Genomic DNA, 47,248 nt, shown 5'->3' with positions numbered 1-47,248 from the left:
TCAGAGAATTGTTTCAACCGGGATTCCTGCTGTAAATGCAAATACGGGTAAGGAGTGTCATCTTGATGCACATATTGTTGAACATGCAATTAGTCATCTCCCTCTTGATGAGATAGACCTGCTTTTCATAGAAAATGTGGGCAATATGGTATGTCCGACAGATTTCTCCCTAGGTGCCGAAAAGCGAATAGTTGTTGTTTCAACAACCGAAGGTGATGATGTTGTAAATAAACATCCTATGATGTTTAGAAACGGGACAATTGCAGTCATCAACAAAGTTGACCTTGCAGAATATGTCGGATGTAATATTGAAAGAATGGAAGAGGATGTCCATCGCTATAATCCCATTATGCCTGTTTTTAAGACAAATTTAAAGACCGGCGAGGGAGTTTTGGAACTTGTGGAAGAGATCCTCAGATGAGACTTTTACGGTGCAGTTAAATAACTTCAAAATGAATATATATAGCACTTCAGAAGTTTTTGGAGCTAAATAGAAAACTCCGGAAAATCAAAGAGTTATCAAATTAAAGGTGTATTGTAATGCTTTGGCAAGGAAGATCAATAAGAAGTGAGACAGGCGGTCGCCTGAAATTATCACGCAGTAAGAGAAGAGTGGAGATAGGAAGATCACCGGCAGATACTCATATCGGAGCAGAACGCCGCAAAATCATCCGCACACATGGCGGAAACACCAAGGTCCGTGCACTTCGTGCATCATTTGCAAATGTTGCAGACCCAAAAACCGGCAAATCACAGAAAGTTGCAATTGAGAATGTGGAAGCAAACACTGCAAATCCTAACTATGTCCGCCGTAACCTTTTAACAAAGGGTGCGGTAATTAAGACAGAGATGGGAAATGCAAAGATTGTCTCAAGACCTGGTCAGGACGGAATTATTAATGCCGTTCTGGTTGAATAATTTTTTTCGTCGTTTTTTTTACGTTTTTCATCTGTATGGATGTTTTTTCTGATTTTTTTTAAGAGATCAGTTTTTACCGGCAGAAGTTTTCTTAATTTTTAACCCAGGAGATCTTTTTGAGACTGTTGATTATTGAACTGACAGTATTCGGGTCTTTTAATGGTTTATGCATTTTACTGCTACGTGCACTTTTTATAAATACAGGAAGCATATTGTACCAATGCGCAGAATATATCACCGTTTTCCGCTAAGGTGTGACCTCGATTTTGATATTGAAAGACCTTTCCTTGATGTTGTGGGAACTGTTGTCGGGATGAATAACACACATGTAACCGAGCGGGTCGGAGAAGAACTGATAAGGCTTGATTTTTTAGTATCCGTTGCTGATTCAAAGACACTTATGATTCCTGTGGAAAATATTCCTGATCTTCTGGACAACCTTACTGATGCGGCTGATTTCATGCTTACGTTAAAAGAGACAATTCTTACGGGGGACAGAAGAATCCCCCGTTCAGAGACAGTGTACTATCTCAGGGTGAATGAGAACGGCATGATGACTGAATGCTTTGTATCAAAAGAAGGTACAAGGGGCAGTAATGATGCCTATGATGTAAAAAAACTGATAACAGGTGCGTTTTAGTTGACATTAAAAACGGTGATCTCAGCTCCGTTTAAAAGTATGAGGAAGGAGCAGTTAAAAAAAGGGGAAATCATCTACTTTTTGACGATCGATAAGAGGTGGATGAACAGCGATCAGGCAGGACAGATTATACGGATGGCTGTAAATGAAGGGCTGGTTGAGGAGTCCGGAGGTATGATATCACCTGTATTTGCTGTATCGGAAGTAGATATCCCTCTCGGGTACAAGCCTTCATCAGAGATTTTTGTAAAGGACAACCCTGCCGAGATTCTTGCTGAGGATATTGCACATAAAAAGGGAGTTGGTGTCGGTGATGTGGTCGCCGAAATAAACGGCCTGATTAAGAATGACTTTGATGGAAATCTTGGATTTGAGGCTGCAACAGTTATCATTGCAAGAAAGTACAATGTGGAATTTGAAGAAAAACTTCCTGCACTTTTAAAAAGTCTTCAAAAAAGCATCTGAATTATAAAAAAGCATTTTTTTAAATTAAACCGCGTTGTTCTTTTTTTTTAAAGCGGGAAATGAGATAAAAAAATATAAAAAATAATTATTTAGAATTCACTCTGCTGCAGCTTCTTCTGCAGGTTCCGGGGCGAAATACTGTTCCAGTGATTTTGCACCCTGTTCAATGACTATTGCATTTACCTGAACAAAGTCTGATGTGATTTCACTGCAGCGGATTGTTTTTCTGCGGCGCTCTCCGTCATAGGACTCGTGGAACCCTACTCCGTCGGAGAGAAGAAGTTTCCTCTTGCCTGCTCCCGGAAGGTCTGATCTTGCAGGAATGCCTGTTCTGTCAGTTCCGCCTGTAAGTTTAATTTTGTATCCTTCAAAACCGATTGCATCTCCACTGATCTGCTGTCCGATTGTTTTTCCGATAAGTGCGCCCGCCATACCGCCGGTTGCTTCTACATTGTATGCCTTTCCTGTTTTAGGGTCGGAGAGGACTATTTTTAAATCTGCCATCTTTAGAACTCCAATATTTAGGTCTCTATATTTTTGTATTGTAACATTAAAAACTCTACTTTCCCCAGAAGGGATCTTCCTTTCTTTTCATGCTTGTGAATTCTTCCAGTATTATCTTCATACTGTCGTTTAAATGTGAAAGCATCTCCTTTTCAAGCACTTTTATATGGTGTTCCGGAATATTGACGTATAATCCGTCGCCGACATTTATCTGACGCCCCACTGTCGGACCTTCGATTGATATTGCAATCTCTTCTCCTTCGTTGGCTTCATGGATATTGTCCTGACCTTTCTTCATCTGTTTTATCCTTCCGACTTTCCTGCCGTCAAGATGAACAAGGTTTGTGCCGGTCTGAAGTTTACCGCCCAGCACTCTTATTCCTACAACTGCGGGGTTGCTCTGTCTGAATATGCAGTCGGGAAGGAGGGTGATCTTTGCCGGCATGACGAGTTTTTCAAAACTCTGTTTCTCCATATCGCGGCGCGTTTTCTCTTCCCATTCCAGATATTCATCAATAAGGTGATAAATAACTCCTGATTCAAATACCCTGACATTTTCGCTCTGTTTTTCTGAGAGCATTTCTGTTGCGTCAGGAAGCATCGTTGTGTTAAAAGCCAGAAGTACTGACATAAGCGGATTTTTTACAGTTGTTATCTCAATTATGTCGTGTCTGCTTACAGGACCTACCTCGGCACGCATGATTGGAATTTCGTGCTGTTCAAGCTCTTTTGAAAGGGCTTCAAGAGCACCGATTGTGTCAGCCTTGATAAATATGCCTTCATCAGAGAGTTTGACGTTTATGTCCTGCATCTCATGCAGAATCTTGTCGGCGATCTCGTCCCTGTTGCCTTTCACAACCATAAGCGGGGAACCTGCAACAACCCCGTCAAAGTTCGGTGCTGCAACTTTGATGCCGGTTGCTGCATTTACTGATTTTACCCTCTCAAATCTGTCTTCCGTGAGGATTTCCTGCATGGGGCGTGGTTTTAGGAGGGAGCGTACTTTTGTCTCAATGACTCCGCTGTTTCCTCCGACTATAATCTCGTCACCGACTTTTAAGGTGCCGTCAAACAGTATCACGTCAAGGGTTGTGCCAAGTCCGCGTTCTTCTTTTACTTCGAGAACTGTTCCTATTCCCGGACCTTCAACAGTTAGTTTAAGGTTTTCAGTCATGTACCTCTGGGCGAGACCTACCATCACCATTAACAGGTCAGGAAGACCTTCGCCTGTGATTCCGCTTACAGGCACAATTGCGATGTTTTTCTGAAAATCCTCCACCCTGTCATATCTTTCACAGTTAAAACCCTCTTCCGAGAGTTTCCCGACAAGTTCATAGGTTTTGGTTTCTATGTCTGTTTTCACTCGGTCATTCTGTGCATTATAGCACTGCATGAAGGGGGAATTCGGGTTTTTTCTCCATCCGTGTATTCTGTCAATTTTTGTTGCCGCAACAACAAATGGCGTCTTGAAATTTTTCAGAATGTGCAGCGCTTCTATTGTCTGGGGCTGAAAACCCTCGTTTATATCAACGACAAGGATTGCCATGTCTGCAAGGGCGCCTCCCCTTGACCTGAGTGTTGTAAAGGCGTGGTGACCGGGAGTGTCGATGAACAAAAGACCGGGAACATCAAAATTCTGCTTTCCCTTAGTCCCGCTCATCTCTTCGATTGCTTCCAGAGGCACTATTGTAGCTCCTATATGCTGCGTTATTTTGCCCGCTTCTTTGTTTACAACTGAAGAGCCTCTTATTTTGTCAAGAAGGGAAGTTTTTCCGTGGTCAACATGGCCAAGTACACAGACTATTGGTGTTCTGATTGAATTATTGCCTGAATTCTGTTTGTTTCCCTTGTCCTTTTTTTTAGCCATTGTTATGCCCTCCGATAAAGTCCCCGGCAGCTATTTTTGTATTAAAATTCGCCGGACTTTAAGAAATTACCTGTCTATTATTGGCACATAAAACAATATTAATAGTCCCCTGTATTTTGCATATTTTTAAGTGAAAATGGATATGTTAATTAGTAATGTCTTTTAAATTTAATAGAGCAGTTTAGCCGGGGTAGGGTAGTGGTTATCCTCAGGGATTGTGGCTCCCTGGACTCGGGTTCAAATCTCGGCCCCGGCCTTTTCGAAGAGATTATTTTTTTGTTTTTAAGCATTTTTTGCTATGATTTATTAAAAATAATAAATGTTGCAATTCTCCATTTTTTATTTACATTTTTCTTTCAGACTGGAATGTGCAGTCTGAGATTTTTTTCATAAAGACTCAAAAAATTCAGGCTATTATATTGTCGTTATGACAGCCCCCTTCAAGCATACCCTTTCGGGTATGCTCAGGAGGCGGGATAACGACAATCTCATATCCAATAAAATAATTTAAAGCAGGAAAATTCATTGCAACGGGTTATAAATAAATGGTAAATGTAAAATAATTCTGTGTTGATTACCCAGATTCTTCTCGACCTGATTTATGTATTTATAATATCGTCAATGCTCTCGATAGGTCTTGGTCTGTCCTTTGAAAACATCGCTGACTCTTTCAAACGGCCCGGGATGCTTACTCATTCGCTTCTTTTCAATCTTTTAATAATTCCGATTGTTGCGATAGGGATTGCATCCGTTTTAAGGCTGGAAGGTGCTGTTTTAATTGGTTTTCTGATAATGGCCTGTGCACCCGGTGCATCCTATGCTCCGAGAATTACAGAAGCCGCAAATGGTGATGTAGGCCACTCCACCGGTCTTATGTTTCTTTTATGTACTATCGCAGTCTTTTCAGCGCCGTTAACACTTATATTCATAATGCCGGGCTCAGCCGGAATTGATCCCTGGCCTGTAATTAAGACGCTTGCATTAATCCAGATGGTTCCTTTGTTTTTCGGAATGTTTCTGCGTTCGCACAGGCCAAAACTTGCCAAAAGGCTCACAAACCCGGCGTTCTGGACTTCAAATATCTCGGCTTTAATCGTAATTGTGATGTCCCTTCTGATAATATTCCTGCAGGAGTCAAACGGAGGTTTCTTCTCACATGTATTCGGGACATGCGGAATTCCTGCAATTATTGTCGTTGTCCTGATATCAATTCTGCTGGGTTATTTTTACGGAGGAGAGACTTTGGGAGAGAAAAAATCCATGGCAATAAGCTCTGCCAACAGAAATGCAGGTGTTGCATTTTTGATTGTTGTCAGCAGTTTTTCAATGATGCCGGTCGCCATAATCATGATAATTATCTATATAATTATTCAGTCCATAATGACAGGCGGACTTGCCGGATACTGGCTGCGTAAGGACTATAAAGCCGGTAAAAAGACAATCCTGTCTGAATATAATCATAAATCAGAATGAATTTCTGAAATCTTTTTTGATCTGATTTTGATCAAATTTATCCGGTACTGAAAAAAAAGGTATAAAATTTTTAGGTTTACCAGCCGCGTGAGTACTCTTCAAAGCAGGGTATGCAGACAATCTGTCCGTTCTCAACCCTTGCTCTGGACTCTGCAACGGTTTCTCCGCATTTTGCGCATTTAACTGATTTAAAGAGCCTTGCTTTCTGCGGGATTTCGGCTTTTATATGTTTAAGATCATAAAGTTCATCTCCCGGCATCTCAAGAATTTTTTTCATAACGATGATTCTTCTCTCAAAAAAATCCTTTGTTTCCTCATCTGTTGCAGTGTTTGAAAAGACCTTATCGCCAAGTTCTCCTGTTTTTTTGTCGAGGTCTGCCATTGAGGTTTTATCTTTTAAAACGAGTCTTACGGCATCGCTGCCGTCACGCTTTATGAAAGTATATACCTGTTTTGCGTAATCGCGAAAGATTAGGTTTCCTTTCCCTATTGTGCATCCTGTCAGAAACTGAATTGCATCAATTCCGCAGGCATCATTTTCGACAACTGCCACAAGTTCTTCATCCCTGCTTCTTCCGTGGAAAAGTTCTTTTAATGCGTACTCAGCGGCTTTATAGCCATATGCAAGTCCCGGGCAGTAATGCCCGTGAAATTCCACTGCTTCTTCGAATGATTTGATATTTTCTGTCATAATTAATCTCCTGATATTTTTTTGATTTGATGATATGAAAATTTCCTTAACTGTTAAAATAATTTAAAGTCAGCCTTATTTTTCTTTTTTTCTTCTTGCAGCTAAATATTTCCCGATACCGGTATTACAACAGGCCCGCTCTTTAATAATTCCACCTCTACATCAACATCATAGACCTGCTTTATGTTTTCAGGGTTTATCACGTCAGGTCCTCCCGCAGCAAAAATCCTGTTGTCCTTTAACATCAGGAATCTGTCTGAGAAACGCAGAGCCGTGTTTATGTCATGCATTGTCATTACCGCAGATACATTGTGACCTCTGACAACTTCTGATATCATGCGCATTATCTCCTGCTGGTTTTTTAAGTCAAGACTGCTTGTGGGTTCGTCTAAGAGCAGAAGTTCAGGCTCCTGTACAATCGCTCTTGCAATAGACACCTTCTGGAGTTCGCCGCCGCTCATCTCATCAATATAGCGCATTGTAAGCTCCTGCATCCCAAGCCTTCTTATTACGGCCTCAACCATTTTTATATCCTTATCAGAGACACTCCATGTGATGTGCGGCTTTCTGCCGAGAAGGATTGCATCGTATGCGGTAAGTCTTCCTTTCTCGGAGTTCTGGGCAACATAACCCACTTTTTTGGCAATCCCGGGAAGACTCATTTTCATGACATCCTCATCCCCTACAAAAATTGAGCCTGATTTCGGGTGATGAATCCTGTTTATACATTTCAGCAGGGTTGTTTTTCCGACTCCGTTCGGTCCGAGAATTGTCAGTATCTCATTCTTTTCAACTGAAAATGAGATGTCGTCTAAAATCTCCCTGCTTTTGTACTGGAATTTAACTCCGTTAATGTCCAGAATCATCTTGTATACCCCCTGATAAGAAGATAGATGAATACGGGTGCACCCATAAAGGCGGTAAGAATCGCCACAGGAAGGATGTGGGGCGCAAGAATCAGTCTTGCAGCGGTATCTGATGCAAGGAGAAGTATCCCTCCGGCAACAATTGTTCCCGGTATCAGGAATCTGTGATCATCTCCGATGAGTCTTCTTGTCATATGCGGGCAGACAAGTCCGATAAAGCCGATAACCCCGAGAAAAGAGACTATTACCGCCGATAGAAACGCTGATACAACCATCCCGACAAGTCTTATTCTCTCAACATTTACTCCAAGTCCCTTTGCAGTCTCATCGCCGGCATCAATTGCATTATAGTTCCACATATTCATAAGGAAATAGAGAGAGCAGACAACTGTCACGATTGCCATGAAAATCAGTTCACTCCAGTCAGCCCTTCCCACATCACCGAATGTCCAGAATACAACTGCGGCAAGCTGTACATCATCTGCAAAATATTGCAGGAACATTGTTCCGGCAGTGAAAAGTGATCCTATTGCAACACCTGCAAGGATCATAACTTCGGGCGATGCACCTCTTAATTTTGATATTGCAAGAATAATTCCTGTTGCAATAAGACAGAACACAAACGCGATTATTGTTGTGATGTACGGGTTGTTCAGAACTATTGCATCTGCACCTGTGCTGTGCATCGTTCCTGTTCCAAGTACAATCACCGAAAATGCAGCTCCAAATGCGGCGGCATTTGAAATTCCAAGTGTGTATGGCGAACCAAGAGGGTTTCTGAGAATTGACTGCATTGCAACACCTGCAACTGCAAGTCCAGCTCCGGCAACGACTGCCGCAAGTGCCTGCGGGAGACGTATATTCCAGATTATAGTCTGCCACTGTGCTGACTGGTGCTGCAGTGTTAAAGTCTCAAACACCTCAAAAAACGGAATGTTTACTGCGCCGACCGATATTGAATATATCAGCAGTAAAAAGAGAATAACAATCCCGCCGGCTATTATTGATACTTTCCTTCCCGTGTATCTTTTGTATTCTTCAGGAATCTTTCCGTCGTTTAAATGCATTTTATTTATCCTGTATTTTTTTATTCTTTGAAACTGACTAAATGTAAAATTTGTATGAAATATAATTCATACAGGATCATAGCTCAATCTTTGAAAATGCCTTATTTGAAAAGGCATCATTCATCTCGTTAAATACAGGTTTTCCCACAAGGAATGTGTAGATCTCATCCGCTTTTTTGGCAGGGTCAATATCTGAGAACTTCTCAGGGTAGAGGACTTTTCCTATGAAATATGCATCCGCCATTATACTTCCGTGATTCTGGGTGTACCAGTTGTATGGCAGAACTCCGTAGACTTCACCTGATTTAACAGCACCAAGCTGTTGGTATGAAGGGTCTTCTTTGAGTTCAGTCAGTGCATTGGGGTCTGTCTGAAGTGTTGAGAGATCGACAAAGATAATTTCCGGGTCCCATTCCACTATTTTTTCCTTTGCGCAGTCGGCATGCTCTGTTCCAAGTGAACCTGCAACATTATCAGCATTCAAAAATGTGAACGGGGGATATGCAGGCTCGGTTGACTGGAATCCGTGAGGGCCGCTGTATGCTATTCCGCCGACATATGTGGACGTTTTTTCACCGGCAGGCACATCAGCAATTCTGCTATTGAGATCATTTATCATATCATCAAAAAAGGCAGTGACCTCATCTGCTCTCTCTTCTTTGCCCATAACTTCTCCCATTATTTTAAGAGAGGAGTACATGTCATCCTGGTAAGTGCTCAGGGTTCCGTAATTTAAGGCAACAACCGGAATGCCGGTCTTCTCAGTGAGCTGGTCAGCATCACTTTGTGATGTCACATAAGTTTTAAAGATAACCTGTGGATTTGCGGCAACAATCTTTTCGGGATCATCATTGCCGCGGAATTCACCTATAAGTGGATAATCCTTAAACTGCGGGTTTGCAATAGCATAGGGCCTGGCATCAAAAACAGTATCTCTGGTTTCGATGTCATCAACACCTGCTATCTTATCCTGGGCCTGAAGATATGTAAGATATCTCAGACAACCCGGGCCTGAGCAGACAACACTGTCCGGGTTTTTTGGAACTGTTACAACTCTTCCGAGAGAATCAGTAATTGTAACTGTGGCTCCGCTGTTTATGGCATCCACAGAATTATCAGGGACTTCTCCCTGTCCTGTACATCCGCATGAAAATATAACTGCAAGTGATATTGCAAGAAGGCCTGTCAAAAGAATGTGATTTTTCATCAAATTTTTTCTCCTTAATATTAATTATTGTAATTTTTGGTAATAACAATTTCTAATTGGGTGTTAACAAAGTTGTATCAATAAAAATTATATATTAACTATTGCTAATGGTTTTTTTATTTAGTTGATCAGGCATATGCAGCATCTGACCAAAAAAAATTATAACTTAAGGGATAATATCAAAAATAGATTAAAAAAGAGGAAACTATGCATTTGAGCATAAAAATATTATCAGTTTTTTTACTGACTGTATCGCTGATTCTGGTTTTTTTTTCAGGATGTACTGATAATACGTCTGTTAATACTCTAAAAGATGAGAATAATTCTTTAATCTCTGTTGCAGTATCCATACCGCCTCAGAAAGAATTTGTTGAGACTGTGGGGGGAGATAAGGTAAATGTTTTTGTTATGCTTACTCCCGGGTCAAGTCCACATTCATCAGAGCTTACTTCCGGTCAGCTGACGGATGTATCAAAAGCATCTATGTACGCAAAGGTAGGGTCCGGAATTGAATCTGAACTGGCATGGATGGATAAAATTAAAAATTTAAACCCTGACCTTCAGATAACTGACTGCTCAAAGGGTGTTAAGATGATAAATGGAGATGATGCGGGAGCATACGGAGATCCTCACATCTGGCTCTCAATAAAAAATGCAAAGATAATGTCCGAGAATATCTGTTCCGGTCTTGTCAGTCTGAGCCCTGAGGATGAGAAGTACTTCCGTAAAAATCTCCTTGAGTACGAAAAGAAACTGGACAGTCTGGATAAAACCATATGGGATGAACTTGCAGGAAGGGAAGGTGAAATTATAATGGTTTATCATCCGGCATGGTCGTATTTTGCAGGAGATTATAATCTGCGGCAGATGCCGATAGAAATTGATGGAAAAGAACCGACACCTGCAGGACTTGCAGCATTAATCAGACAGGCAGAAGAGAACAATATAAAAGTTGTATTTGCATCGCCTGAGTTCAGCACAAAAAGTGCAGATGTAATTGCAAAAGCGATTGGTGGAAGAGTTGTTTTAATAGATCCACTCTCGGAAAATTATATTCAGAATATGGAATCTGTTGCACAGGCATTTGCGGAGGTACAATAATTGTCAGAAACAGCTGTTGATGTCAGGGATGTAACTGTATACCGGGAAGGGCAGAAACTTCTTGATAATGTGTCATTTAAAATCGAGGAGGGCCAGTCTTATGCAATTATCGGTCCGAACGGAGGGGGAAAAACAACACTCCTTAAAATAATACTGGGTCTTATCAGACCTGAAGAAGGGCATGTCAGTATATACGGGGGGAGTCCTGAAAAGAATCGTTACCTTCTTGGATATGTTCCCCAGTTTCACACATTTGATTTTCAGTATCCTGTAACTGTCAGGGAGATGGTACTGACCGGAAGGCTCGGGCACATAAAGGGTCTGAGGAAAAAATATTCTGATTATGACAATGAGCTTGCCTGGGAGGCACTGGAATCTCTTGGAATCTCACATCTTTCTGAGAGAAGTCTTGGTGAACTTTCCGGAGGAGAACAGCAGAGGGCAATAATAGCACGGGCAATAGTTGGAAAACCAAAGGTTCTGCTTCTGGATGAACCCACGGTTTATGTGGATTCTCCGACAGAGGACAAATTTCATGATATTTTAACAGAGCTTCACAAAAAGATGACTATTGTGCTTGTAACACATGATATCGGTGTTCTCTCCTCAAATGTCGATATCATTGCCTGTCTTAACAGGAAACTTTTCACTCACAATGACAGCCATATAACTGACGATATGCTTCTTGATGCTTATCAGTGTCCGGTTGATCTTATCGCACACGGACTTCCGCACAGGGTTTTTGGGGACCACAGAAAATAGGAGGAATTTTTATGCTGGCAGCTTTAGGATACGAATTTTTCAGAAATGCAATTCTGGCAGGAATTCTTGCAAGCATAGCCTGTGGGATTATCGGAAGTTTTGTTGTTGTAAAAAGGATGGTCTCACTCTCAGGCGGAATCTCACATGCCGCTTTTGGAGGTATCGGTCTTGGTTATTTTTTTGGTTTTAATCCAATTGCAGGGGCAATGGTTTTTTGTATTGCAACAGCAGGGCTGATTGCAAAGATAAGAAATATTTCACATCAGCATCTTGATACACTTGTCGGCGCTGTATGGGCTTTTGGAATGGCGCTTGGAATCATGCTTGTTTATCTGACTCCGGGATTTGCCCCTGATCTCTTCGGCTACCTTTTTGGAAACATACTCCTTGTTCCCTCATCAGAACTTCTGGTAATGGCAGTCCTTCTTGCAGGAATTATATTTGTGATATGGTACTTCTACAATCAGTTCCTTGCGGTAACTTTTGATGAGGAATATGCAAGTGTCATGAATCTTCCTTCAGAGAGATTTATCACACTTCTTCTGATTATGATTGCAGTAACTGTTGTGATGTTAATACAGGTGGTAGGGATAATTCTTGTAATTGCTCTTTTGACACTTCCCGCAGCAATTGCACGTGAATTTACCCAAAATCTGAAAAAAATGTTTTATCTGTCCACAGTTGTCGGAATATTCTTCACAACTACCGGAATCTTTCTTTCTTATTATCTGAATGTGCCGTCAGGAGCTACAATAATTTTATTCAGTGTTTTTATCTATATGATTGTTATAGCCCTTAAAAGCATAAATGAGAGGAAAAACATCTAAATCAGTGTTCTTCGTAATGCTCTTCATCATGGTTAAAAACAACCTGATTCCACCTGACTCTCACCCATTTTTCATCCTCAATTCTCATAATATCATATGCAGGCGGGATGTCACCTTTTTTGTCAAACACCTTAGGTCCGCAGAGTCCCACGTATCTGATTGTCTTTAATGATTCACTTATGCTCTTGCCGTTGTAATCCGAGGCTCCCAGGGCCTCTGCAACAACTTTTGTGGTGTCATATCCGTAAGAAACCGGCCAGTCAATTCCTGTTGTATTATATCTCGCCATATACTGGCTAATGAATTTATCTGACTGTATCTGGCTTGATTGCATGAGAGCACAAATGCCTTCCGAATATTCACCGACATATTCCGGAATCTCTTCGTTTATGAGTCCTTCAGAGCAGAACCAGACCACGTCGAGTTTTCTCTCCTCTGCGTTTTTCAGGATGTTCTTTCCGTCTTCAACTGTTCCTAAAAGGACAACGGCATCGGGTTTTTTGTTGATTATCTGATCAATAATTTTGTAATAGTTCTCTTCACCGGGTTCATATGTTTCGGAAAAAACCACCTCTCCTCCTGCCTGTGGGAACCATTCCACAAATGAGTCTTTAAGCCCGATGCCGTAATCACTGTTCATGTATAAAACAGCGGCTGTTTTAACATCCGGGTTCATTGTGGGAAGAACCTTTGCAATGCCCCTTCCCTGGTATATGTCTGAGGATATAGTTCTGAATACATAATTATGATAATCAGAAAGCCCCGGATTTGTGGCAGTAGGTGAGATAAGGACTGTTTCATACTCTTCTGCCAGAGGTGCGAGAGCAAGTGCATTTGTACTTGTTACAGGACCAATGATAACCGGCACATTATTGTCTGCAAAGTTTTTAAAGGCATAAACAGCAAGGTTTGAACTTCCGAGATTATCAAAGTAATCAACAACAAGTGGTCTTCCACGGATTCCTCCGTTTTTGTTTATCTCATCAACTGCCATTTCAATGCCCTGCTCTATCTCGATACCGTAAGTCTTCATATCTCCGGAGAGGGGAAGGATTGCCCCGATTTTTATCTCATCCGGATAACTCTCAGGTGCAGGTCCAAAGTTATACATAAAAAAGTAAAAAATGCCTGAGATAATTATTATCAAAAATATAACTGTTGATAAGGATATTTTTTTAGATATTTTTTTCTGAAATGATCTTATTTTCATCTCTTATCCTCCGCTGAAATTTTTGAATTGTCTTTTTGAGTAATATCAGAGGAGTTATTGATCTCATCTCCAACTGCCAGATTATGAGCAATTCTCTCATTTGGTCTGCTAATAAAGCTGTGTCCGCCTTCTTTTAGGAAATATACAAAGATCAAAATGCCGGTCATATTGGCAATAAGCATTGGCAGAAAACTAATCCGCATATGTTCTGCTATGAACGAGAGATCTGCTCCGAATATTAAGGGAAGAACTACAAAATTTACAATTTCTGCAATAATTACCATCACTGCCGCTTTGGAATAAGTGATATTCTCTTTCCAGTATTTCATCAGACAGCCTGCCACAATACCTGTTGCCGCTGTTCCAAATGCAAACGGAAGAGACATTACTCCACCTGTATCAAGAAGATATACTCCTCCTATAAGCCCTGCCATTGCACCTGCGAAAGGCCCGCAGATAATTCCTGCAATCATTGGCCCGACATGACCGGCATTTATTATCAGGTCCTCAACGGGAATTCCTCTGAATGTGCCGTAAACCGAAATTGCGCCGAATATAAGAATAACCCAGATGAGATCTGACAACTCCAGGCGTTTTGTTATGCACTTTCTGAAGAGATCAGTTCTCATAAAGATGTAAACCGGAATTATGAGCAGAACGAGGCGTTCTATTAAGGGAAGACCCAGTGAGATTAATGAGCCTTCCATCATCAGAGCCATGAAAAGGAATCCTGAACTTCCAAGCAGCATAACAAAAAGCCAGAGCCTGTTGCCGCGTGAATAATCAGGAAGCTTCAGATCCAGGTACACAACCATAAAACCGAGAAGTGCAAACATAATCGAGGCAATTGCTGCAACAGAGTGGATCAGAAACGCAGGTTCTCCCAGAAGTATTGCCGAGACAATTATGAGTGCAAATACTGCCAGAAGAATCCTGTATAGTTGTTTTTCCGGGATTTTTGTCTCTGAAGAACTTTTAATAATTGATGATATCGCACGGGCACGGCCATCCATTCCCGTAACAGTCGCACCAAACATAATCAGATACCCGAATATCAAAAAGAACGAGTCTCCGAAGGGTACGTTTGAGAGTACATACAATACCTGAACAATTATTGTGTCAATTGTCAGCTCTTCTCCGTGCCCTATAAAAGATACCACAAAGCCGCTTACACCAAGTGTAAGGAAGAGAACAGTTACTACTGAAACCAGGAAGAATGCAAGGACAAGATCAAAATTTACGCTTCCTATATAGCGTTTGAAAAATGCCGGGCCGTGTTCTCCCTTACTCTTTTCGTGAAGCCATACCGAGTATAATAGAAGATTTAAACCTGAACCAACGGCACCCATCAGTGCCATAATGGAGAGAACAGAACCTCTGGGGACTGTAGGAATAAGTCCAAAGGCAATAGACTCAAAAGGCAGGTTAAATTCTAAAAGACAATATCCGATTCCTACAAAAAGGGAGATTGCAATTGCAATAACAACGATCTCAACCCTTTCGTATGAATCCTTCCACAAAAGAAAGACAATTATTGCAAGGGTCAAAAGAGCAAGAATCTTCTCAAAATATATTCCCGGCAGGTAATAATCCAAAAAGATGGAGCCGTAGAGAAGCATTCCGCCGAATGCAAACATCTCAAGGAGAAATATTATTGTAACAAATATTACAGTCCAGTTTTTTGGACCGGGAATTGCTTTAAGCCCCTCAAATATGGTCTCGCCTGTTGAAAGCGTGTATCTCGCGATTCCGTTTGTGAAGGCAAATTTAAATATCAGTGTTAAGGCAATTACCCAGATAAGCTCAAAATGGTAATGTGCACCTATCTCAACCGCTTCTGAGATTCCGCTTTCACCAGCAGCGGCGATAGCAAGCAGAAGACCCGGACCAATAAATTTTAATTTGTCGGAAATGTTTTCCGGGATGTAGTCTTTGATTCTTGGAAGCATTTTGGAAGTCTCTGTTTTGTAGTCTTTTGTAAATTTTAGCTGTAATATTTGTACAAAAGTTCAGTTGCTGCCCGAACCTCAATGCCGTCTTTTCTGACACCTGTAAGATAGGTGTTAAAAATTTCATCTGTTACAACATGCAGACCGGGTTTGTACATGTCGGCATGCATCTGAAGATCAAAGGATCTCGCCTCGCTTTCTGTAAGTTTAAGAGCCCTGTATTCCCCTTCATGGGGCATATATGTCGGATTATTCTCACGCGGGGTTTTTAAGACAAGATCTGCAAGCGGTGTTTTGGGAATAGGCTCTGCTATTGATACAAAAACATCGTCAAGGCAGTGTTCGGAGATTAAATCCTTTGTTTTATTGTAATCCTCATCTGTTTCAAGCGGATGTCCGACAATGAAACTGCCTGCAACCTTAAGGCCGTGTTCCCTGCATCTTTTTATGGCCTGAGACGCCTGACTGATTTTTGCCCCTTTTCCCATATGTTTTAAAATTTCATCGCTTCCTGATTCAAGACCAAAGAATACCCATCCTATTGAGTAGTCCCTGATTGCGTCAAGGATTTTGTCACTGATACAGTCAACTCTTATATCCGGTGAGGAGACGTTTTTGCTCCCCATAATTTTGGCCATCCCTTTTAGGAGTTCGACAAAGGAGTCTTCGTCAATCTTTCCGTCTTTATACTGGTATAAAGAGCCTGTTCCTCCGGAAACAGAGATCTTTTTTGCGCCGCGTTTTTTAAATTCCCTGACCTCTTTTAAAATATCCTCCAAATCCCTGCTTCTGATATCCCTTCCAAAATATCTGGGCACCTGACAGAAAGTGCATGCACCGGTACATCCTCTGTGTGTCTCTATATATGCGGATGCACCTCTGATGCTCTGTTTTGCAATGTCGGCAGGAATCATGGGAAGAGGGCGTTTCATTGACGCAGGTTTTGCAGGAGGGGTTTTTATGATTTCACCTTCTGGTCCAAAGTATGCAATTCCGGGGATTTTATCTGTAATGCCCTTATCAGCAACCTGAACAACTGTCTCCTCACCTTCGCCTGTTAAAACCGCATCCGGATTTAATTCGCCAAGAACAATCTCAGGATATGCTGATACAGGTCCTCCTATGTAGACTATACCGCCGTTTTTCCTTCTTTCCGATATGAAATTTATAATAGTCTCCGACATCAGGTGCTGGGTTGAGTAAAGACTGAGCATCACTGTGTCCTTTGGGCGTGCGGAGAGCGTATTTTTTATAACGACGTCACTGCCATGGTCTTTTAGTATTCCGGCAATCAGCATTGCCCCGTATGTATATATCTTAGGCGATATGACGGTAAATTTCATAAAATCTCTGTATTAATTTTACAGAGTAAAGGCATAAAAACAGATCATAAAAAATTAATTGAAAGTAAAAAAATTCAGGGAATTGTTTATTCCTTTTTCCTTGCTGCTACAACAATCATAAATCCTGCAAGCAGAAGTCCCCCGACTGCTGCAAACGGAAGTGTTCCTGACTGTGTCGGCTGTGATATAGGAACAAGTGATCCCTGAACTGTTGAAGTTGCACCTGCATTCACAGTCGCGATTGTTGTTGAATCTGTATATCCGGGAAGTCTGAATGCTATAGAGTACTGTCCTGCCGCAAGTGATATTGAGAACGGAGTTATTCCCTTGTATTCATTGTTGATGTAGACATTTGCGCCTGTTGGTGTTGAGGATATGTCAAGAGTGCCTGATGTGGCTGGCGAACTCGTCGGTGTCAGTGGAACTGAGACTGTTGCCGTTCCCCCGCCTATTACTGAAACCGAGGATGTTGCATCCTTGTATCCTGAAAGTTTGAAGGAAATGGTGTGAGTGCCTGCATTAACGTTGTCAATTACGTAGTTTCCATAATTAGGTGTCACTCCCACGTAGGAACCGTCAAGATAGATGTATGCTCCTCCTGGTGTGGATGATGCATAGATTGTTCCTGTTCCCGGTGTTGGCAGGGGCTGAAGTGTCGGGTAGATTGTTGATGTCTGCCCGGAGTATACTGTTACCTGGCCGACCCATTCATTATATCCTGCCTTGTTAAGCTCCACCGTGTGTGCCCCTTTTACAACACCGGATATTGTTGTTGGTGTCTGGCCCTGATAGTTTCCGTCAAGATAAACACTTGCACCTGACGGGGTTGATCTGATTGAGATGGTTCCGTGTGATTCGACTGCCACAAGAGTTGCATAGACATTTGCCATTCCTCCTGCAGTAACAGATGTAGACGATGCCCAGTTCTGATAACCGGATTTTTTCACTTCAACATTGTGTTTTCCCACAGCGAATCCACTTGAAGACTGCGGGGTGTTTCCAACATAGTTACCGTCAATATATACCATCGCATTCGAAGGTGATGATGTCACATATATTGAACCGGTGGAAGGCCCGACTGGGTTAAGGGTCATGTAGTAGTTTATGGTCTCTCCTGCACTCGGCACGGAAAGGCTCTGTGTGTGACTGTCCTGGTATCCTGCTTTTGAAGCGTATGCACTCGTTGGCATACTGGACGGACTTCCGTCAAGGTAAACTGTTAAGGTATATACCTGGTTTACCGTAGTTCCCGATGCAGCACCGTCAACGTAGATTGTCGCACCGTCAACATTTGTGTGGAATGCAATCCAACCGATCTGGTTTCCAATTATTCCTTCTGCACTCGCTGGTGCAGCCATTACCGCAAGTATTGCGATAAACAAAAATCCGTAAGTAAAAGCTTTTTTCAGAGACATTTTAATCAATCCAGAGATACAACCTCTCTCCTTTTAATGATTTTGTCTTTGATTTGCAAGATTAACTATTAAAATCCTGTGGTTTTCAGATAAATTTCATCTTAACTCTCTCTGTGTAATGTGTTGTAATATATGAGAGAAGTAAGGCTGCCGCTATTATCAAAATCAAAATCAGCCAGTGTTCAGGGCCTATCGATCCAACAGAGAGTCTGACGATGATATTGGCTGTGTTCATCGGGACTGTGAGGATAAACAACATTAAAACAACAATTGCCACAGAAAAAATAAACTGTGCATTGGTTCGTTCTCGGTATTTAAGAGCTGTAAGTGCTCCGATAAGAATCAGAAACAGTGAACCTGCGGATACATGAAGGAGGATAGGTACAAAACCTGAAATGGCAATTCCATTTGCCATTAATAAGAGAATCCATCCTGCGGCCTGAATGGGAACGAGAATAAAGCATGCCAGAATCTTTCCCCAGATCATCTCAGTAAACGTGACCGGTGTTGACATAAGGGTTTCAAGAGTGTTTTGCTGATACTCCTCGGTTATGAGATCGATTATTAAGGCTCCCGATATTATTGCCGGCATAAATACAAGCATCGGAATTAAAAGACCGTATACGAACTCATAAAAATCGCTTGAGGGATTTGTAGGCGGAATAATTACTGTTGCAGGCGTCTGTGTAAGTCTGTCACTTCTTATCTCCCGCAGTTTATCCTCGTATTTTATCAGAATTTCTTTTAGTTTGACATTGACAATACTTGACTGAATATCGTTTTGTATTGTGTATAGTGTTATTTTGACAGGATATTCCGCATCCGGAGCCACATTCGGCACCCACAGGACTGCCGATAACTTTCTCTCCTTTAATGCTGCAACTGCGGTTGAAAGATCCATCTCATATACGACAAAATCATTGCTCTCCCGAAGGTATGAAAGAACATCCGAAGGCTCCCCTGTATATGCAACAGGATACTGAATATTTGAATATCTGCTGATCGAGTCCGGGTTGTACATTGATGCAAGTCCGACAAGCAGAAATGATGAGAACATTGCAATAAAAAGCTGAAGAAGTATTGCAAGTATTATTGTCTTCTCATTCATCAGACTTTTTAACTCTTTTTTGGCTATAATCCTGGAGTTTTTAGTATTCATTTAATGTCACCCGACCCATCCGAGAATAAAATACAGGTTATACAGGCTATGCACAATTGTTGAAATAATAAGTGCCGGAATATAGAATCTCCTGCCGCCTGCCTTTAATATCGATGCTGTTGTCAGAATTCCTATGAAATGGAGCGAAAGCGGAAGCCAGAGCACCTGAAGACTTGCAAAAAGAACTGCTCCGAATATGGAATCTGATATCTCCGCAAGTGTCGCAAAAAGGAGAAGTTTCTCTCCGAAAAGAAAACCAGCCGCAACCGCAACCGATCCTAAAATTACATTTTTCCAGGTGAGGTAATCCGGTCTTTTTGATATCAGTGCGTAAATGCCGACGGACTTTGCAAACTCCTCAATAAACGCCGCAAAAAACAGGAGAAGAATTATCGAATAAGGCATCGGGAAATTGAACAAAAGCACAAGAAGCATAAGCTGTGCCATGAAGACAAACGGAATTGTGCAGATGCTTATTCCGAAAAGGGATAGTTTTGTCCATTTTTTTGAGATTACCGATTCTATAAACTCCATCATTCTCTGCATTAATTTATGATGGTTAAAGAGCCTCTCCTCGTTGAAATTTTTCGCAGCAAGATAAAAAATAACAGCACTTGTTAAAAAGAATAGCGATGTTGAGTAGATATAGTCAAATAATGTAAAACCGTCCCCCTGAATCTCGTAGATAATAAGTGTTAAGGGTGATATCAGGCTTACCACGTGAATATTTGCAAAGATGCTCGGGAAAAAGATATATGATGTGGCAATGGTTGAGAAAAATATCGAAATAAAAGAAAGCTCCTTAAAACTCCTCGAGATCATTCCGATGAGAAGTGCACTTGAGAGGAAGAATAGTATTACAGGAAATACCGGCAGGAGAATCAAAAGCGGTGCATCAATCAGAAATGTCAGTATCGCGGATATTACAAGCATCATCAAAAAGTACGGCAGACCTTTTCCCAGTATTATTGCCCATGACTTTACAGGTGTTGATAACAGAGCCTCCCCGCTTCTTTCGATCCTCTCGTTCATTATACTCATCATGAAAAACTGTGATGTGAAGTAAAGCGGGAATATAAATACGAATATTAAAATTATCGAGTCAAACGGCAGGGGTGGGGAGAGCTGTGCAGGTGTCTTGAATTTTGATGTTGTATCAGATGATGCCAGAACATCAGCATATCTGCTTACCCTGCTGTCAGTATTCTCGCCTGATATAAGCTCAGCTCTCAGCTCTTCTCTTGATACTCCGATCTCTGAGGAAGGTGCCTGAATTGCAACGGGAGCCTTATCGGGATAAGGTTTTATCCGGGGGTCTGGCGGTGCAATTGCTCTCTGTCCGCTCTGTGTTGCAACAAAGTCAATCTCACTTTTGATGTACTCCTCTTCTATCCAGAGTGGATATGCCGCATAGAGATCCTCTTCCCTGTTGAAAAGTGAAATTTTGTATTTTGAATAATCCCTGTCAAAGGCAGTCAGTGCCGCAAAGCCCTTGTCGTCCTGAGATGCATATACAGCGTTTCGTGAGAGGACGAGATCAAAACCGCCCTGTTCCGGAGAAATTCCTGACGGAACCTTATATACTGAAAATCTGTTGTCTCCTGCGGTAATTTGTGCTGATATGCTCTCATCAGAACCAACTGTGTACATATCATCCTGAAGGTGGATTCCGCTCTGCTGCGCAAATCCCGATACAATAATCAGTGCAACAAACAGGACTATGGCTATAGGGAGGATTTCCCCGCTCATTGTTCCCGCAAAGCGCTTAATTTCCCACTTTGCAATTGTTTTAATCTGATGTATTACATCCGACATTTTGATTAATTCCCTGTCTTTGATTCAATTTGAATTAATTCTATAATAAGATTTATCAGATGCTTTGATTATAGGTATCCCTGAAGGATTATGATACATGCCCGTTCAATTGTTAAGGATTATGATGGTTTTCGTGCCCTGGACGGAGTCAGTTTTGACCTTGAGGACTCGGGAATTTTTGGAATAATCGGGCATAACGGCGCAGGGAAAACAACACTTCTAAAGATTATGTCAGGCCTCGTCGCGCCCACATCAGGTGAGCTTTTTGTGGGAGATATTGACGCTGTAAAAGATCCCGATTCACTCAAATCAACCCTTGGTTATCTGCCTGAGGAGTCGCGCCTATATGAGAATATGACAGTTGAGGGATATCTCTCTTTCTTTGGTGAGATATATGGCATGGCGCCTGAAAAAATTGATCAGAAGAGCAGAGAACTTCTAAAAGACCTCGACCTTGAAGCCGGAAGAAAAAAACTCGGAGAACTCTCAAAAGGAATGAAGAGAAAGGTGGCAATAGCACGTTCACTCATTCACGACCCTTCATATCTTGTATATGACGAGCCCACATCAGGTCTTGATCCGATGACTTCCAGATATATAAGTGAATTTCTGCGGACAATCCGATCGGAGAGAAAAAAGACGATTCTCTTAAGCGCACACAATCTCTATCAGGTGGAAGAGCTCTGTGACAGGGTGATGATCCTGCAGAGGGGACGTGAGGTCGCTTTCGGGACAATGGACGAGTTAAGAGATGAGTTTGGATCTGTTTTTTATGAGGTGGAATTTGTTCTTGAAGATAAAAGCGCTCTTTTGGGTCTGGTAAGGGATTATCAGGAATCTGCAGGAGTAGTTACCGGCAGAGTTTCAGATGTGGACTCTTTAAATGAACTCACAGCCGGCATATCTTCAGCCGGAGGACGTGTGAGAAAAATAGAATCACATTATCCGAGCCTTGAAGAGATGCTTGTAAAAATTGGAAGATAGTAAAACTTTCAATATAATCAATTTTCTGTTGATTTTTTTTAAAATAACAAAGATTTTCTAAAATTTAAAAAAGGTGCCGCAGGTTACGCAAATAAATTCCTGAATGATACAAATGAAATTAAAAGGCTTAATACTCTATAATTTTGAAATTCAAACAAAAAATGCAAAAACGGGCCTGAAGGGATTTGAACCCCTGGCCTACGGATTAAGAGTCCGTCGCTCTGCCTGACTAAGCTACAGGCCCATTGTTGTGCCTAAATAAGTGACACGTGTATTCAGATAAAGATTTCGGAAATTGTCTAAATACCCTTGAGATATAACGTAATAGTAGATATGCCTGACAGCCTGCCGAATGGATCTTTGGATAAAGTAAAGTACATGGTACTGGGATGCGGAAGTATCGGTTACAATGTAGTTGAAGAACTTGTACACGATACCGAAAATGTGATTGTAATTGATCAGGACGAAAAACGCGTTGAGGATTTACGGGACCAGAATTATGAGGCAATTGCAAGGGATATAAACAGTCCTGCCCTTTTAGAGGGTCTTCCTGTTCCTGAGGTTGTATTTGTTCTCTCAAGCGATAAGAATGCGAATCTTGAGGCAGTAAAGAAAGTAAAGGAAACTTATCCTGCTGCATATGTAATTGCCCGTGCAATAGACAGACTTAGCCTCTCTCTTCTGGAACAGGCAGGCGCTGACATTGCCCTGTATCCTCAGGAGGTTTTTGCAAAGAATGCAGTTCACCATATAAGAAGGCTTCATTCGTCCAGGCTTGCAAGGAAACTATACCATTTTCTTTCTGAGTGCAAAGGAACACTTGGAATTGTTCTTCACACAAATCCTGACCCTGATGCTATATCAAGTGCAATGGCACTCTGCGCTATCGGAAAGGAGGCAAGCGGCGGAAAGCTTGAATGTAAAATATTCTATGATGGCAAAATAGGTCATCAGGAAAACCGAGCATTCGTAACTCTTCTTGATATTCAGCTTGAAAAGATTACGGCTGATATGATTGATGATACAATCGGGGCATGTGACTATCTTGCACTTGTTGATTCATCATCTGCGGGCGCCAACAATTTCCTCTCTGTGGGAATGAAAGTCGATATCATAATTGATCACCACAAAGCAGCTGATGAGGATATAAGGTCAGTTTATTTTGTTGATATAAGACCGGGAGTCGGTGCAACGGCAAGCATTATGACTCAGTATCTTCAGGAGCTTGATATTTCTGTAGATCAGAAAGTTGCAACCGCTCTTTTATATGGTATCCGTGCTGATACCAGGGATTTTTCGCGGAATATAACTCCGCAGGATTTAAACTACGCCGCATTTCTTCTGCCTTTAACAGACAGCGAACTTCTGGATAAGATAACATCCCCTTCAATGTCAATTGAGACTGTGGATGCACTTGGTGATGCAATTAAAAGCAGAAAGGTTCAGAACGGTTATCTCTTTACAAATGTGGGATATGTTAAAAACCGCGATGTAATTCCCCAGGCTGCGGATCTCTTAATTCAGCTTGAGGGCGTAAACACTGCTGTTGCCTATGGAATCGGAGATGAATTCATTACAATTTCTGCACGAAATAAGGACATAAGGATGCATGTCGGCAATGTGATGAAGGAGGCATTTGAGGGTATAGGCGAAGCGGGTGGTCATGCGAACATGGCTGCGGCAAGAATACCCTTAAATTCATTTTCACTTGTAAAAAACAAGGAAGAACTTCTCTCTCTTGTAATTGATCCCATACTAAAGCGTTTTGCAAATATCGTCGGACTCGAAGAAGAAGAGCAGAATGAAGTTTGAAGAATGGGAACCCCATTATCAAAAAATCCTGGATTTTTTTGGCTTTGTAAGAGAGGATGATGAGCATGCAGCGGAATATGCACGTTCACTTACCCGTAAGGATGACATAAATCTCTTAAAATCCACATGCTGCGGAAAACAGGTGACTGTATGCGGCAATGCCCCGTGCCTTAAGGATGAGACTGCCTTAATCGAAGGCGTAATCTTTGCAGCCGATGCAGCGGCGGATTATCTTTACAATAAAGGGATGAGGCCTGATATTGTTTCAACTGATCTTGACGGCTGTGAGGATAGTTTTCCGAAGATGAGTGCGGAAGGGACAATAATGGTTGTTCATGCACATGGTGACAATATACCTCTTTTAAAAAACTGGATTCCACGTTTTACCGGCCCAGTTGTTCTGACAACCCAGAGCAGGCCATTTGACGGAGTCTATAATTTTGGAGGGTTTACCGACGGGGACAGAGCTGTTTTTACTGCTCTGGACATGGGGGCAGCGGATGTGAAGCTTGTCGGTTTTGATCTCGATGACTCATCTGTAAATCAGATGAAGCGCGGAAAGCTTATGATAGCAAGAGAACTGTTAGGTCTTTTAGGATATGATATCTGAAGCCTTCATACTGGACGGCTATGTCGATGAGCCGGCATGCCTCGGTGTCTCACCCTACCTCTCGCCATATGTAAGATACTGCGCAGGAGTATGCACTGAGCATGGTTTTAACATCAGATATGCAACAATCGATCAACTGCGAAAAGAACCGACTCTTCTGAGTGAAATCGAAAAGTCCGATCTTTTTGTCTTTATTGCCGGAGTAACAGTGCCCGGAAAGTATCTCGGAGGGACTCCTGCAAATGCAAATGAGATATTTCAGATTGGAAGCAGTCTTAAAAATCCGCTAAAATGTCTGGGCGGCCCTGTTGTTTTCGGAAGTGCATCAGGCGGGGGTGATATTGCAGAAAAACAGGCTTTTTCCGTATATGATCATGTCCTTTCAGGTGAGATTGCAGCGGCCCTTGATTCTGTTCTGAAAGGCGGAAAGTCATCTGGTGATTTCAGCTATGATAAAATTGATCGCTGGAGTATACAGGGAAGCGGTATTATTTCGCAGCATCCGGCATTTCCTCATATAATCTGTGAACTTGAGACTGCAAGGGGCTGTTCACGTGCTGTAAAAGGAGGGTGTTCTTTCTGCACTGAGTATCTTTACGGGATGCCGCAGTATAGGTATGAGGGGGGCGTACACAAAGAGGTCGCCGCCCTTTATGAAGCAGGAGCAGTTCATTTCAGACTCGGGAGGCAGCCTGATCTTCTTGCATATGGATCAGTTTCAGGAGAGGAGTTTCCTGTTCCTCGGCCTGAGAAAATCGAGTCTTTATTTCGCGGGATAAGGGATGCGGCGCCTGGTCTTAAGACTCTTCATATCGACAATATAAATCCCGGGACAATTGCACATCATCCTGAGGAGTCAAAGGAGGCTCTGTCATCTGTTGTCAGATGGAATACGGCAGGGGATACTGCAGCGTTTGGTCTGGAGTCGGCAGACCCTGTAGTAATAGGTGAGAACAATCTAAAGGCCATGCCTGAAGAGGTCTTAAAGGCGATAGAGATAGTAAACGAGGCAGGGGCCATTCGCGATAAAAACGGAGTCCCGCACCTCCTGCCCGGTCTTAATTTTGTAACAGGCCTTTTGGGGGAGACTGAAAAGACCTATGACATGAATGAATCCTTCCTGTTTTCACTCCTTAAAAGTGACCTTTTAATAAGGCGTGTAAATATCAGGCAGGTCATGCCTTTTGAAGGGACAAAAGCCTACACTGAGAATACTCTCGGGCAGAATGATGACAGATTTAAATTATTTAAGGAAAGGGTCAGGACAGGTTTTGATCTCCCTATGTTAAAGAAAGTGTTTCCCACGGGCACCATTCTTTCCGGAGTTGTGATTGAGGTATCGGGTCAGACATCGTTTGGCAGGCAGCTGGGCTCATATCCGATACTTGTGGGATTTCCGTATCAGCTGGAAAAGGGAACAGTCACTGACGCTGTTGTAACAGACTGGGGATACCGTTCTGTTACAGCGTTTGAAAATCCTCTGATGATAAACTCCCTGCCACATCAGGCTGTTAAAAAAATACCTGGTATCGGCAAAAAAACGGCTTTAAAAATACTTGCAAAAAGACCTTTCAAGTCAGCTGATGATTTTAAAAAAGTTGCAGGGGATATTCCTGTATCCGGATATATGAAATTCCCGTGAGAATCACGTTTTGATCTCTCATCAAATATTTCATGGAATATTTTTTTAATTTAAAACATCTCTTTTAGCTCTATAAACTTAAGAATGTCGGTTCTTGTAACAATTCCGAGTAATACACCATCTTCTGTTACCGGGATTCTCCCTATATTTTTAGCAGACATTATCTTCATGGCATCGGAGAGCATGGCATCGGGAGTGAGGGTAATTACATCTCCTGACATCACATCCTTAACCAGCATGGCTTCACGGTCAATATGCGGCGTTTTTGTGAGATCAGTCATCGTAACCATACCTGTAAGCATTCCTCTGTCTAAAACGGGAAATCCGAGATGCTTTGTTGAGTACATAAGATCTATAACCTCCTCCACGTGCATCTCAGGTTTTACAAAAAGGACAGGGGATGTCATCGCATCTTTGATTTTTACATCCCTTAAGAGTTCATTGAACTTTGTCATCTCCGCTTCCTGGCCTGCGCCGAGATATATGAAGACTGCAATTATTATCAATATCGGGCTGAGGATAAGGATTCCCACTATCCCGAATATGATGGCAAAGGCACGTCCGATATCCGCAGCTATCCTTGTCGCCTGATATATCGGAAGTCTTCTTGCAAGAAGGGCTCTTAATACCCGGCCTCCGTCCATAGGAAATGCCGGTATTAAGTTAAATAAGAAGAGCAGAATGTTTAAAAATCCCAGATATCCGAATACGTAAAACAAAAGTCCTGAAACTGCTGAATTCGGGATATATGCATATGAAAAATATGCCGCAGTACATGATATTGCGCCTATAATGAAACTTGCAATTGGTCCTGCAAGTGCCATTGGCAGTTCGATTTTTGGATCAGGACTTTTGCCCTCATCTATTGCGGCAATACCGCCGAGTATGAGGAGTGTTATGCTGTTTACAGTCAGCCCCTTCTTTTTTGCAATAAGGGAATGAGAAAGTTCGTGAATCAAAACACCGGCAAAAAGACTTAATGTCACAACAACCCCGAGAGTGTATGGCATATATCCTGCCATGATCAGTGATGTATCAACAGATGTTACTCCAAAGACATCCTGAAGGAATGAAACAGTATATTCTATCTGGTAGCCTATTATGAAGGCAAAGACAGGTATGACAAGAAGAAATGTGAAGTGCAGCCTTATCGGAATGCCGGAGATAGTACCTATCTGAATTGAGTCAGCCATCAGGAAAGATTATATTTTTAACTTTTAAGTATTATACCTTCAGTTGATTATAATGAAAACACAGATTACCGAGCTTTTTGGGATGGAAGTTTACACGGAAAAGGCTGTCCGTGTAGGAGTGGTGGACGATGCAGTCTTAAATGTTGATACAAAAAAGATAGATTCTCTTGCTATCAGCAGTTTAAATCCCGAACTTCTTCAGCTAAAGGGATTTAAGGGAATTAAGATACCGTACAGGATAATCAGATCCATAGGGGACGTAATCATCATCAGACACTTCACAAACATGTTCCCTTCAAAGGAAACGGACTAAAGCGCCTTATAAATCAGTTAAAACTTAATTTAAGTCCATAATGGAAGTCGGGATTTGAATTTAAATAATATATAAAAAATAATCCCGCTTCTTTTTATCCCTGTGAGATATGAAGAAAATATATAGATATTGATATGCAAAAAAGAGAGATATTCAGCTGTCTGTCAATAGTTGCGCCGGTAGTTGTAAGACTTGACGGCAGGGCGTTTCACGGCCTTACTTCGGATATGGAGTTAGAAAAGCCCTACGATAATCGTTTCAATGACGCAATGTGCACGGTATGTGAACAGTTAATCTCAAAAAGCGGTCTTGAACCTGACTTTGCATATACTTTTTCCGATGAGATCAGCCTTTTCTTCTCGAGCCTGCCGTTTAACGGGAGAGTTGAAAAAATTGACTCGGTTTGCGCTTCGTATGCATCCAGTGCATTTGGAATGTTTATGGATTTAAAAGAACCATTATCTTTTGATTCAAGGATTGTGGTTTTGGGAAATGACTATGTCTGTGAGTATTTCTCCTGGAGACAGAAGGAGGCATGGCGAAATCACATGAATGCCTACTGTCAGCATGCACTGATTAGTGAGGGTCTTTCCCCGACAAACACGGCGCGTGAGCTTAAGGGGATGAAGTCGGGAGAGATGCATGAGATGATGTTTGAGAGGGGTGTAAATCTCTCCCGGACTCCTGCGTGGCAAAGGCGCGGCGTGATAATTCATAAGGAGACTTATGAAAAGAAAGGATACAACCCTGTTGAAAAGACCGAGGTTGTGGCTCAGAGACGAAAGGTTGTCAGGGATATGAGTCCCCCGCTTTTTAACGAACCTGAGGGTGAGGATTACCTTTACAAATTAATTACGGGAATCATTTAGGCAAACTCCTGACAAATTTCATTTTTTGATATTATTATAACATTTTAGGATTTTTTTCAGAAAAGTTCCATATAAATATCTGCTTTAAATTAAAGAATGAACATTTTTTTAGGAATTTTAAGATAAGAACAAGAAAAAAAATATTGACAAAAATTGTGGAATTATGCCTTTGAAATTGCCATTTTCATGGCAATTTCCTCAACATCCCAGTCCTGTATCATTTCTGCATCATCTTTGATTTCACTTTGCAAAATTAATTTTTCTGCCCGGATTTCTCCTGCTATGGAGTCCTTCCATGGTGCGAGAAGTCCTGCAATCCTGTCATCGGATACCGAGACTGTAGCTTTAATTGAATCCTCCACATTAAGATTCAGTTGTTTTCTCATCTCCTGAAGCCTTCTTATTACCTCGCGGGCAAACCCTTCCGCTTCGAGATCTTCTGTTAAGGTTACATCAACACAGACAGTGCCGTCTGCCATCTCAGTCGAATATATGCCCTCCGGCATTACTTCAGAGAAATTAACGTGGGCATCTGTAATCGTATATCCGCCTGCATCAAAGCTTCCTTTCTCTGTTATCTCTTTTTTAAGTAAAGCGGCATTGCAACTTTCTATTGCTGCCTTTACCTTTGGACCTTCCTTTCCAAATTCAGGACCTATCGCACGCATGTTAGCCTCTGCCGAGACTCCCATCCTGTCCCATGGTCCTTTTACAACAGAAACCTTCCTTGCATTTGCCCGCTGTTTACACAGATCATTTAAGCGTGCAACTGCATTTTCAACGGTATCCGAATCTGTGAGAACGATTACATCTGAGACCGGCCAGCGGAGTTTTCTTTTTCCGTCCTGTCTTGCAGTTGCAACTGATTCATCAAATGAACGAATAACAGCCATCTCATCTTCAAGTGTGATATCACAGAGAGATTCATCACCTGAATTCCAGTCAAGCATGTGTACACTTTCAGGATCAGCTTCTGTCCTGAGATTTCCATATATCTTCTCTGCAATATGTGGTGCAAAGGGAGCCATAATTCCTGACAGCCTTCTCATCACATAGTACATTGTTTCATATGCCTGGACTTTTTCAACCGCATCCTCCTCAAGCCACATCCTGGCACGTACAAGCTGGACATACCAGCGTGAGATGTCTTCTAAGATACAGTTTAAAATTGCTCTTGTTGCGCGGTGAAGCTCGCATGTGTTTGTAAACTCCTCAACCTCGCGGCAGAGAGTATTGATGCGCGATATAATCCAGCGATCCTCATCAGGCATTAAAGCGAGGTTTTTCTTTACATATTCTCCGTCCCATACGCCGTCAGAACCTGTCTGTGGTTCAAAACTGTCCAGTATCATGTAAGGGAGCGGGAACCTGTAAACATTCCAGAGGATGTTTGCCGCACGGTTTGTGGTCTTTATGCCTTCCCAGTTAAACTTCAGATCATCCCACGGTGCGCTTGCCGAGAGAATGTACAGGCGAAGAACATCAATTCCCACCTTTTCGATAACCTCTTCCGGTGTTACAACATTTCCAAGGGACTTTGACATCTTGCGTCCATCTGAATCAAGCGCAAATCCATGCATCATCACTGTTTTGTACGGCGCACGGCCGAATGCTATTGTTGATGCACCAAGCTGTGAATAGAACCATCCGCGTGTCTGATCCTGACCTTCGGTTATAAAATCGGCAGGCCAGAGGCGGTCAAATTCTTCGGTTTTTCCGGGATATCCTATTGTTGCCCATGACGCCATTGCAGAATCAAACCATACATCGAAGATATCCTCGACACGTGTCATTGTTCCGCCGCACTCACATCTGTATGTTATTTCGTCAACATATGGTCTGTGCGGGTCTGTAAGACTGGAACCCGCCTTTGAGTTAAGCTCCGCCATTGTGCCGAATACGTCCTGATTAGAACATTTATCGCACTGCCAGACAGGAATAGGAATACCCCAGTATCGCTGGCGTGATATGCACCAGTCACGCGCATCTGCGACAAAATCATGGAATCTTGCACTTCCTGCCCATTCCGGATACCATTTAACTCCGGCAATCTCGTTTAACATCTGCTCTTTTATCTTCGGAATTGCGATGAACCACTGCTGTGTTGCACGGCTGATAATCGGTGTCTTGCATCTCCAGCAGTGTCCGTAGCGGTGGACAATCCTCATTCTGCGAAGCAGATGGTCTCCGAGAGCCTCAATGACCTTGTCATTAGAATCGCGGACATAAAGGCCTGCGAAATCCCCTGCCTCATCAGTAAATGTACCTGTGCCGTCAACAGGACAGAGTGATTCCAGTCCTTCTTCAATTCCCACAAGGTAGTCATCCCATCCGTGTCCGGGTGCGGTGTGAACAAGACCTGTGTTGTCGAGTAATACATGATCGCCTGTAATAACCCTGTGGCTGATTGTTTTCTGAACAGGAACAAAATCATTTAGCGGGGATTCGTACTCCATACCCGCAAGTTCTGCGCCTGTTTTTTTCTCAATGATTGAAAAATCCGTATACCTGCCTTTTTTAAGGACATTCTCGCAAAGCTCCTCAGCTATCCAGAGGATTTCTTTTTTATCTTCTTTTATTGCTTCAATTCTTGCATAAACAAAATCCTTTCCTGCCGCAACCGCGACATTGGCGGGAAGTGTCCATGGTGTTGTTGTCCAGATTACAAGGTATTCGCAGTCTTTGCCCTTAACCGGGAATTTTACATAGATTGAAGGATCTTCCTCATCCCAGTATTCAACCTCGGAATCAGCTATTGCAGTCTCGCAGCGCGGGCACCAGTTGACAACCCTGTGTCCTGTTTCAAGCAGATTTTTCTCATCGGCTTTTTTAAGAGTCCACCATGCGGCCTCAATGTAGTCCGGTTTTATTGTCTCATAGGGGTTGTCAAAATCCATCCAGATGCCGAGACTTTTGAACTGTTCTGACATTATGTCCTTGTGCGTCAGTGCAAAACTCTTGCATTTCTCAATAAAATTTGATATTCCAAATGTTTCAATATCTTTTTTTGACTTAAATCCGAGTTCGTTTTCAACACGAACCTCGATTGGAAGACCGTGCATATCATACCCTGCACGGTCTGTGACATTTCTGCCCTGCATACGTTTGTAGCGCAGTATTGTATCCTTTAAAATTTTATTCCATGCAGTCCCGAGGTGGATGTGCCCTGTTGTGTAAGGTGGCCCGTCCACGAAAAAGTAGTCCTCTCCTCCTTTTCTGAGCTCCTTTACCTTCATATAGGTGTCTTCATCAGCCCAGAATTTTCGGACCTCCTCTTCCACCTCATTTGCATTGTAACTGCTAGCAACCTCTTTCAAATGTGATCCCTCAAATAGTTCCTTAATATATGTGATTCTTTAAAGATAGCATTTTTGAGGGGGGCCCAATAATTTTTTAAAAAAATTATGCAGAAATAAAGGATTTTTGAATCATAAATTAATGGATGGAAAATAAAAACCGGCATTTTTGCCTCACAGTGTTTCATCCGGCTTTGCATCGGGAAAATCATGCAGGCAGCTTAAATAGTAATTGGGGGCAACCCTGTTTTCTGAGACAAAAAACCTGAGAAATTTTTGACAGAATCCAATGTTGGTAAGAATCTGCAGGTTAAATGTGGCAGAAAGCTGCCAGATAAATAATAAAATGATATCATGAAAGTTGCAATTATAAATTCAAAGACGGATGCGGCGGGGAGGAATATCAGAAGGCACCTTCTTTTAAAGCTAAATAATAGTTCAGACTCCCCTTTTGAGTATTATTCACATACTCTGAGTTTTATTGAGACGGACGGCCGCCTCATACATGAAAAATCTTTAGACCAAAGGGCAGAATCAGATCTGATTATATTCATATCCCGTCACACAAGCAAAAATCCTGTTCCTGTGCTTACTGTTCATGTGACCGGAAACTATGGCCGGGCAATGCTGGGGGGGGAGGATAAAACCCTTGCAAAAGCATCTCCCGAATTTATGCATGCGGTCTTAAACGAGATGGCAAATAGAACGCCGGAGGGCTATAAAGTCTCATATGAGGTGACTCATCACGGGCCGACAGACCTGAAAACACCATCTTTTTTTGTGGAGATAGGAAGTACAGAAAAAGAATGGAATGATGAAAATGCAGGCCTGGCAATATCCGAATCACTTCTGGAAATATTAAAACAGAATGCATTTGAAACCATAAACCTTGCAGGATTTGGTGGGAACCACTATGCCGCAAGGGAGACGGAGATTGCTATGACCTCAAAGGGCGCGTTCGGACATATTGCGCATACACGTGAGGCAGGCACGCTTACTTCGGATATTGTAAGGCAGATGATTGAAAAATCCGGTGCTGATGCTGCATATATTGACAAAAAGGCTCTGAAAGGATCTGATGTCCGAAAAATAGAGGGTCTTCTTTTAGAATCAGGTATTCCTGTTCTTTCTGAAGGTGAGATAAAAGAGATTAGGGATATCCCGTGGGAGTTATATCTTCAAATTAGAAAAACCGCCCTTGGTATTGATTCTAAATGCAGGATTCATATAGGAAAGCTGGATGGTTTTGGAAATCCTGTTGAAGTTGAGATCGGGGGCGACCTCTTTGATGAGGCCTATAAGGCAGGTGAAAAAATCCTGACTGAAGGTATTTCAGAGTTAAATACTGTGTATCTTACATCACAAACCGGCAGAATACTCCCAATTCTTATCACATATGAGGAAAATAAATTACAAACAATAAATGATTTAATATCTTTGTGTGTTAAGATCTTACACAAAGAAGCAGACACTGCAGTCATTAATGATCAGCTGATTATCAGAAAGATCAGATTTGACCCTGCAAAGGCAGCAGAACTGGGGGTGCCAAAGGGGCCATTCTTTGGAAAGCTTGCCGCAGGTTTTGATGTTATGGTGGGTGATATGATAATAACGCCCGTTATGGTCTCAAAAAGCAGTGAAAAGGTTATCCGTGTACCGGGGTTGGAGAATTATCTATGATGAAATCAATCGTTGAAGAGGCACTAAACAGGGCAAACGCCGACACAGAGATGATAGTCGACAGCTCGCATGAAAATGATGAGGAGCTTGAAGAGATCTTAAGATCACTTCGTACTGAGATATCTGTTGTCGGTTGTGGTGGCGGGGGATCAAATACCATAACACGTATGGCCGAAGAGGGAATCGACGGTGCTAAACTGTTTGCAATAAATACCGATGCCCAGCATTTGATAAGAACCAAAGCTGATCGCAGGATTCTAATCGGGCGGCAGCGCACAAAGGGGTTTGGTGCAGGATCTGTGCCGCAGGTTGGAGAGGATGCAGCACTTGAAAATGATGAAGAGATCCGCGCAATGCTTGCCAGCAGTGATATGGTATTTATTACAGCGGGTCTTGGGGGCGGAACGGGAACAGGTTCTGCTCCTGTAATTGCAAAGGCAGCACGTGATCAGGGAGCTCTTACAATAGCTATTGTGACGCTCCCGTTCAGGGCTGAAGGTGCAATCAGGCTTGAAAATGCCGAAGCAGGTCTTGAACACCTTCGTGATGTCGCAGATACCGTAATTGTTGTTCCAAACGACCGCCTTTTGGAAGTTGTCCCGAGACTTCCTCTGCATGCTGCGTTTAAGGTAGCCGATGAGGTTTTGATGAGAGCCGTCAAAGGTATTACAGAACTTATTACCCAGCCGGGTCTTGTCAACCTTGACTTTGCCGATGTCCGCACTGTAATGGAGCGTGGCGGTGTTGCAATGATTGGGATGGGTGAGAGTGACAGTGAAGACAAAGCTGCCGATTCCGTTAAAAAAGCGCTGAGATCTCCGCTTCTGGATGTCGATATCTCCAACGCGACCGCAGCACTTGTAAATGTGGTTGGTGGTCCTGATATGACAATGGAAGAGGCCGAAGGTGTGGTTCAGGAGGTCTATGAACGCATAGATCCTGATGCACGTATTATCTGGGGTGCTCAGGTTGATCCTGATATGCAGCACCGGATGCGCACAATGCTTGTTGTGACCGGTGTCAACTCTCCTCAGATATACGGAAGAAGTGATGATTTCAATAAGTGTAAATCCACTGAGCGCGAATATGATATAGACTTTCTCAGGTGAGTGAAAACAGATGTCATTTAAAGTTGATGAAGAGTTCTTCAAAAAATACTGGAGGGTCCTTAAACTTTCAAGGACTCCCACAAGGGATGAATTTCAGAAAATAGGACTTGTTGCGGCCGCAGGAATAGCTTTAATTGGTCTCCTTGGTTTTATAATATACGAAGTAATTCTTCTCCTCCCTTAAATATCTTATATTTCTGAAGGATTGTAGAAATGAGCGACGAAAACGAGATAAAAAACCAGATATATGCAATAAAGACGACTGCCAAACAGGAGCGCACTGTTGTTGATAATATTGTAAAGGCTCTGGAGGATCACCCTGAGATCAGGGTGGTTGCAATTATGGCACCCAGTGAACTCAAAGGTTATGTGCTTGTTGAAAGTCCGGATCCAATTGCCCGTATTGAGCAGTTGCGCGAGATGGTTCCGAATGCACGCGCAGTAGTGAAAGGAGCTACATCTTTTCATGAGATTGAGCATTTCCTTGCTCCAAAACCGGTTGTGTCCGGAATTGATGAGGGAACAATAGTGGAACTCATTGCCGGACCTTTCAAGGGTGAAAAAGCAGTTGTAAAAAGAGTTGATACTTCCAAGGAAGAAATTACAGTTGAGCTCTATGAGAGTATGGTTCCAATTCCGATTACGGTCCGCGGCGACAATGTGCGCGTAATAGATAAAAATCAGGATTAATTTTTCTTTTTTTTTTAAATTGAAGTCTTCATCTTAATTGAACAGTGTAAAATATTTGTTTTATGAATGTTTTTGCAATCTTTTATTGATACATTTAAGTTATTTTAAATCCAACATTTCAAGACCCAAGCTTAGTGGCAGGCATAGTTTTGTCATGTGAGCAAAGGTGATATGAAATGGGAGAAGTAGTCGAGGTATTGGTACCCGGCGGTAAGGCCACTGCCGGTCCCCCTTTGGGACCTGCACTGGGACCCCTTGGAATTAATGTGAAGGCGGTTGTTGACGAGATCAACAAAAAGACCTCCGAATTCAATGGTATGCAAGTACCTGTGAAGGTTGAGGTTGACGACAAGAAAAACTTCACAATATCCGTGGGTGTTCCTCCTGCAACTGCACTTATTATGAAAGAGTGCGGTATTGAGAAGGGTTCAGGAGAACCTAACGTCATTAAAGTAGGAGACCTGCCGTTTGAAGCTGCTGTTCGCATTGCCCGCATGAAACTTGACGGAATGCTTTCATATGATCTCAAAAACGCCGTAAAGGAAGTTATTGGATCATGCGTAAGTGTCGGTGTCACAGTTGACGGCAAAGAGCCAAAAGCTATCTTTGCTGACATTAATGCAGGCGAATACGACAGTCAGCTCGCATGAATAGACTATGAAAACCTATAGAAGATCCGGCAATGACCGGGTCGTTGAACTATGGAGGTAAAAGATGGTTGAAAGGGTCCAGATTCTAAAGGCCGTAACAGAGGCTGTTGAGCAGGCGCCTGATCGTAAGTTTACAGAGAGTGTTGAAATAACATTCAATCTGAAAAACGTCGACATGGCGCAGCCAAAAAACCGTATAGATGAGACTATGGTTCTTCCAAAGGGAACAGGGCGGGTCCAGAAGATCGCTGTTCTTGGAAAGGGAGATATCACCACACAGGCAAAAGCTGCAAATGTAGATCTCATCATAGGGCCAGAAGAAATTGAGCGTCTGGGTGGCGAAAAACGTGAGGCCAGAAAGATGGCGGACGAGTATATGTTCTTCCTCGCTGAAACCGCAGTAATGCCGAGTGTCGGTCGTTACTTAGGTACAAGGCTTGGACCACGCGGTAAAATGCCACAGCCTGTTCCACCAGGACTGGATATAGGACCTATCGTAGAGCGTCTTAGAAATTCCGTAAAATTCCGTTCCAAAGACAAAAAGACATTCCATGTCAGAGTCGGCGCGGCTACAATGTCCCCTGAGGATCTTGCGGAGAACATAGATGCAGTTATGAGAAAGGTTGAATCCAATCTTGAAAGTGGAACAATGAACATTCGCTCGGTATATGTTAAAACGTCCATGGGCCCTGCAGTGAGGTTGATTTAATATGGCTATATATTCACATCACCTTCCGCAGTGGAAAAAGGATGAAGTAGAGGAGATAATAGCGCTTTCCAAAGAATACAGACTTACAGGTCTTGTAGATCTTCATGGAATTCCGGCAAGCCAGCTTCAGCAGATGCGCCGCAACCTTCGTGGCTCTGCAGTGCTCAAAATGACGAGAAATACGTTGATAGAGCATGCATTTACTGAACTGGGCGGCGAGATCGGCAATGTTGTTGATTACATTGACGGCCAGAGCGCTATGATCTATACAAACGAAAATCCGTTTAAGCTCTACAGAAAGCTTCAGGATACCATGACAAAGATGGTGGCAAAGCCCGGGGATATAGCACCCGAGGATATTGTCGTCCCTAAAGGTCCTACGGCATTTCCGCCGGGACCGATTGTCGGTACACTGCAGCAGGCAGGAATCCCGGCCGCCATTACAGGTGGTAAGGTCGTAATCCGTGAGACAAAAACCGTTGTTAAAGCAGGCGAGGAAATCAACGCTAAGATGGCAGATGTGCTGTCAAAGCTTGACATCAGACCAATTGATGTTGGTTTGAGCCTTCAGATCTCGTTTTACGATGGAACATTCTTCGAGCCGAAGACACTGGCAATTGATGAGAATGAGTACTTCAACAATGTGGTTCTCGCAGCACAGCAGGCATTTAACCTGTCTGTTAATGCGGCATATCCGACTGCCACAACTGCCGGAGCAATTATCGGCAAGGCGGTTCGCGAGGCTAAAAACCTTGCTGTCGAAGCAGCAATCTATGAAAAGGATGTTGTTGATTTGATTATCGGACGTGCACAGCGTGAATCATCCGCTGTAAAAGCACTTGTTGAGTAAATAAATAAAAAATAATAAAAAATTAGGTGAATAAAATGGAGTACATCTACGCAGCCCTTGTTCTGCACAGCGCAGAAAAGGAAATAACAGAAGAAGCTGTCACAAAAGTTATGACAGCAGCAGGTATAGCAGTCGACGACAGCCGTGTAAAAGCGCTTATTGCAGCACTTGACGGTGTTGACGTTGCAGAAGCAATTGAGAAGTCAGCAGTTGCAGCAGTTGCAGCAGCACCGGTTGCAGCAGCACCGGCGGCAGCAGCAGAAGAAGAAGAAGCACCTGAAGAAGAAGAGAAGAAGGAAGAGGGCGGCATGGCCGGTCTCGGAGCACTTTTCGGATAAATTCTTTTTTTTTCTTTAGTTAAATTATATTTGTTCCCCGGATTGATTTAAAATTCTAATTCGCAGATTATATTTTTATAAAATCCGGATAGATTCCTGAAAACAGGATCTGCAGATTTTGGTGCATTAATAACCAGAGATTTTTTACTGAACAGTATCTTTTCTAAATCTTTTTTATGTCTGAATTTAGATAAAGACTGTCCAGCCAGTGCAAGGCATCGTTGGACAAACTCTCAGATTCTGCCATTATTTATTCGCATAATATAAAAACAATGAAAATTAAAGAAAATATATGAATATACGTTACTTTTTGGCACTTCTGCTGCTTATAGGGGCGATATGCTGTACTGTTCAGGCAACCACTGATATTACAGATGATGAACTTTTAGTAGAAGAGTCATGGATCAAAATCAACTCAATTAGTGACCACAGCATTGGTGAACAGTTCAAGATCACAGGTACAACAAATCTCGCTGTTGGTTCTGATCTGATTGTTGAAGTTACATCTTCATCATTTACGTCAACAAAAAATACACAGAATGGAGAATTTTCAGGTGTTTCCTCAGTTGTCAAAGTCAAAGAAGGCACAACAGACAATGAATGGTTCATGGATGTAGACACATCAAACTTTCAGGCAGATGAATACATAGTAAACGTCGAAGCAATTGAAGCAGATGTAACTGCAACAGCAAAATTTGTTATTAAGGGTTCAACAACAGCTACACCTACAACATCATCAACAACTGTTCAGACTGAGGCAACAGCATCAGTAACCTCAGCACCCACAACCGGTTCAACAACCGAACAGACACCTGAGCAAAAAACATCACCAGGATTTGGAGTAATTGTTGCACTTGCCGGTCTTGGAGCAGTAGCAGCACTGACTATGAGAAAGGACTGAATCCTTAAAATCTAAACTTACTTTTTGAAATCTTCAAATTCTAATAATTTCTGTTTTTGAATATAATCTGTTTTAATTAGCTGTCTTAAAATTCCGGTAATATTTTAGATAGGTATTAATTCACTTCATGGCATTTCACCAATATCATTTAAACTGACACTTCCACGGTGGTTTGTCATTTAAACCGTTTTATTAGAAATATTTCTTCAGATTATGTCATCAGGAGACTGTCCAGCCAGTAAAGTTATCGCGGGACAACCTTAGATAGACTTATATCGAAAAAAAAATAGAAATAAAGGCATCACAGATAATGGGTGATATTATGAAAAAAATAATGGCATTATTATTAGGATTTGCACTTATCTTTGCAGCGTTACCTGTTGCAGTCAGTGCAGCAACAGTCGGGGGAGATCAGGCATGGTTCAATGTTCACTGTAATATTGACGGCGCTATGGTTTACTTTGATAATGATTATAAGGGAGAAATATACAACGGAATTCTCACAGTTCCTGTTTATACAACCGCAACTCCTTATAATGTTATAAAGGTTGAGATGAGTGGCTACAACACATGGACAGAAGAGATTACAAGCTATCCTGATATGGGTGAGACTCTTGACGTATATGCAACCTTAAACCCTGTACCTACACCTGCACCGACGATGATTGGCGGCGATATGGGATACTATGTAGTTTACTGTAATGTTGACGGAGCAAATGTATATTTCAATGATGACTATAAGGGCGATATTGCTAACGGTGAGCTTACTGTGAGTGTATATACAACCGGAACTCCATATACCACCTATAATGTTCAGATGAGCGGATACACTCCGTTTACTGCTCAGATCTCTGATTATCCTGCAAAGGGTGAAACAGTCAAGCTTCATGCAACACTGACACCTGCAACACAGCCTACATCTACACCTGTTTCTGTATTCACAGTATTTTCAGGATTAATAATTTCAATATTCGGATTCGTTCTTATTGCGAGAAGGAAGTGAATTTTTAAAATAATTTTTTTTTGACTTCTCTTACGATAACATTCAATATAAATGGCGAAGATAAATGTATTGGATAATATATCTGAAATTTGTAATCAGATGTCAATGAGGTGTCATTTATGAAATGTTTTAGAATTCTTTTAATGGATGATGAAGCTCCCATTCTTGACATTATGTCCCTGTTTCTGAGCAGAAGCGGCTATGAAGTTGTATGTTCAAAAACCGGCACTGAAGCCTTAAAAATTTTTAAAGATGCATATTGCTCCGGAAATGGTTTTGATCTGGCAATACTGGATGTTTCAGTTCCTGGAGATTTTGGAGCAAAAGAGCTTTTAAAACCGATGAAAGAGATTGATCCTGATATAAAAATTATTATTTCAAGTGGCGACTCGGTTCAGGGAGCAATGGACGATCCCATAAATTTTGGTTTTTTTGGTTCCTTACAAAAACCCTTCCGTTCCGGAGAACTTATAAAAATTGTAGAAGAGAATATTGAGAAATAATTTATATCAGCTTTTTTTAAATTGTAAATTTTACCGGTTATTTATTTTTTTCATCATTTAGTCCTGCATATACACATTGTCCGTATGATATACATCCGTCTCCAAAGGGATATTCTTCATTTATAATCAGTTTAAGTCCCGCTTTTTTTATTGTGGTCCTGATTGTTTCTCTTATTGTGTGATTTATGCATACGCCACCTGACAAAACTACATCATTAATTCCATAATCTGATGCTTTTAAAACTGCGATTTCTGCAAACTCACGGGCCAGGTTGTACTGGACTGATGCTGCGACATCCTGTACAGAAAGGTTTTTTCGCCTCAAAATAGCTTTTTTTATGAGATCTTTTGTGGACAGGACACTGCATCCGTCTTTTTCATAAACATTTAGATCCCAGTTTTCAGGCTTTCCTGCGGATGCCACAGATTCCAGTTTCATTGCAGGTTCGCCCTCATATGTTCTTTCCCTGCAGATTCCGAGAAGAGATGATGCAGCGTCCAGTACTCTTCCGGCACTGCTTGTAAGGGGTACATTAAAACCTGTTTTTATCTGTCTGTCAAGGACGGAGAGTTCAAGGTCTTTCCATCCTCTGTCGGACAGGAGAGTTCTAATCTCATCATCTGGTAAAATACCATACAGCATTCTTTCAGGGAATTGTGTTGCAAGATCTCCTCCCGGCATTTTTACACATTCAAGGTGGCCTACTCTTTTTAAGGAAGTCAGATCACCTGCAAAGATCTCCCCTCCCCATATTGTTCCATCGTCTCCGAGACCTACTCCGTCCAGAGCGATTCCCACGCATGGTTTATTCTCCCCCAGACCTGCTGCAATATGTGCTCTGTGATGCTGTACTGCAACTGTCTCTGCGCCACATTCTTCTGCAATTCTCTTCGCATATCTGGTTGACAAAAACTGCGGGTGCATGTCATGTGCAATCAGATCAAATTCCGCACCGGTAAGTCTTTTGAGATTATCGACAGTATTTTCAAGATATTTTAGTGTGGACGGGTTTTTGATGTTGCCGATATGGGGTGAGGTGAAACAAAATTTGTCCTTGTATATGGATATATTAGAATAAAGTTCCGGGCCTGTTCCGAGAATACATTTTTTACCAAGATTAATACCTGTTCTTTTTGGAGCATAGCCTCTTGAAAGCCTGATAATGTATCCTTCCCTTACAACAGAATCATCGCAGCGGTTTCTGATAAATCTGTTATGGGTCAGATAAAAATCAACACAGCCTGCAAGCTTTGATACTGCCTCTTCTGTCTCTGTAATCATAGGATTTCCCGGCGCATTTGCACTTGTCATTATAAGAAGAGGATTTTTCAGACGGGAAAAAAGAAGATGGTGAAGTCCGGTATATGGGAGCATGCATCCTATGGAATTGATATTGCTTATATCCGGATGAGATGAAGGATATTTTTTGTACAGGACAACAATCGGGTGCTCAGGGCTGTTTAATATCTCCCTTTCAGAATCAGTAACTTCTGCAATATCCAGAATTGTTCTCTCTTCCGCCATTATCGCAAGTGCCTGCTCGGTTCTTCCCAGGCATTTTTTTAACTTTGAAGCAGAAGACTCGGTACATGCTATATGAAACCCGCCAACACCCTTAATTGCAACAATATTTCCTGAATCCAGAAGATTTGCTGCGGATTTTATTGGATCACTGCATTTAATCTGTTCTCCTTTTCTGTTGAGAAGAAAGAGTTCTGGGCCGCAGCTGTCACAGGCTATTGTCTGTGCATGATGGCGGCGTGATTTCGGACTTTCATATTCCTCTCTGCATTCCGCACACATTGGGAATTTATCCATTGTTGTCCTTTCACGATCATAGGGAACTTCGTTTATTATGCTGTAGCGTGGACCGCAGTTTACGCACGATGTCGCCCAGTAATTTTTATATCTGCCATTTTCATCAGAAATATCTGATATACATTCTTTGCATATTGCAACATCCGGAGGAATAAATCCTGAAAGATTTCCGACAGAGCTTTTCTCTATTAAAAATCCTTTTTGTAAACTTCCCTCTGCTTCTATGACTGATACACTATCTATTTTTGAAAGCGGGGTACCAATAGAGACTGCTGCTAAAAAATCCTCAAATTTATCTCCAAATGCGTTTATTCTTACTTCACTACCGAGGTTTTTTACATTTCCGCAGATTCCGTATTTTTCTGCCTGTGCATAGACAAAAGGCCGAAATCCCACTCCCTGTACTATGCCTTTTATGATTATCTGCCCGCTTTTTTGCATAAAAAATTATTTCCTTTCTTTATTACTCCGGCGATATATCCAGCTGAGTTGTTAGTAAATAGACAAATAATATAGACATTATTAGCCGTTCGTTTTTATAATTAAAGTATATATTATGATTTGATTTCAATATAATCTCTCCAGAACATTTTTCCAGGAGATTAGTTTTCTTTTTTACCAGACATTTTAATTATAAATGAACATATGATACAGATTGTTAAAAGGTATTTGTTTCTTCCATATATTGCACAGGAATAATACAGGCATTCCCGACTATCATTCTAAATTTTTAGATTATTATTCTACCTGAATTCTGGACGTTTTAAGTTGTGAATAATTGATTTCTGAATCCGGACAATAAAATTTCATATAAATATATGTCTAAAAAATAAGCCAGTTAATTGGAAATAGGTTTATTTTACTACAGCACATATATTTATTGGGTTTTTACTTTGACGGGGCATATTAGAATAGTTAACGATCCTTTGGATCTTGTTACGCTTTTGATAACTTTCAACGATTCAGATTTCAAGGATATATATGGTCAGCTCAGCAAAAACTGGGTAACTGAAGAGGAGCTTTCCGGAGCTGTTGATGTCGGTAAAGTGAAGGATTGCATTGCCATTCTAAAAAAGGGCAATCTTGTTGAAGAACAGTGGAGAATGCCAAAACCCGGTGAAAAACCTTCCCGGGAATATAAAACAACTTACAGCAAATTCAGGGCAAATTTCCAGTGTACAATGGAAGATCTTGGAGACATCATAAATGTTTCAATATCAGCTGATGAATCCCTGAGAAATCTGGTGGATGAAATTGAAAAGGATGTTAAGGCAGGAAACACTTCTGTAAACGATCTCGCCAGAAAATATGGTGTAAGTCCTGTGTTTGTAAAAGGTCTTGCAAAACGCCTGCCAATTCTTGATGTGAAGGGACAGGGGCTGGTCTTTGTTGAAGAAAACGGAGAATGATCCTCTATACATAATTCTCAGAAGTAAGAGAGAGGCAACAAAATTTCAGATACTTGTTGAGGTTGCTGAGCATCAGCCTTCTGTAAGACAACAGGAGATTGCAGCAAAACTTGGAATCACACCTCAGGCAGTCTCAGAATATATACGCGAACTTGTTGACGACGAGATGGTGAAGTCACAGGGTCGCGGCAGTTATATAATAACTCCAAAGGGTGTGGAGTGGGTTATCAACAATGCTGAAGCCCTTGAATCGTATGCCAAACATATAACACGGGATATTGTGCAGCAGGTGTCTGTATGGACTGCAATAGCAGACTGCAACATCAGGGCCGGTGAGAAAGTGGGCATATATATGAAAGAGGGATTTATGCATGCTTCCTACAAAAATCAGAATGCAACAGGTGTTGCAATTGCTGATGCAAAGAGCGGAATGGATATTGGCATTTCAAATCTTATTGGGATAATTGATCATTCATACGGGCTTGTACATGTCTGCAAGGTTCCGCGTATCCAGAGAGGTGGTTCTGAAAAGATCTCATCCAAAATTCTCTGTGATATACTCAAAAAGGCTGAGTTTACAGGAGCGATTGGGATAGAAGCCGATATCGCAATAAAAAACACCGGGAAAAATCCTGACATATATTTCGGTGCAGGAGAGGGTGTGATTGACGCAGCCGTACACGGACTTGAAAGTGCAATAGTAATTGTGGATGAGGAGTTCACTGACTTTTTAAAAAGACTGGAATCCTCCGGTCTTCGTTATATAATTCATGATCTGATTTCTCCATGAAGATAATAGTTCACCCGCAACGCGGAGATTATAAACTTTTTTTTTATGACAGGCATCTTGTTGAAGCAGAAGGTGCGGTTGAGCTTGTTAAAACATCAAAGGGATTCCGGCCAAAGAACTACCGGTTGAAATGGTGCGGTAAAAAACGGCAGCTTCAGCACACTCCCACAAAGGAACTGATTTCTCAGCTTAGAAATGCAGATATACGACTCACCGGTGAAGCTAAAAACTTTGAATCTTTTTTAGATGATCTTCAGATAAATTACGGACATGTGCGGGTATGCCGGACCTGTATCCTTGAAAACAGAATAACTCCTCTAAAAGGAAAAAATTCTGTGAAATATGGCAGGGAAAATATTTGTATTGACTGTGCCCGGAATGAACTGCGCCGTGAGATTGGCTATCTGGGCAAAATGGGGGGTATATCAACTGCTCATCTTGAAAGGCTTCTGTCTCTTTACATGGATCTTGACAAGGTTCTTGCAATGCTTCAGCCGGAGAGAGTTGATCTAAAAAATACGGTATTTGATGTATTGGAGTCCCATAAGGTCACAAAGACAACTGATATTACAGATCTTCCTCTTCCCGGGAAATTTAAGGAAACATGCGGTGTAAAAACCCTTATGCCGGTCCAGCAGCTCTGTGTGGATGCAGGTCTTTTAGATGGAAAGGATCAGCTTGTTGTTGCAGCAACCGCGAGTGGAAAAACCTTCATTGGTGAGATGGCGGGTATGAAAAACCAGTCAGAAAGAAAAGGAAACATGCTCTTTTTAGTTCCTCTTGTTGCTCTTGCAAATCAAAAATACAACCGTTTTGAGGAGAGATATCCGTATCTGAATGTATCTCTTCAGACAGGTGTATCAAGGATTAATCTTCCGGAAACAAGGGTAAATGCAAAGAGGACACTAAAATCAAACATTATTGTCGGGACATATGAGGGAATTGATCACCAGCTGAGAACAGGCAGGACACTTTCAAATATCGGGACTGTTGTTATTGATGAGGTTCAGACTCTCGAAGACTCAGAACGTGGTCACAGACTTGACGGTCTTATATCAAGGCTGAAGTATATTGCTCCCAATGCCCAGTTTCTTTATCTGAGTGCAACAATCGGTATGCCGCATCTTCTTGCAAAAAAACTCGCCGCAAATCTTGTTACCTACAACGAAAGGCCTGTCCCGCTTGAGCGTCATCTGTTATTTCTTGAAAGAAAGCAGAAAATTGATGTAATAAAGAGACTTGTAAATCAGGAATTTCGGAAAAAATCGTCAAAAGGCTATAAGGGACAGTCAATTGTTTTTACAAATTCAAGGGCAAGATGCCACGAAGTTGCGGATGCAATTGGGGGCAGTGCTGAAGCATACCATGCAGGTCTCAGCCCAAAGGAGAGGCGTTCTGTAGAGAAAAGGTTTGAAAAAGGTGAGATATCGGGTGTTATAACAACCGCAGCACTTGCCGCAGGCGTTGATTTTCCTGCATCACAGGTTATATTTGATGCACTTGCAATGGGAATAAAATGGCTTACTGTTCAGGACTTCTGCCAGATGATGGGGCGTGCCGGAAGACCTGACTATCATGATCTGGGAAAGGTGGTTGTACTGGCAGAACCCGGAGGAAATTATTCCCGTGAGTCAAAGCTTACCGAAGAAGAGGTTGCAATTAATCTTCTTAAGGGTGAGATGGAAGAGGTGGCACCGGTATATGATGATGAGGCCTCTTCAGAGGAATTTGTCTCAAATGCTGTTGTCTGCAGGGGAGATGAGGCAGGCCTTAAAAAAATGTGCAATACAATGGTAGGTGAGATGTCAGATGTGTATCCTCAGTTAAAGAGGCAGGGGTATATCTCTGTATCCTCGGGGAAAGTGATCCTGTCACCGTTCGGTAAAGTAATGGCAGAACATTTCATAGGCATTGAGAGACTTAACAGAATCCGTGTTCTGGTAAAAAAGGTAAAAAATCCGGTTGAGATTGTAGCCGAACTCGAATGTGAGCCAATAGAAGAGATGAGTGATAAAAAACGGTAAAAATATCTTTATTTAAGGCATTGTATGAATCATAAGATTCATGAACCTTTTTTCACAGAAAACTATTAAGGGATAATCGTATAATTACACTTAAAACCGGATCTCCAGGATCCGATTTTTTTGGAGGTTTTGATTATGAAAGTCTGGAAATGTAAAAAGTGCGGATACATTTATGATTCGCGTATAGGAGATGTAGGAAGTGGTATTTCTAAGGGAACAGCCTTTGAAGATATTCCTGCAGACTGGAAATGTCCGAGATGCGGCGCAAAGAAAGACAAATTTGAAGCTATTGAGATAGAGGATTAGACGTGGTTAGTATTAAGATGAAGTGCACAGTATGCGGGCACATATATGATCCCGAAAAGGGCGATGAAGGCGTAACTGCCGGCACAGCCTTTTCAGAGATATCTGATGACTGGTGTTGTCCAATATGTGGCGCAGAAAAATCAAAGTTTGTTGAGATTTGAAAATGGTAGTTAGAGAGATCTGTAATAACGTATATTCTGTTGGAGTAATCGACTGGGACAGACAGGTTTTTGACGAGCTTCTGCCTCTTCCGGATGGTACAACTTATAATTCTTATCTGATAGAGGGCAGTGAAAAGACCGTTTTAATAGATGGTGTTGACCCTGAATTTGAGGAGGAATTTATAACAAACCTTGCACGTTCAGGAGTGTCAAAGATTGATTACATAATTGCCAATCATGCAGAACAGGATCATTCCGGTGCAATTCCTGTTTTTTTAGAGTTGTTTCCGAGTTCAAAGGTTATAGCG

At 41.8% G+C, this 47,248-nt stretch carries 46 protein-coding genes and 2 tRNA genes (1 of these 48 running past the window's edge); 32 read left to right on the top strand and 16 right to left on the bottom strand.

Features of this window, described 5'->3' with window-relative positions:
- From hypB to ACTB1O_RS05595, 4 genes are all read left to right on the top strand, one after another.
- Nucleotides 1-421, top strand: a 421-nt coding sequence (hypB, locus tag ACTB1O_RS05610; RefSeq protein WP_462994156.1) for a hydrogenase nickel incorporation protein HypB, incomplete at its 5' end; no start/stop codon positions are given.
- Nucleotides 422-540: 119 nt separating this feature from the next.
- The gene (locus ACTB1O_RS05605; protein WP_462994155.1) at nucleotides 541-918 is read left to right on the top strand and encodes a 30S ribosomal protein S8e; all 378 of its coding nucleotides are present in this window, start codon (nucleotides 541-543) and stop codon (nucleotides 916-918) included.
- A 220-nt stretch (nucleotides 919-1,138) separates the two neighbouring features.
- Nucleotides 1,139-1,558, top strand: coding sequence for a hypothetical protein (locus tag ACTB1O_RS05600; protein ID WP_462994154.1), 420 nt, complete (start codon nucleotides 1,139-1,141; stop codon nucleotides 1,556-1,558).
- A 15-nt stretch (nucleotides 1,559-1,573) separates the two neighbouring features.
- Nucleotides 1,574-2,023 carry a DUF2240 family protein gene (locus ACTB1O_RS05595; RefSeq protein WP_462994159.1) on the top strand — a complete coding sequence of 150 codons (450 nt, stop codon included), beginning with the start codon at nucleotides 1,574-1,576 and terminating at the stop codon, nucleotides 2,021-2,023.
- 96 nt (nucleotides 2,024-2,119) lie between these two features.
- On the opposite strand, the gene ACTB1O_RS05590 is transcribed toward ACTB1O_RS05595, so the two are convergent.
- Nucleotides 2,120-2,527 carry a 30S ribosomal protein S6e gene (locus ACTB1O_RS05590; protein ID WP_462994153.1) on the bottom strand — a complete coding sequence of 136 codons (408 nt, stop codon included), beginning with the start codon at nucleotides 2,525-2,527 and terminating at the stop codon, nucleotides 2,120-2,122.
- Nucleotides 2,528-2,582: 55 nt separating this feature from the next.
- Nucleotides 2,583-4,394 (bottom strand): translation initiation factor IF-2, encoded by a 1,812-nt coding sequence (infB, locus tag ACTB1O_RS05585; protein ID WP_462994152.1) that lies wholly within the window; start codon nucleotides 4,392-4,394, stop codon nucleotides 2,583-2,585.
- 184 nt (nucleotides 4,395-4,578) lie between these two features.
- Between infB and ACTB1O_RS05580 the strand changes: the two genes are divergently transcribed.
- Together ACTB1O_RS05580 and ACTB1O_RS05575 are read left to right on the top strand one after the other, a co-directional pair.
- Nucleotides 4,579-4,650, top strand: a tRNA-His gene (locus tag ACTB1O_RS05580).
- A 311-nt stretch (nucleotides 4,651-4,961) separates the two neighbouring features.
- A complete protein-coding gene (locus ACTB1O_RS05575) occupies nucleotides 4,962-5,867 on the top strand; it encodes a bile acid:sodium symporter family protein (protein WP_462994151.1) in 906 nt (301 codons plus the stop codon).
- Nucleotides 5,868-5,943: 76 nt separating this feature from the next.
- Here the strand turns inward: ACTB1O_RS05575 and ACTB1O_RS05570 are convergent, their stop codons facing one another.
- The 4 genes from ACTB1O_RS05570 to ACTB1O_RS05555 all read right to left on the bottom strand — a co-directional run bounded on the left by ACTB1O_RS05570 (nucleotide 5,944) and on the right by ACTB1O_RS05555 (nucleotide 9,698).
- On the bottom strand, nucleotides 5,944-6,558 hold the full coding sequence (locus tag ACTB1O_RS05570) for an FmdE family protein (RefSeq protein WP_462994150.1): 615 nt from the start codon (nucleotides 6,556-6,558) through the stop codon (nucleotides 5,944-5,946).
- Nucleotides 6,559-6,659: 101 nt separating this feature from the next.
- Nucleotides 6,660-7,424: an ABC transporter ATP-binding protein gene (locus ACTB1O_RS05565; protein ID WP_462994149.1), complete on the bottom strand. Its 765-nt coding sequence runs from the start codon at nucleotides 7,422-7,424 to the stop codon at nucleotides 6,660-6,662.
- Nucleotides 7,421-8,491: a FecCD family ABC transporter permease gene (locus ACTB1O_RS05560; RefSeq protein WP_462994148.1), complete on the bottom strand. Its 1,071-nt coding sequence runs from the start codon at nucleotides 8,489-8,491 to the stop codon at nucleotides 7,421-7,423. Before ACTB1O_RS05560 ends, ACTB1O_RS05565 begins: the two co-directional genes overlap by 4 nt.
- A 76-nt stretch (nucleotides 8,492-8,567) precedes the next feature.
- Nucleotides 8,568-9,698 (bottom strand): iron ABC transporter substrate-binding protein, encoded by a 1,131-nt coding sequence (locus ACTB1O_RS05555; RefSeq protein WP_462994147.1) that lies wholly within the window; start codon nucleotides 9,696-9,698, stop codon nucleotides 8,568-8,570.
- A gap of 213 nt (nucleotides 9,699-9,911) precedes the next feature.
- On the opposite strand from ACTB1O_RS05555, the gene ACTB1O_RS05550 reads away from it, so the two are divergent.
- Genes ACTB1O_RS05550 through ACTB1O_RS05540 form a run of 3 tightly spaced genes read left to right on the top strand, consistent with a single transcriptional unit; the run spans nucleotide 9,912 to nucleotide 12,388 of the window.
- Nucleotides 9,912-10,799, top strand: a complete 888-nt coding sequence (locus tag ACTB1O_RS05550; RefSeq protein ID WP_462994146.1) for a metal ABC transporter solute-binding protein, Zn/Mn family — start codon at nucleotides 9,912-9,914, stop codon at nucleotides 10,797-10,799.
- Nucleotides 10,800-11,561: a metal ABC transporter ATP-binding protein gene (locus ACTB1O_RS05545; protein WP_462994145.1), complete on the top strand. Its 762-nt coding sequence runs from the start codon at nucleotides 10,800-10,802 to the stop codon at nucleotides 11,559-11,561.
- 11 nt (nucleotides 11,562-11,572) lie between these two features.
- The gene (locus ACTB1O_RS05540) at nucleotides 11,573-12,388 is read left to right on the top strand and encodes a metal ABC transporter permease (RefSeq protein WP_462994144.1); all 816 of its coding nucleotides are present in this window, start codon (nucleotides 11,573-11,575) and stop codon (nucleotides 12,386-12,388) included.
- 1 nt (nucleotide 12,389) lies between these two features.
- Here the strand turns inward: ACTB1O_RS05540 and ACTB1O_RS05535 are convergent, their stop codons facing one another.
- The 6 genes from ACTB1O_RS05535 to ACTB1O_RS05510 all read right to left on the bottom strand — a co-directional run bounded on the left by ACTB1O_RS05535 (nucleotide 12,390) and on the right by ACTB1O_RS05510 (nucleotide 21,279).
- Entirely contained in the window at nucleotides 12,390-13,499 is a 1,110-nt protein-coding gene (locus ACTB1O_RS05535) for an ABC transporter substrate-binding protein (RefSeq protein WP_462994143.1), read from the bottom strand.
- A gap of 95 nt (nucleotides 13,500-13,594) precedes the next feature.
- Nucleotides 13,595-15,547 carry an Nramp family divalent metal transporter gene (locus tag ACTB1O_RS05530; protein ID WP_462994142.1) on the bottom strand — a complete coding sequence of 651 codons (1,953 nt, stop codon included), beginning with the start codon at nucleotides 15,545-15,547 and terminating at the stop codon, nucleotides 13,595-13,597.
- Between the two features lie 35 nt (nucleotides 15,548-15,582).
- Nucleotides 15,583-16,890: a methyl-coenzyme M reductase glutamine C-methyltransferase gene (locus ACTB1O_RS05525; protein ID WP_462994141.1), complete on the bottom strand. Its 1,308-nt coding sequence runs from the start codon at nucleotides 16,888-16,890 to the stop codon at nucleotides 15,583-15,585.
- An 86-nt stretch (nucleotides 16,891-16,976) separates the two neighbouring features.
- Entirely contained in the window at nucleotides 16,977-18,305 is a 1,329-nt protein-coding gene (locus ACTB1O_RS05520) for a PEGA domain-containing protein (protein ID WP_462994140.1), read from the bottom strand.
- Between the two features lie 85 nt (nucleotides 18,306-18,390).
- Nucleotides 18,391-19,464 carry an ABC transporter permease gene (locus ACTB1O_RS05515; protein ID WP_462994139.1) on the bottom strand — a complete coding sequence of 358 codons (1,074 nt, stop codon included), beginning with the start codon at nucleotides 19,462-19,464 and terminating at the stop codon, nucleotides 18,391-18,393.
- A 6-nt stretch (nucleotides 19,465-19,470) separates the two neighbouring features.
- Nucleotides 19,471-21,279, bottom strand: coding sequence for an ABC transporter permease (locus ACTB1O_RS05510; protein ID WP_462994138.1), 1,809 nt, complete (start codon nucleotides 21,277-21,279; stop codon nucleotides 19,471-19,473).
- Between the two features lie 90 nt (nucleotides 21,280-21,369).
- Between ACTB1O_RS05510 and ACTB1O_RS05505 the strand changes: the two genes are divergently transcribed.
- Nucleotides 21,370-22,263, top strand: a complete 894-nt coding sequence (locus tag ACTB1O_RS05505) for an ABC transporter ATP-binding protein (RefSeq protein WP_462994137.1) — start codon at nucleotides 21,370-21,372, stop codon at nucleotides 22,261-22,263.
- Between the two features lie 170 nt (nucleotides 22,264-22,433).
- On the opposite strand, the gene ACTB1O_RS05500 is transcribed toward ACTB1O_RS05505, so the two are convergent.
- A tRNA-Lys gene (locus ACTB1O_RS05500) sits at nucleotides 22,434-22,507 on the bottom strand.
- 89 nt (nucleotides 22,508-22,596) lie between these two features.
- Between ACTB1O_RS05500 and ACTB1O_RS05495 the strand changes: the two genes are divergently transcribed.
- From ACTB1O_RS05495 to ACTB1O_RS05485, 3 genes are read left to right on the top strand one after another with little or no spacing between them, the layout of a single operon-like run.
- Complete coding sequence (locus ACTB1O_RS05495) at nucleotides 22,597-24,075, top strand: DHH family phosphoesterase (RefSeq protein WP_462994136.1); 1,479 nt, start codon at nucleotides 22,597-22,599, stop codon at nucleotides 24,073-24,075.
- The gene (locus ACTB1O_RS05490) at nucleotides 24,065-24,685 is read left to right on the top strand and encodes a 6-hydroxymethylpterin diphosphokinase MptE-like protein (RefSeq protein WP_462994135.1); all 621 of its coding nucleotides are present in this window, start codon (nucleotides 24,065-24,067) and stop codon (nucleotides 24,683-24,685) included. Before ACTB1O_RS05495 ends, ACTB1O_RS05490 begins: the two co-directional genes overlap by 11 nt.
- Nucleotides 24,675-26,327, top strand: coding sequence for a radical SAM protein (locus ACTB1O_RS05485; protein WP_462994134.1), 1,653 nt, complete (start codon nucleotides 24,675-24,677; stop codon nucleotides 26,325-26,327). The genes ACTB1O_RS05490 and ACTB1O_RS05485 overlap by 11 nt, the downstream gene beginning before the upstream one ends.
- Before the next feature lie 50 nt (nucleotides 26,328-26,377).
- On the opposite strand, the gene ACTB1O_RS05480 is transcribed toward ACTB1O_RS05485, so the two are convergent.
- Nucleotides 26,378-27,520, bottom strand: coding sequence for a CBS domain-containing protein (locus ACTB1O_RS05480; RefSeq protein WP_462994133.1), 1,143 nt, complete (start codon nucleotides 27,518-27,520; stop codon nucleotides 26,378-26,380).
- A 52-nt stretch (nucleotides 27,521-27,572) separates the two neighbouring features.
- Between ACTB1O_RS05480 and ACTB1O_RS05475 the strand changes: the two genes are divergently transcribed.
- Together ACTB1O_RS05475 and ACTB1O_RS05470 are read left to right on the top strand one after the other, a co-directional pair.
- On the top strand, nucleotides 27,573-27,833 hold the full coding sequence (locus tag ACTB1O_RS05475) for a PRC-barrel domain-containing protein (protein WP_462994158.1): 261 nt from the start codon (nucleotides 27,573-27,575) through the stop codon (nucleotides 27,831-27,833).
- Nucleotides 27,834-27,967: 134 nt separating this feature from the next.
- Entirely contained in the window at nucleotides 27,968-28,702 is a 735-nt protein-coding gene (locus tag ACTB1O_RS05470) for a tRNA(His) guanylyltransferase Thg1 family protein (protein ID WP_462994132.1), read from the top strand.
- 161 nt (nucleotides 28,703-28,863) lie between these two features.
- Here the strand turns inward: ACTB1O_RS05470 and ileS are convergent, their stop codons facing one another.
- Complete coding sequence (ileS, locus tag ACTB1O_RS05465; protein WP_462994131.1) at nucleotides 28,864-32,019, bottom strand: isoleucine--tRNA ligase; 3,156 nt, start codon at nucleotides 32,017-32,019, stop codon at nucleotides 28,864-28,866.
- Nucleotides 32,020-32,352: 333 nt separating this feature from the next.
- Here ileS and ACTB1O_RS05460 point away from each other — a divergent pair, with 333 nt between their 5' ends.
- The 11 genes from ACTB1O_RS05460 (at nucleotide 32,353) to ACTB1O_RS05410 (ending at nucleotide 40,431) form a co-directional block, all read left to right on the top strand.
- A complete protein-coding gene (locus ACTB1O_RS05460; RefSeq protein ID WP_462994130.1) occupies nucleotides 32,353-33,678 on the top strand; it encodes a D-aminoacyl-tRNA deacylase in 1,326 nt (441 codons plus the stop codon).
- Nucleotides 33,678-34,787: a cell division protein FtsZ gene (ftsZ, locus tag ACTB1O_RS05455; RefSeq protein WP_462994157.1), complete on the top strand. Its 1,110-nt coding sequence runs from the start codon at nucleotides 33,678-33,680 to the stop codon at nucleotides 34,785-34,787. The genes ACTB1O_RS05460 and ftsZ overlap by 1 nt, the downstream gene beginning before the upstream one ends.
- Nucleotides 34,788-34,797: 10 nt before the next feature.
- The gene (locus ACTB1O_RS05450; RefSeq protein ID WP_462994129.1) at nucleotides 34,798-34,971 is read left to right on the top strand and encodes a protein translocase SEC61 complex subunit gamma; all 174 of its coding nucleotides are present in this window, start codon (nucleotides 34,798-34,800) and stop codon (nucleotides 34,969-34,971) included.
- A gap of 29 nt (nucleotides 34,972-35,000) precedes the next feature.
- Nucleotides 35,001-35,477 (top strand): transcription elongation factor Spt5, encoded by a 477-nt coding sequence (locus ACTB1O_RS05445; protein WP_462994128.1) that lies wholly within the window; start codon nucleotides 35,001-35,003, stop codon nucleotides 35,475-35,477.
- A 176-nt stretch (nucleotides 35,478-35,653) separates the two neighbouring features.
- Nucleotides 35,654-36,127 (top strand): 50S ribosomal protein L11, encoded by a 474-nt coding sequence (locus tag ACTB1O_RS05440; RefSeq protein WP_462994127.1) that lies wholly within the window; start codon nucleotides 35,654-35,656, stop codon nucleotides 36,125-36,127.
- A gap of 64 nt (nucleotides 36,128-36,191) precedes the next feature.
- Complete coding sequence (locus tag ACTB1O_RS05435) at nucleotides 36,192-36,836, top strand: 50S ribosomal protein L1 (RefSeq protein ID WP_462994126.1); 645 nt, start codon at nucleotides 36,192-36,194, stop codon at nucleotides 36,834-36,836.
- 1 nt (nucleotide 36,837) lies between these two features.
- Nucleotides 36,838-37,686 (top strand): 50S ribosomal protein L10, encoded by an 849-nt coding sequence (locus tag ACTB1O_RS05430; protein WP_462994125.1) that lies wholly within the window; start codon nucleotides 36,838-36,840, stop codon nucleotides 37,684-37,686.
- 35 nt (nucleotides 37,687-37,721) lie between these two features.
- Nucleotides 37,722-38,024 carry a 50S ribosomal protein P1 gene (gene rpl12p, locus ACTB1O_RS05425; RefSeq protein ID WP_462994124.1) on the top strand — a complete coding sequence of 101 codons (303 nt, stop codon included), beginning with the start codon at nucleotides 37,722-37,724 and terminating at the stop codon, nucleotides 38,022-38,024.
- Nucleotides 38,025-38,316: 292 nt separating this feature from the next.
- Entirely contained in the window at nucleotides 38,317-38,925 is a 609-nt protein-coding gene (locus ACTB1O_RS05420; RefSeq protein ID WP_462994123.1) for a PGF-CTERM sorting domain-containing protein, read from the top strand.
- A gap of 322 nt (nucleotides 38,926-39,247) precedes the next feature.
- A complete protein-coding gene (locus ACTB1O_RS05415; protein ID WP_462994122.1) occupies nucleotides 39,248-39,928 on the top strand; it encodes a PEGA domain-containing protein in 681 nt (226 codons plus the stop codon).
- A gap of 119 nt (nucleotides 39,929-40,047) precedes the next feature.
- Nucleotides 40,048-40,431 carry a response regulator gene (locus ACTB1O_RS05410; protein WP_462994121.1) on the top strand — a complete coding sequence of 128 codons (384 nt, stop codon included), beginning with the start codon at nucleotides 40,048-40,050 and terminating at the stop codon, nucleotides 40,429-40,431.
- Nucleotides 40,432-40,468: 37 nt separating this feature from the next.
- On the opposite strand, the gene hypF is transcribed toward ACTB1O_RS05410, so the two are convergent.
- Nucleotides 40,469-42,691, bottom strand: coding sequence for a carbamoyltransferase HypF (gene hypF, locus ACTB1O_RS05405; RefSeq protein WP_462994120.1), 2,223 nt, complete (start codon nucleotides 42,689-42,691; stop codon nucleotides 40,469-40,471).
- Nucleotides 42,692-43,143: 452 nt separating this feature from the next.
- Here hypF and ACTB1O_RS05400 point away from each other — a divergent pair, with 452 nt between their 5' ends.
- The 6 genes from ACTB1O_RS05400 to ACTB1O_RS05375 form a co-directional block, all read left to right on the top strand.
- Nucleotides 43,144-43,659 (top strand): ArsR family transcriptional regulator, encoded by a 516-nt coding sequence (locus ACTB1O_RS05400; RefSeq protein WP_462994119.1) that lies wholly within the window; start codon nucleotides 43,144-43,146, stop codon nucleotides 43,657-43,659.
- The gene (locus tag ACTB1O_RS05395) at nucleotides 43,640-44,449 is read left to right on the top strand and encodes a DUF7839 domain-containing protein (RefSeq protein ID WP_462994118.1); all 810 of its coding nucleotides are present in this window, start codon (nucleotides 43,640-43,642) and stop codon (nucleotides 44,447-44,449) included. The genes ACTB1O_RS05400 and ACTB1O_RS05395 overlap by 20 nt, the downstream gene beginning before the upstream one ends.
- Nucleotides 44,446-46,473: a DEAD/DEAH box helicase gene (locus tag ACTB1O_RS05390; RefSeq protein WP_462994117.1), complete on the top strand. Its 2,028-nt coding sequence runs from the start codon at nucleotides 44,446-44,448 to the stop codon at nucleotides 46,471-46,473. Before ACTB1O_RS05395 ends, ACTB1O_RS05390 begins: the two co-directional genes overlap by 4 nt.
- A 135-nt stretch (nucleotides 46,474-46,608) precedes the next feature.
- The gene (locus ACTB1O_RS05385; RefSeq protein WP_462994116.1) at nucleotides 46,609-46,779 is read left to right on the top strand and encodes a rubredoxin; all 171 of its coding nucleotides are present in this window, start codon (nucleotides 46,609-46,611) and stop codon (nucleotides 46,777-46,779) included.
- 2 nt (nucleotides 46,780-46,781) lie between these two features.
- Complete coding sequence (locus ACTB1O_RS05380; RefSeq protein WP_462994115.1) at nucleotides 46,782-46,940, top strand: rubredoxin; 159 nt, start codon at nucleotides 46,782-46,784, stop codon at nucleotides 46,938-46,940.
- Between the two features lie 2 nt (nucleotides 46,941-46,942).
- Nucleotides 46,943-47,248 carry the start of an FprA family A-type flavoprotein gene (locus ACTB1O_RS05375; protein WP_462994114.1) on the top strand. The gene runs 879 nt beyond the window's last position, so 306 of the gene's 1,185 nt are visible here — the first part of the coding sequence; it begins with the start codon at nucleotides 46,943-46,945; the stop codon falls past the right edge of the window.

Source organism: Methanomicrobium sp., assembly GCF_055145805.1.
Note: the sequence above shows the minus strand (reverse complement) of the source record. Positions and strands in the feature narration are given on the sequence as shown.

Coding starts and splice junctions, on each gene's coding strand:
- ACTB1O_RS05605 (WP_462994155.1), top strand. CDS start 541: ATGCTTTGGCAAGGAAGATCAATAAGAAGTGAGACAGGCGGTCGCCTG.
- ACTB1O_RS05600 (WP_462994154.1), top strand. CDS start 1,139: ATGCGCAGAATATATCACCGTTTTCCGCTAAGGTGTGACCTCGATTTT.
- ACTB1O_RS05590 (WP_462994153.1), bottom strand. CDS start 2,527: ATGGCAGATTTAAAAATAGTCCTCTCCGACCCTAAAACAGGAAAGGCA.
- infB (WP_462994152.1), bottom strand. CDS start 4,394: ATGGCTAAAAAAAAGGACAAGGGAAACAAACAGAATTCAGGCAATAAT.
- ACTB1O_RS05570 (WP_462994150.1), bottom strand. CDS start 6,558: ATGACAGAAAATATCAAATCATTCGAAGAAGCAGTGGAATTTCACGGG.
- ACTB1O_RS05565 (WP_462994149.1), bottom strand. CDS start 7,424: ATGATTCTGGACATTAACGGAGTTAAATTCCAGTACAAAAGCAGGGAG.
- ACTB1O_RS05560 (WP_462994148.1), bottom strand. CDS start 8,491: ATGCATTTAAACGACGGAAAGATTCCTGAAGAATACAAAAGATACACG.
- ACTB1O_RS05555 (WP_462994147.1), bottom strand. CDS start 9,698: ATGAAAAATCACATTCTTTTGACAGGCCTTCTTGCAATATCACTTGCA.
- ACTB1O_RS05540 (WP_462994144.1), top strand. CDS start 11,573: ATGCTGGCAGCTTTAGGATACGAATTTTTCAGAAATGCAATTCTGGCA.
- ACTB1O_RS05535 (WP_462994143.1), bottom strand. CDS start 13,499: ATGTATAACTTTGGACCTGCACCTGAGAGTTATCCGGATGAGATAAAA.
- ACTB1O_RS05530 (WP_462994142.1), bottom strand. CDS start 15,547: ATGCTTCCAAGAATCAAAGACTACATCCCGGAAAACATTTCCGACAAA.
- ACTB1O_RS05525 (WP_462994141.1), bottom strand. CDS start 16,890: ATGAAATTTACCGTCATATCGCCTAAGATATATACATACGGGGCAATG.
- ACTB1O_RS05520 (WP_462994140.1), bottom strand. CDS start 18,305: ATGTCTCTGAAAAAAGCTTTTACTTACGGATTTTTGTTTATCGCAATA.
- ACTB1O_RS05515 (WP_462994139.1), bottom strand. CDS start 19,464: ATGAATACTAAAAACTCCAGGATTATAGCCAAAAAAGAGTTAAAAAGT.
- ACTB1O_RS05510 (WP_462994138.1), bottom strand. CDS start 21,279: ATGTCGGATGTAATACATCAGATTAAAACAATTGCAAAGTGGGAAATT.
- ACTB1O_RS05505 (WP_462994137.1), top strand. CDS start 21,370: ATGATACATGCCCGTTCAATTGTTAAGGATTATGATGGTTTTCGTGCC.
- ACTB1O_RS05495 (WP_462994136.1), top strand. CDS start 22,597: ATGCCTGACAGCCTGCCGAATGGATCTTTGGATAAAGTAAAGTACATG.
- ACTB1O_RS05490 (WP_462994135.1), top strand. CDS start 24,065: ATGAAGTTTGAAGAATGGGAACCCCATTATCAAAAAATCCTGGATTTT.
- ACTB1O_RS05485 (WP_462994134.1), top strand. CDS start 24,675: ATGATATCTGAAGCCTTCATACTGGACGGCTATGTCGATGAGCCGGCA.
- ACTB1O_RS05480 (WP_462994133.1), bottom strand. CDS start 27,520: ATGGCTGACTCAATTCAGATAGGTACTATCTCCGGCATTCCGATAAGG.
- ACTB1O_RS05475 (WP_462994158.1), top strand. CDS start 27,573: ATGAAAACACAGATTACCGAGCTTTTTGGGATGGAAGTTTACACGGAA.
- ACTB1O_RS05470 (WP_462994132.1), top strand. CDS start 27,968: ATGCAAAAAAGAGAGATATTCAGCTGTCTGTCAATAGTTGCGCCGGTA.
- ACTB1O_RS05460 (WP_462994130.1), top strand. CDS start 32,353: ATGAAAGTTGCAATTATAAATTCAAAGACGGATGCGGCGGGGAGGAAT.
- ftsZ (WP_462994157.1), top strand. CDS start 33,678: ATGAAATCAATCGTTGAAGAGGCACTAAACAGGGCAAACGCCGACACA.
- ACTB1O_RS05450 (WP_462994129.1), top strand. CDS start 34,798: ATGTCATTTAAAGTTGATGAAGAGTTCTTCAAAAAATACTGGAGGGTC.
- ACTB1O_RS05445 (WP_462994128.1), top strand. CDS start 35,001: ATGAGCGACGAAAACGAGATAAAAAACCAGATATATGCAATAAAGACG.
- ACTB1O_RS05440 (WP_462994127.1), top strand. CDS start 35,654: ATGGGAGAAGTAGTCGAGGTATTGGTACCCGGCGGTAAGGCCACTGCC.
- ACTB1O_RS05435 (WP_462994126.1), top strand. CDS start 36,192: ATGGTTGAAAGGGTCCAGATTCTAAAGGCCGTAACAGAGGCTGTTGAG.
- ACTB1O_RS05430 (WP_462994125.1), top strand. CDS start 36,838: ATGGCTATATATTCACATCACCTTCCGCAGTGGAAAAAGGATGAAGTA.
- rpl12p (WP_462994124.1), top strand. CDS start 37,722: ATGGAGTACATCTACGCAGCCCTTGTTCTGCACAGCGCAGAAAAGGAA.
- ACTB1O_RS05420 (WP_462994123.1), top strand. CDS start 38,317: ATGAATATACGTTACTTTTTGGCACTTCTGCTGCTTATAGGGGCGATA.
- ACTB1O_RS05415 (WP_462994122.1), top strand. CDS start 39,248: ATGAAAAAAATAATGGCATTATTATTAGGATTTGCACTTATCTTTGCA.
- ACTB1O_RS05410 (WP_462994121.1), top strand. CDS start 40,048: ATGAAATGTTTTAGAATTCTTTTAATGGATGATGAAGCTCCCATTCTT.
- hypF (WP_462994120.1), bottom strand. CDS start 42,691: ATGCAAAAAAGCGGGCAGATAATCATAAAAGGCATAGTACAGGGAGTG.
- ACTB1O_RS05390 (WP_462994117.1), top strand. CDS start 44,446: ATGAAGATAATAGTTCACCCGCAACGCGGAGATTATAAACTTTTTTTT.
- ACTB1O_RS05385 (WP_462994116.1), top strand. CDS start 46,609: ATGAAAGTCTGGAAATGTAAAAAGTGCGGATACATTTATGATTCGCGT.